Here is a 57,671-nt window from a genome sequence, read left to right as displayed (position 1 = left end):
AGTAGGCGTGGCCGTTCATGACGGCCGCGCGGCCGGGCAGCTGCTCGGGCGGCGGGCGCATGGCGGCCTCGTACACCCGGAGCAGCGCGGGGACGGCGTGCGTGAAGGCGGGCGGCGCCAGTTCGCGCAACTCGGTATCGGCTACCACAGCCCGATTTTAGGGCACGGGCCGCCGACGCGCCCTCGGCGCGGGGGACCTTGACGGGTCGGACGGGCTGGGGTTAACTGGCTTCTATCGAACAGGAGTTCGATTTACTTCCGCCGGGTCCGCCCGGCGGAGTGCGGCGCGGCCGGGTTGGGGAGGGGAAGCCCCACGCCCGGCCGCGCCGTTGCGCCGGCCCCGGACACGACGAGAACCGGCGCCCCGCGGGGTGCCGGTTCTCGTCGAGCGGGTGCGACCTTCGTGTGTTCCCCGGGCCCTAGAAGGCGTCGACCGCGCGGCGCGCCTCGGGGTCGAGGACCCCCCAGTTGATCAGCTCCTCGGTCAGGTCGCCGGGCGACTTGTCGTAGATGACCGCGAGTGAACGCAGGTCCTCCTGGCGGATGGACAGCACGCGCCCGTTGTAGTCGCCGCGCTGGCTCTGGATGGTGGCGACGTAGCGGGAGAGCGGTCCCGCCTTCTCCTGCGGCAGCTGCTGCATGCGCTCCAGGTCGATCACCAGCTTGGGTGTCGGGCCCAGAGGCGTCGGCGCGGCGCCGCCCGGCAGCAGCTCCGACATGGGGACCCCGTAGAAGTCGGCCAGCTCGGCCAGCTTCTGGACGGTGACGGCGCGGTCGCCGCGCTCGTAGGAGCCGACCACGACGGCCTTCCAGCGTCCGTGGGACTTCTCTTCCACCCCGTGCAGGGACAGGCCCTGCTGGGTGCGGATGGCGCGCAGTCGCGCACCGAGGGACTTGGCGTATTCGGATGGCATGTTCTTGTCGCTCCCGGCCGTGACGGTGGCTGGCGTGGTGGGGGGACGTCCGCTCGTACTCGGCGAACCGCCTGTGCGGCTCAGCGGATGGTCACGGGGTGCAACCCCACCCGGTAGTGGTTACAGACAGTGACGGTAGGGGGGTCTGCCCCCCAGGTCAAGCCGTTGGTGTGAAACGCGACTAATCGGTGGCCAAACCGTGCGTAAGTGAGACTCCTCTCATGTCCGGACGGTTCGGGACGAGAGGGGCGTCGCGCTGGTCCACAAAGCCCGTTTCTACAGGGAATTTCACCTTTCAACCATTCTGTGGTCGTATCCACTGCGTGGCGATATGGCTACTCCTGGGCGATGAGAGTCCCCCCAATAGTGTGACCAGAGTCACATTGGCTGTTTTCGACCTCGGACCGCCCCTCGGGTGGCCCGATCGCCGCTGGTAGCGTGGGGCCGATCGACATCCTTTAACGACCTGTTCTGTGAGGCAGGGAAGGGGTCACTGCTTTGCGTGTCCGAAAGCCGACGCAAGGTGATGCCGAAGGCGTCGCCGAACCGTCACCCGAGGTGCCCGACGGCACCCGCGCCGTCCTCGACGGCAACGAGATCAACCGGGCTCTGACCCGCATCGCCCACGAGGTGCTCGAACGCACCAAGGGCGGCGGGGACGTCACCCTCCTGGGCATCCCCTCCCGCGGTGTCCCGCTCGCCCGGCGCCTGGCGCAGCGCATCGGACGCGTCGAGGACCTCGCCGTCCCCGTCGGCTCCCTCGACATCACGATGTACCGCGACGACCTCAGATCGGCCCCCGTGCGCGCCCTCGGCAGGACCGAGATCCCCGGCGGCGGACTCGACGACCGCGTCGTCGTCCTCGTGGACGACGTGCTCTTCTCCGGCCGCACCGTGCGCGCCGCCCTCGACGCCCTCGGCGACCTGGGCCGGCCCCGCGCCGTCCAGCTCGCCGTGCTCGTGGACCGGGGCCACCGCGAACTGCCCATCCGCGCCGACTACGTGGGCAAGAACCTGCCCACCTCCCTGCGCGAGAACGTCACCGTGCGCCTGGAGGAGACCGACGGACACGACGCGGTCCTGCTCGGCCCCTCGCGGCCCCCGTCCGGCGCCTCCCGGGACGGAGGCCTCCGACCCGGGGCCCCCGGCCCCCGTCCCGGCTCCACCGAGGGGAACGCCTGATGCGCCACCTGCTCTCCACCGGAGACCTCAGCAGGGACGAGGCCACCCTCGTCCTGGACACCGCGGCCGAACTCGCCCAGGTCGGCGACCGCTCCGTCAAGAAGCTCCCGACCCTGCGCGGCCGCACCGTCGTCAACCTCTTCTACGAGGACTCCACGCGCACCCGCACCTCCTTCGAGCTCGCCGCCAAGCGCCTGTCCGCCGACGTCATCAACTTCTCGGCCAAGGGCTCCAGCGTCTCCAAGGGCGAGAGCCTCAAGGACACCGCGCTGACCCTCCAGGCCATGGGGGCCGACGCCGTCGTCATCCGGCACAGCGCCTCGGGGGCCGCCCACCGCCTCGCCACCTGGGTGGACGGCTCCGTCCTCAACGCGGGCGACGGCACCCACGAGCACCCCACCCAGGCACTGCTCGACGCGTACACGATGCGCGAGCGGCTGGGGCGCCTGGACGGCCTCAGGGTGGCCGTCGTCGGCGACATCCTGCACAGCCGCGTCGCGCGCTCCAACGTCCTGCTGCTCACCACCCTGGGGGCCCACGTCACCCTGGTCGCGCCGCCCACCCTGCTGCCGGTCTCGGTGGACACCTGGACGTGCGAGGTCTCCTACGACCTCGACGACGTGCTGCCCAAGTCCGACGTCGTGATGATGCTCCGCGTGCAGGCCGAGCGCATGCGCGACTCGTTCTTCCCGTCCGTGCGCGAGTACAGCCGCAACTACGGCCTCGACGGCGCGCGCCTGGCCCGGATGCCCGAGCACGCCATCGTCATGCACCCCGGACCGATGGTCCGCGGCATGGAGATCGCCGCCGAGGTCGCCGACTCGCCCCGGTGCACCGTCACCGCGCAGGTCGCCAACGGCGTCAGCCTGCGCATGGCCGTGCTCTACCTGCTGCTCGGCGGCTCCTAGCCCGCGCCCTCCCCGGGAGACGCCGCCCCGTCCCGCGACCGGCGCCCCGGGGGCCGGCGCCCGCCGGCGCCCGAGCCGGCCCCGCGCGGTGAGCGCCCTCCCGCCGGCGCCCGCGCGAACCACGCCTCCACCCGAGAACACGAGGAAGTCACCACCGCCATGCCCGACACCAACGGACCGCACCTGATCCGCGGCGCCCGCCCGCTCGGCGGGGACCCCGTCGACATCCTCATGGCCGACGGCCTGATCACCGCGATCGGCCCCGACCTGGAGGCCCCCGAGGGGGCCGAGACCGTCGACGCGACCGGACTGGTCGCCCTGCCCGGACTGGTGGACCTGCACACCCACCTGCGCGAGCCCGGGCGCGAGGACGCCGAGACCGTCGCGTCCGGCTCCCGCTCCGCCGCGGCCGGCGGCTACACCGCCGTCCACGCCATGGCCAACACCGACCCCGTCGCCGACACCGCGGGGGTCGTCGAGCAGGTCTGGCGCCTGGGCCGCGAGGCCGGCTACTGCGACGTGCGCCCGGTCGGCGCCGTCACCGTGGGCCTGGCGGGGGAGCGGCTCGCCGAGATCGGCGCGATGGCCGAGTCCGCCGCCCGGGTGCGCGTCTTCTCCGACGACGGCATCTGCGTCTCCGACGCCCTGCTCATGCGCAGGGCCCTGGAGTACGTCAAGGCCTTCGACGGCGTCGTCGCCCAGCACGCCCAGGAGCCCCGCCTCACCCAGGGCGCGCAGATGAACGAGGGCCGCGTCTCCGACCGGCTCGGCCTGCCCGGCTGGCCCGCCGTCGCGGAGGAGGCGATCATCGCCCGCGACTGCCTGCTCGCCCAGCACGTCGGCTCGCGCCTGCACGTGTGCCACGTCTCCACCAAGGGCTCGGTCGACATCATCCGCTGGGCCAAGGCCCGCGGCTGCGACGTGACCGCGGAGGTCACCCCCCACCACCTGCTCCTCACCGACGAGCTGGTGGAGAGCTACGATCCGATCTACAAGGTCAACCCGCCCCTGCGCACGGCCGAGGACGTGGAGGCACTGCGCGAGGGCCTGGCCGACGGGACCATCGACATCGTCGCCACCGACCACGCCCCGCACCCGAGGGAGGCGAAGGAGACCGAGTGGTCCACCGCCGCGATGGGCATGGTCGGTCTGGAGACCGCCCTGGCGGTCGTGCAGAGGACGATGGTCGACACCGGTCTGCTCACCTGGGCCGGGGTCGCCGACCGCATGTCCGCGGCGCCGGCCCGCATCGGCCGCGTCGGGGGGCACGGCCGCGAGCTCGCGGAGGGCGAGCCCGCCAACGTCGTCCTGTACGACCCGGCCGACCCGGTCGCGGTGGACGGTGCGGCCATGGCGACCAAGAGCAGCAACACCCCCTTCCGGGGCATGACCCTGCCGGGCCGGGTCCGCGCCACGTTCCTGCGCGGCACCCCCACCGTCCTGGAAGGCAAGATCAAGTGAACACGGCAGCGACAGCAGCGAACGCCCAGGCCGGTCCTGGTGCGGCAGAGGGGGGAAACGTGTCCGAGGAAACCGGCGGACCGGCGATTCTGGTGCTCGAGGACGGCCGGGTCTTCCGCGGCCGATCCTTCGGCGCCACCGGCGAGACCTTCGGCGAGATCGTCTTCAACACCGGCATGACCGGGTACCAGGAGACGCTCACCGACCCCTCGTACCACCGCCAGATCGTCACGATGACCGCGCCGCACATCGGCAACACCGGCGTCAACGACGACGACCCCGAGTCCGGCCGCATCTGGGTCGCCGGGTACGTCGTCCGCGAGCCCGCGCGCATCACCTCCAACTGGAGGGCCCGCCGGACCCTGGACGAGGAGCTGCGCCGCCAGGGCGTGGTCGGCATCGCCCTCACCGGCACCCGCGCCCTCACCCGCCACCTGCGCGACCGGGGCGCCATGCGCGCGGCCGTCAGCACCGTCGAGACCGACCCGGAGAAGCTCCTCGCCCGCGTCCTGGAGGCGCCCCGCATGGCCGGCGCCGACCTGGCCGCCGAGGTCAGCACGGACGCCGCCTACGAGGTCCTGCCCCCCGAGGGCGTCCCGACCCGGTTCCACGTCGCCGCCGTCGACCTCGGCATCAAGGCCATGACCCCCCAGCGCCTCGCCGAGCGCGGCTGCAGGGTCACCGTCCTGCCCTCCGCGGCCACCGCGGAGGACATCCTCGCCCTGGACCCGGACGGCGTGTTCTTCAGCAACGGCCCCGGCGACCCCGCCACCGCGGACGGCCCCGTCGACGCCATGCGCGGCGTCCTGGACGCGGGCAAGCCGCTCTTCGGCATCTGCTTCGGCAACCAGATCCTGGGGCGCTCCCTGGGCCTGGGCACCTACAAGCTGCCCTTCGGCCACCGCGGCGTCAACCAGCCGGTGATCGACACCCGCACCCGCAAGGTCGCCATCACCAGCCAGAACCACGGCTTCGCCGTGGACGCCCCGCTCGACACCCCCTTCGACACCCCCTACGGCCGGGCCGAGGTCAGCCACATCGGCCTCAACGACCAGGTCGTCGAGGGCCTGCGGCTGCTGGACCGGCCCGTGTTCAGCGTCCAGTTCCACCCGGAGGCCGCCGCGGGCCCCCACGACGCCGCCGAGCTCTTCGACGAGTTCGTCACCCTGATGTCCGACGCCCAGCCCGCTCCGGCTGCCAAGTAGTTAGAGGAACAAGAGCATGCCGCGCCGTAGTGATCTTTCATCCGTCCTCGTGGTCGGCTCCGGCCCGATCGTGATCGGGCAGGCGGCCGAGTTCGACTACTCGGGCACCCAGGCCTGCCGTGTCCTGCGGGCCGAGGGCCTGCGGGTCATCCTGGTCAACTCCAACCCGGCCACGATCATGACCGACCCCGAGATCGCCGACGCCACGTACGTCGAGCCGATCACCACCGAGATGATCGAGAAGATCATCGCCAAGGAGCGCCCCGACGCGCTCCTGCCCACCCTGGGCGGGCAGACCGCGCTCAACGCCGCCGTCTCCCTGCACGAGGCCGGGATCCTGGACAAGTACGGCGTCGAGCTCATCGGCGCCAACATCGACGCCATCCAGTCCGGCGAGGACCGCGAGAGCTTCAAGCGCATCGTCGAGCGGATCGGCGGCGAGTCCGCCCGCTCGCGCATCTGCCACACCCTCCAGGAGTGCCTGGACGCCGCCGAGGCGCTGAACTACCCGGTCGTCGTGCGCCCCTCCTTCACCATGGGCGGCGCGGGCTCCGGCTTCGCGCACAACGAGACCGAGCTGCGCCGCATCGCCGGACAGGGCCTTGCGCTCTCCCCGACCACCGAGGTGCTCCTGGAGGAGTCCATCCTCGGCTGGAAGGAGTACGAGCTGGAGCTCATGCGCGACACCAACGACAACGTCGTGGTGGTCTGCTCCATCGAGAACCTCGACCCCATGGGCGTGCACACCGGCGACTCGATCACCGTCGCCCCCGCCATGACCCTCACCGACCGCGAGTACCAGGAGCTCCGCGACCTCGGCATCGCGGTCATCCGCGAGGTCGGCGTGGACACCGGCGGCTGCAACATCCAGTTCGCCGTCCACCCCACCACCGGCCGGGTCATCGTCATCGAGATGAACCCCCGGGTCTCGCGGTCCTCCGCCCTGGCCTCCAAGGCCACGGGCTTCCCGATCGCCAAGATCGCCGCCAAGCTCGCCGTCGGCTACACCCTCGACGAGATCCCCAACGACATCACCAAGGAGACCCCGGCCAGCTTCGAGCCCACGCTCGACTACGTGGTCGTCAAGGTCCCGCGGTTCGCCTTCGAGAAGTTCCCCGGGGCCGACCCCACCCTCACCACCACGATGAAGTCGGTGGGCGAGGCCATGGCCATCGGCCGGTCCTTCCCCGAAGCCCTCCAGAAGGCCATGCGCTCGCTGGAGAAGGCCGGGGTGGGGCTGACCTGGGCGGGCAGCCCCGGTGACAAGGACGAGCTCCTCCGCAGGGCCGCCGTCCCCACCGAGCACCGGCTGCGCCAGGTCCAGCAGGCCTTCCGCGCCGGGGCCACCGTCGAGGAGCTCCACGAGTCCACGAGGATCGACCCGTGGTTCCTGGACCAGATGCTCCGGCTGGAGGAGGCGGCGCGCGTCCTCGCCGAGGCGCCCAAGCTCGACGCCGACCTGCTCCGCGAGGCCAAGGGCCTCGGCTTCTCCGACCTCCAGATCGGCGAGATCACCGGCCGGAGCGAGGACGTCGTCCGCGAACTCCGCCACGCCCTCGGCATCCACCCCGTCTACCTGACCGTGGACACCTGCGCCGCCGAGTTCGCCGCCCGGACGCCGTACCTGTACTCCAGCTACGACGAGGAGACCGAGGTCCCCGACGGCGACAAGCCCAAGATCATCATCCTGGGCTCGGGGCCCAACCGCATCGGCCAGGGCGTCGAGTTCGACTACTCCTGCGTCCACGCCTCCTTCGCCCTCTCCGAGGCCGGGTACGAGACCGTGATGGTCAACTGCAACCCCGAGACCGTCTCCACCGACTACGACACCAGCGACCGGCTCTACTTCGAGCCGCTCACCCTGGAGGACGTGCTGGAGGTCGTCCGCGCCGAGCAGCTCAGCGGCACGGTCGCCGGGGTCATCGTCCAGCTGGGCGGCCAGACCCCCCTCGGGCTGGCCCGCCGGCTCAAGGAGAACGGGGTGCCCATCATCGGCACCAGCCCCGAGGCCATCGACCTGGCCGAGGACCGCGGCGAGTTCGGCAAGGTCCTCGCCGAGGCGGGGCTGCCCGCACCCAAGTACGGCACCGCCTACTCCTTCGCCGAGGCCAAGGCCGCGGCGGACGAGATCGGCTACCCCGTCATGGTCCGCCCCTCCTACGTGCTGGGCGGCCGGGGCATGGAGATCGTCTACAGCGAGACGATGCTCGCCGACTACATCGAGCGCAACGCCCAGGTCAGCCCCGAGCACCCGGTGCTCATCGACCGCTTCCTGGACGACGCGATCGAGATCGACGTGGACGCGATCTACGACGGCACCGACCTGTACCTGGGCGGGGTCATGGAGCACATCGAGGAGGCCGGCATCCACTCCGGCGACTCGGCCTGCACCCTGCCCTCGATCACCCTGGGGCAGGAGGACATCGAGCGCATCCGCTACTCCACCGAGGCGATCGCCCGCGGCACCGGCGTGCGCGGCCTGATCAACGTCCAGTACGCGCTGGCCTCGGGCGTGCTCAACGTGCTGGAGGCCAACCCGCGCGCCTCCCGCACCGTGCCGTTCGTGTCCAAGGCGACCGCGGTGCCGCTCGCCAAGGCCGCCGCCCGCGTCATGGCGGGCACGTCCATCGCGGACCTGCGCGCCGAGGGCATGCTGCCCGCCACCGGCGACGGGGGCGACCTGCCCGCCGACGCCCCGGTGTCGGTCAAGGAGGCCGTGCTGCCGTTCAACCGGTTCATCGACAAGGAGGGCGAGGGGGTCGACACCATCCTCGGCCCCGAGATGCGCTCCACGGGCGAGGTCATGGGCCTGGACGTCGAGTTCGGCGCCGCCTACGCCAAGTCCCAGCTGGCCGTGAACGGCTCCCTGCCCACCCGGGGCAAGGTGTTCGTCTCCGTGGCCAACCGCGACAAGCGCTCGATGATCTTCCCGGTCAAGCGGCTCGCCGACCTGGGCTTCGACATCCTCGCGACCGAGGGCACCGCCGTGGTGCTGCGCCGCAACGGCGTGCGCGCCACCGTCGTGCGCAAGCACAGCGCGGGCCCCGGCCCCAACGGGGAGCGCACGATCGTGCAGCTCATCCACGAGGGCGGGGTGGACCTCATCGTCAACACCCCGTTCGGCAGCGCCGGCCAGGCCGGGCCGCGTCTGGACGGGTACGAGATCCGCACCGCCGCGGTGGTGCGCGGCGTGCCCAGCGTCACCACCGTGCAGGGGCTGGCCGCGGCCGTCCAGGCCATCGAGGCGCGCGTGCGCGGCGACGTCGGGGTGCGCTCCCTCCAGGAGCACGCCAGGACGCTCAACGCCGGCCGGGAGTAGCCGGGCCTCCCCGTCCGGGGCCCGGGCGGGCCCCGGACGGGACAGGGTGTGAGGAGCGCCACGGGGCGGTCCGGCCACCGGCGGCGCGTGCCCCCGATCCGCCGGGCACGGGCCGGGGGGAGGCGGCCGCGGCGCCGTCCCCCCGGGGCGGCGCCGGTGCGCTGAGCGGGGCACGCCCACCGAACGGCCTAGGCTGTAGGGACAGGGCTGCCCCGCCTCCGGGCGGGGCCCCGGCAGTAGAGTGCGGGCGCCGCGGGGACTCCGCGAGCCCGCGCGCCCGAGGCGAGAGAGGCTTCTCCGAGACCATGAGCGACAACGGACCGGTGCAGGTCAGGTGCCCCGTGCTGAACGTGCGCAGGGTGGACGCCTACTACGCCATCACCGTCGTCGCCCCGGGGATCGCCGAGCGGTTCCGTTCGGGCCAGTTCGTCTCGGTGGCGGTCGGCGGCGACCACTCCAGCACCCTGCTGCGCCGTCCCTTCGCCATCCACGACGTCAAGCCCGACTACGGCGGCACCGTCGAGTTCCTGTTCTCCGTGCGCGGCACCGGCACCGCCTGGCTGTCCGAGCGGAGGTCGCGCGACCTGCTGGACGTGGTCGGCCCCCTGGGCCGGCCGTTCCCGCTGCCGCGCGAACCCGTCAACTGCGTGCTCGTGGGCGGCGGTTCCGGCAGCGCGCCGCTGTTCCCGCTCGCCCAGTCGCTGCGCAGGCGCGGGTGCCGGGTCGACTTCGTGCTCGGCGGGGCCTCCGCCGACCGGGTGTTCAGCGCGATCACCGCCCGCCGCATCGCCGAGACCGCCGCCTTCACCACCGACGACGGCTCGTTCGGCACCAGGGGCCGGGTCACCGACGTCCTGGGCCGCGTGATCGAGGAGTGCCGGTCCGACGCGGTGTACGCCTGCGGCCCGATGCCCATGCTCCGCGCCGTCACCGCGGTGGCGGGCAGCCACGGGGTCCCCGTCCAGGTGGCGGTGGAGGAGACCATGGCCTGCGGCACGGGGATCTGCATGACCTGCGTGATCCCCGTGGTGGGGGAGGACGGCATCACCCGCATGGTGCGCTCCTGCGTGGACGGACCGGTGTTCCGCGGCGAACAGGTGCGCTTCGACGACGTGGGGACCATCCCCTTCGACGCCCTGGGCGCCCCGGGGTGGAAGGGCTCCAGCGCCGCCCGCGCCGCCGAGTCGGCGCGCGACATCGCCTGACCCGGGCGGCGACACACACACGACCGAGTGAAGGCACGTGAACGCAGACCTCAGGACCCGGGTGGGCGGCATGGACCTGCCCAACCCCGTGGTGACCGCCGCCGGATGCGCCGGCTCCGGCCGTGAACTGTCCCAGTTCTTCGACATCGCGTCGATCGGCGCCGTGACGACCAAGTCGGTGATGCTGGAGCCCCACGCGGGGCGTCCGGCGCCGCGCATGGCCGAGACGCCCAGCGGCATGCTGAGCACGACGGGCATGCAGGGCCCCGGGGTGGACGTGTTCCTCCAGCGGGACCTGCCCTGGCTGCTGGCCCGCGGCGGCCGGGCCATCGTCTCCATCGCCGGGGCGGGGGTGGGCGAGTTCGGCGAGCTGGCCAGGCGGATCTCGGCGGCCGACGGCGTCAGCGCCATCGAGGTGAACCTGTCCTGCCCCGACCCGGCCGCCCCGTCGGGGCGCCACTTCGCCGACGACGCCTCCCACGCGGCGGCGGTGGTGCAGACGGTGCGCTCCCACGCCCGCTCGGACCTGCCGGTGCTGGCCAAGCTGGCCGCCGACGTCCCCGACGTGGTGGAGCTGGCCTCGGCGTGCGTGGAGGCGCGCGCGGACGGCCTGTCCATGATCAACACCGTGCGCGGCATGGCGGTGGACACCCGCACCCTGCGGCCCGCGGTGGCCGGGGGGATGGGCGGGCTGTCCGGCCCGGCGATCCGGCCGCTCGCCGTGGGGTGCGTCTACCGCGTGCACGAGGCGCTTCCCGGGGTGCCCATCATCGGGATGGGCGGTGTCCGCACGGGCGCCGACGTCCTGGAGTTCATGGCGGCCGGGGCGAGCGCCGTGGCGGTCGGCACGACCAACTTCTCCGACCCGTCCGCGTGCAGCCGCGTGCTCCGGGAGTTCACCGAGGCCCTGGAGGCGCGGGGCTTCACCAGGGCCTCGGACGTGGTGGGAGCGGCCCACCGGCAGGGGGCCGGGGCGTGACAGGTCGGGCACACGGCGCACAAGGGCCCTGACCGGCCTGAACGGCGTTGAGATGGCTCTGTGCGACCAAACAGGCGCATCCTGGCGCAAGGGGGCGGTCTCGGGGGAGCGTCGGGCTGCGTCCGTCTGGGCGGCCGTTACGGGGAAGTGATACGGAATGGGCGCATGAAGCGACTCATCCGGGGAATCGCACACCTTGATGGTGTGCACAGGACAGTGGACGTGCATCGGCCGATGCTTCGGTAAGCACATCGGTAAGCACGTGCAGATGTTGCACGCACCGGCACGGAGCCGGTGGCACACGATTGGAGAGACCGACATGACCGCGCCTTCCGCGCCCATCGCCGTCGCGATCGACGCCGGGGACATCGAGACGGCGGCCACCTGGGCCTCGGCCGTCGCACCCCACGTGAGTACGGTCAAGGTGGGACTGGAGCTGTACCTGCGCTACGGCCCGGAGGTGGTCAGCGCGGTGCGCGGGGCCGGCCGGCTCGGAGTCTTCCTCGACCTCAAGCTCCACGACATCCCGGCCACGGTCGAGGGCGCCGCGCGCAGTGTCGCGTGGCTGCGCCCCTCCTTCCTCACGGTGCACGCCTCCGGAGGGGCGGACATGGTCCGCGCGGCCGCGGAGGCGGCCCCGGACACCAGGATCGCCGCCGTGACCGTGCTCACCTCCATGGACGAGGCGGACCTGGAGCAGGTGGGGCTGCTCGGCCCGGCCCGGGACGCGGTGCGGCGCCTGTCCGCGCTGGCGGTGGGCGCCGGGGCGCGCGCCCTGGTGTGCTCCCCCCGGGAGGTGGCGCTGGTGCGCTCGGAGGTGGGGCCGGACGTCACCCTCATCACACCGGGAGTACGCCCGGCGGGGGCGGACAGGGGGGACCAGTCGCGCGTCGCCACCCCGGAGGAGGCCATCGGGGCGGGGGCCGACCTGTTGGTCATCGGCCGCCCCATCACGCGGGCGCCGGACCCCGGCGCGGCGGCGGCCTCCCTCGCGGCCGCCGTGCGGCGCGCCGGGGCCAGGGTCTAGGGGAGGCGGACGGACGGGAGAACGGCGCCGGGAGCACCCTTCGACGGTGTCCCGGGGGAAGGGGCGAGGGGATCGAAGGATCCCGGGGACGAACCAACGAAGCGAGCTCATCACGCGCGGTTATGGATCACTGACGGTCACCAATTAGGTGTGTCCGAAACTCGGAACAGGCTGCCCGGAGTGACCCGGGTCACCCCTCTGTGACCTGCGCTGGTGACGCGCTTTATGCTCGGCCCAATCGGGACCAAGGTCCTGTATTTCGTCTCCGACCGCAATTGAATGGTAACTCTACGTAGTTAGTTCGATGAAATAGCCGCTGAAAGGGCACTTTACGTTGCCTAACAGGGGTCAGACCTACTAACTTGCGCAGGCGTCCGCCCTCTACAAACGAGTAGAAATCCGAGGTGACCCGGCGTGGCCCTTCCTCCCCTCACACCTGAACAGCGCACCGCGGCTCTGGAGAAGGCCGCTAAGGCCAGAAAAGAGCGCGCGGAGGTCAAGAACAAGCTGAAGAACGGCGGCATCTCGTTGTCCGAGGTGCTCGCCAACGGCCTCAAGGACGACGTCATCGGCAAGATGAAGGTTTCGGCTCTGCTGGAATCCCTCCCCGGTGTCGGCAAGGTCCGTGCGAAGCAGATCATGGAGCGTCTCAACATCGCCGAGTCGCGCCGTGTCCGCGGTCTGGGGACCAACCAGCGCGCGGCCCTGGAAGCCGAGTTCGGTGACCTCACCAAGTAACACCCGGTAGGAGCAGTACGCAGTACGCCGGCCCGTCCGCGTCCCCCACAGTCGCGGCGGAGAGCGCGCCGCGACAGCGGCGGGCTCACGGTGAAGCCACAGCGCGAGCCGCGGTCGGCGGACGGATGGCCCCAGGTCACAACCGTCCGCCGCACCGCGGCTCGGTGGTATAAATGGAGCTTCCCGCGACCGTTCGCGGACACCCCCGCACAGCAGCCGCCCGCACGGCGACGCGCCCGGTCCCGCCAGGTCCCCGGAGCGCGGCCGATGGCCTCCGGCCCCGCGGCGGACAGGCCCCGAAGGGAAGCCCCGAACACACATGCCTGAGCTCGCATCCGAGTCCCGTCCGGCCGAGAAGCGGTTGATCGTCCTGTCCGGCCCCTCGGGTGTGGGGAAGAGCACCGTGGTCGCCAACCTGCGGCGCGAGCACCCCGACGTGTGGCTCTCGGTCTCGGCCACCACCCGCGCGCCCCGGCCCGGCGAACAGGACGGCGTCCAGTACCACTTCGTCACCGACGAGGAGTTCGACCGCCTCGTCGCCGAGGACGAGCTCCTGGAGTGGGCCAGGTTCGCGGGCAACCGCTACGGCACCCCGCGCGGCCCCGTCCAGGCCCGCCTGACCGCCGGCGCCCCCGTGCTGCTGGAGATCGAGCTCCAGGGCGCGCGCCAGATCCGCGAGACCATGCCCGAGGCCTACCACGTCTTCCTCGCGCCGCCCTCCTGGGAGGAGCTGGTCCGCCGCCTCACCGGGCGCGGCACCGAGTCCGACGAGGTCATCCGCCGCCGGCTGGAGGTCGCCAAGGTCGAGCTCGCCGCCGAGAAGGAGTTCGACACCACGCTCGTCAACACGTCCGTGCAGGAAGTGTGCGCCGAGCTGCTAGCGTTGATCGACGCGCCCAAGGTGTGATAGCGGCGGGGCCCACGGCCACCGCCGCCCGCGTCCGCCCGCGCCGGGTTCGCCCCCGGAGGCGCCGCGTATCCTCGAACACGTCCCGAACGATCACGTCACGGCTTCCGACGAGCCGGAGACCTTCCCTGGGGGTAAACGAAGTGGCTGGTACCGAGCCCGTCGCCGAAGGCATCACCAATCCGCCCATCGACGACCTGCTGCAGCTCGTCGACAGCAAGTACAGCCTGGTCACCATGGCCTCCAAGCGGGCCCGCCAGATCAACGCCTACTACGCCCAGCTCGGCGAGGGCCTCCTGGAGTACGTCGGCCCGCTGGTCGAGACCCAGGTGCAGGAGAAGTCCCTGTCCATCGCCCTGCGCGAGGTCAAGTCCGGCCTGCTCACCGCCGAGCCCTACGAGGGCACCTGATCCGCCCCTCCGCCGCGGCCGTCCCGTGCCACGGGCCGGCAGGCGCGGCGGGGTCCGGCGCTGCCGCGGCGTGCCGCCGGAGCCCGCACACCGCCCTCCACCGCCCCGTCGGGCGCGCGGGGGGCGCGGCCGTCCGCGGGGTCGGCGCGTGCCCGCCCGGCCGGGCCTGGTAGAACTCCTTCCTGTGAGTGAGACACAGAGCGTTCCCCGGGTGGTCCTCGGCGTCGGCGGCGGCATCGCCGCCTACAAGGCGTGCGAGCTGCTCCGCCGTCTGACCGAGTCCGGCCACCGCGTCCGGGTCGTGCCCACCGCCGAGGCCCTCCGCTTCGTCGGCGAGCCCACCTGGGCGGCCCTGTCCGGACAGCCCGTCACCACCGGGGTGTGGGACGGGGTCGACGAGGTCCCGCACGTGCGCATCGGGCAGGAGGCCGACCTCGTGTTCGTGGCCCCGGCCACCGCCAACCTCATGGCGAGGGCCGCCGCCGGCCTGGCGGACGACCTCCTCACCAACACCCTGCTCACCGCGCGGTGCCCCGTGGTGTTCGCACCCGCGATGCACACGGAGATGTGGGAGCACCCCGCCACCCGGGCGAACGTGGCCACCCTGCGCGCGCGGGGCGCCGTCGTCCTCGACCCGGCCGTGGGACGCCTCACCGGCGCCGACAGCGGACGCGGCCGCCTCCCCGAGCCCTCCGAGCTGTTCGAGGCCGCACGGCTGGTCCTGCGCCGCGGAACCGCCGCCCCCGACCTGGCCGGCCGCCGCGTCGTCGTCTCCGCCGGGGGCACCAGGGAGGCCATCGACCCGGTCCGGTTCCTCGGCAACCACTCCTCCGGCAAGCAGGGGTACGCCCTGGCCCGCACCGCCGCGGCGCGCGGGGCCGACGTCACCCTCGTCGCCGCCAACGTCTCCCTGCCGGACCCGGCCGGGGCCCGTGTCGTGCGGGTGGGCTCGGCCGCCGAGCTCGCCGAGGCGATGGAGGCCGAGAGGCGCGGCGCCGACGCGGTCGTGATGAGCGCGGCCGTCGCCGACTTCCGGCCGGTCAGGAGCGTCGCCTCCAAGATCAAGAAGTCCGGTGCGGCCCCCGGGCCCATCGAGCTGGTCGAGAACCCGGACGTCCTGGCGGGCCTGGTGGCCTCCCGGGCGTCGGAGGCGCCCGGGCAGACCATCGTCGGGTTCGCCGCCGAGACCGACGACGTCGTCGCCAACGGCCGCGCGAAGCTGGAGAGGAAGGGCTGCGACCTCCTCGTGGTCAACCAGGTCGGGGGAGGGCGCGCGTTCGGCACGGAGGACAACCAGGCGGTCGTCCTGGGCGCCGACGGTTCCGTCACGGACATCCCGACCGGGCCCAAGGACGACCTCGCCGACCGTGTGTGGGACCTGGTCGTCGAACGCCTCCCCTGACGGCTTCCGCGGCCCCGGGTCCGCCTGTGTGGGCGTTCGCACAGGCAGACGGGGTGCCCGCGGACGAACAGCCTGGACACCAGGACTGGATTCCTACCGCCGAGTACGCCACACTGCGAACGGGTGTCCTTGCCGACATGCGACGCGGTCGGCAGCCGGACGCCCGTCCCCACCAGTCCGGTTACAGTGGACCGATAACCAACCGCGTCGGTCGGCATTGGCCGCCCCCGGCAGGCCGCCGGAGCGCTGTGCCGCACCGACACATGTCAGCCAGCAGCCGCTGCAAGGAGTCACGCAACGTGTCCCGCCGCCTTTTCACCTCCGAGTCGGTCACCGAAGGCCATCCCGACAAGATGGCCGACCAGATCAGTGACGCGATCCTCGACGCGATGCTCACCCACGACCCGCGCAGCCGGGTCGCCGTCGAGACGCTGATCACCACCGGTCAGGTCCACATCGCGGGTGAGGTCACCACCCAGACCTACGTCGACATCCCCGCCATCGTGCGCGAGAAGATCCTCCGGATCGGATACGACTCCTCCGCCAAGGGGTTCGACGGTGACTCCTGCGGGGTCAACGTCTCCATCGACGCCCAGTCCCCGGACATCGCCCAGGGCGTCGACACCGCCTACGAGGCGCGCGTCGAGAACGAGGACGACGCACTCAACCGGCAGGGCGCCGGCGACCAGGGCCTGATGTTCGGCTACGCCAACCGGGAGACCCCCGAGCTGATGCCGCTGCCGATCAAGCTGGCGCACTCGCTCTCCGAGCGGCTGGCGGCGGTCCGCCGCAACGGCACGGTGCCCTACCTGCGCCCGGACGGCAAGACCCAGGTCACGGTCGAGTACGAGGGCCAGGTCCCCGTGCGCCTCGACACCGTCGTCGTCTCCAGCCAGCACTCCGCGGACATCAACCTGGAGGAGATGCTCGCCCCGGACATCCGCGAGCACGTCATCGAGCCGGTCGTGGCCGCCTTCGGCCTGGAGTCCGACAACTACCGGCTGCTCGTCAACCCGACCGGCCGCTTCGAGATCGGCGGCCCGATGGGCGACGCCGGACTGACCGGGCGCAAGATCATCGTGGACACCTACGGGGGCTACGCCCGCCACGGCGGCGGCGCCTTCTCCGGCAAGGACCCGTCGAAGGTGGACCGCTCGGCGGCCTACGCCACCCGCTGGGTCGCCAAGAACATCGTCGCCGCCGAGCTCGCCGAGCGCGCCGAGGTCCAGGTGGCCTACGCCATCGGCAAGGCCCACCCGGTCGGTGTGTTCATCGAGACCTTCGGCACCGAGACGGTCGCCCCGGAGCTGATCGAGAAGGCCGTCAAGGAGGTCTTCGACCTCCGTCCGGCCGCGATCGTGCGCGATCTGGACCTGCTGCGCCCGATCTACTCCGCGACGGCCGCCTACGGCCACTTCGGCCGGGAGCTGCCCGAGTTCACGTGGGAGAGCACCGAGCGGGCCGCCGCGCTGCGGTCGTTCGTGGGCGTCTGAGCCCGACCTCTCCCGCTCCGTCCCCGGACGGAGCCCGCCCCGGGGGCGGGCGGCCCGAGCGGCCGCCCGCCCCCGGTGTGTCCGCGCCCGCCTCCCGCATGGCGCACGGCCAAAACAACTACTCCGTGTTATGACATATGCACGAAAGGTAATTTTCTGTGCTCGCACGCGGAGGAAGCACCATGGCCGTGACCACGGCGATGTCGGCACTGGGCCTGGCGGCCATGATCGCCCTGCCCGGCGCCCACCACGCACCCGGTCCGGGCCCGTCGGCGGACGACGCGGCCGTACCGGGGGCGGACACCCTGCACGTGTCCCTGGGGACGCGCTCCGACGAGGAGCGGCTGAGCCCCGGGGACCACGTCGAGTACACCATCCGGGTGCGCAACTCCGGCGCCGGGGACCTCCCGGACGCCGAGATCGTCCAGTTCCTGCCGTCCACGATGCGCTACGTCTCGGGCTCGGCCGGGACCAGGGCCGGGGTCGAGGAGGGGCAGGTGACGTGGACCCACGACCTGGCGTCGGGCGAACGGGCGGACTTCCGGGTCACCGGGGAGATCACCGGGGTCCGGGAGGGCGGCGAGCACCCCGTCACCACCGTGTGCCTGCGGCCCGAGCCGGGGGCCGCGCTGGCCGCGTGCTCCTTCGCCGTGCACAGGGTCTACGGCTCGGTGCCCCTCGTCTGGGTGGTCGCGGGGCTGCTCCTCCTGGTCGCCTCCGCGGTCTGCGTCGGCGGCTACGCGCGCCACCGGGGCGACCGGCGGTCCGACCCGCTCCCGCACCTGCCCGGCGGCCCCGCACCGGAGCCCGCCGCGAACGTCAGGACGCTCACGGACGGCGCCGACGTCTACGAGCTGGACGCGCACCGCTAGCGGTCCGGACGGGACCGCGCCGTACCGGGCGCACACGCGCAAGGGCCGCGCCCCGCGGGGCGCGGCCCTTGCGCACGCTGTGGCCCGGCCTGCTCAGCTCAGCTCGTCGAGGGCCTTCTCCGCCTCGGCCAGCCACGAGCGGCGCGCCTCCAGGGCGTCCTCGTGCTCCTTGACGCGGCGGTCGTCACCCCGCTCCCTGGCCTTCTCCAGCTTGGCCTCCAGGTCGGTGATCGCCGCCGCCAGCTGGGACACCGTGTCCCTGGCGCGGGCGATCGCCTCCGGGTTGCTCCGCTCCCACTCGGCGTCCTCGGCCCGGCGCACACCGTCCTCGATCCGGCGGAAGGCGCCCTCGAGCTGGTCGCGCACGTCGCGGGGCAGCTCACCGGCCTCCTCCCACGCCTCCTGGAAGTCGCGCAGGCGGGCACGGGCCCGGCGCGGGTCGGAGATCCCCGGGATCTCCGCCTCGGCCTCGGCCAGGATCCGCTCCTTGGCCTCGGCGTTGACCCGCAGCTCCGCGTCGCGCTCGGCGAAGGTCGCGTTGCGCGCGTCGAAGAAGCGGTCCTGGGCCGCCTTGAAGCGCGTCCACAGCTTGTCCTCGCTCGCTCTGTCCGCGCGCCCGGTCCTCTTCCACTGCTGCATGAGGTCGCGGTAGGCGCGGGCCGTGGGCCCCCAGTCGTCGGAGCCCGACAGCGCCTCGGCCTCGGCGACGATGCGCTCCTTCTCCACGCGCACGGAGTCGCGCTCCTGGTCCAGGTTCGCGAAGTACGTCTTGCGGCGCTTGGAGAAGGAGTTGCGCGCGGCGGACATCCGCTTCCACAGCGCCTGCTCGGTGGGACGGTCGGCCCGGGGGGCCTTCTTCCACTCCTCGATGAGCTGCAGCATCCGCTCGCCGCCGGACTTCCAGTGCGTCGTCTCGGCCGCGACCCGCTCGGCCTCGGCGACGATGCGCTCCTTGGTCTCCCGGGCCTGCCCGCGGGCCTGCTCCTGCGCCTGCTTCTGCTCGACCTTGCGCTCCTCGGCGCGGCCGGAGAGGGCGTCCAGCCGCCTGCCCAGCGACTCCAGGTCGCCGACGGCGTTCGCATCGGTGACGGCGGAGCGCAGCTTGTCGATGTTCGACATCGCGGCGGCGGCGGACAGGTCCGTGCTGCGGAGCCGCTTCTCCAACAGCTCCACCTCGGTGACCAGGGCGTCGTACTTGCGTCGGAAGAACGCCAGAGCCTCCTCCGGCGCCCCCGCCTGCCACGATCCGACGACCCGCTCACCTTCGCTCGTGCGGACGTAGACCGTGCCGTCGTCGTCTACGCGGCCCCAAGGGTCCGTGGTCACCGTGTCCTCCTGCTGTCATGAGCCCCGCCGTGGGGCGGGCTCGGGTCGTCGCGCCGCTCGCGCGCCGCGTCGTGATGGGAACCACCGTGCTCAGCACGATATCCATACGATTCGACGGGCGGCGACGCGCCGTGATTCACATCGGCGCAGATCATGCGTGTCCGCGCGTCCCCGTGTGTCCCTCCGGGCCGCGCACCCGCCCGGAAGAGGCGCAGGTCGGGGCCTCGGCGCACACGACGACGGTGACCAATATGGCATTACCACGCGGTTTGGCAAAGAGGCGAGCCGCGCGCGGTGATCGAATGGTGATCAAACGCTTTCGCCGAGGTGCCCGACGGGTCGCCCCTCCTCCCGTGCCTCGGTAGGCTCTGCACCTGAGGGTTCGCGCGTTCCGAACCGCGGGCCCGCCCCTCCGACCGCGCACCCGACCGAGGACAGGACGACATCCGCCGTGCTCATCGCCGCACTTCCCACCGGGCCCCTCGCCGCGAACTGCTACGTGCTGGCACCGGCCCCCGGCGGCGACTGCATCGTCGTCGACCCCGGGCAGGAGGCGGCCGAACAGGTCGAGAAGGTGCTGTCGGAGCACGGTCTGACGCCCGTCGCGGTCCTGCTCACGCACGGGCACTTCGACCACGTGTGGTCGGCCGCCGAACTCGGCGGGCGCCACGGCGTGCCGGTCCACGTGCACGCCCGGGACCGCCACCTGCTCACCGACCCCGCCGCCGGGGTCGACCCCGGCTTCGCCGCCCGGCTGTCCTCCCTGCTGGGGGAGGGCCCCCACGCCGAGCCCTCGGACCTGGTCGAGGTGGCCGGGGGCGACACCCTGTCCCTCGCCGGCCTGGAGGTCGGGGTGGAGCACACCCCCGGGCACACCCCCGGGTCGGTCGTCTACACGGTCACCACGGAGGACGGGGTCCCCGTCATGTTCGCCGGCGACCTCGTCTTCGCCGGGTCCATCGGACGCACCGACTTCCCCGGCGGGGACCACGAGGCCATGCTGCGCAGCCTCGCCGACGCGGTCCTGGCCCGGCCCGACGGCACCCAGGTCCTGCCCGGTCACGGCCCCGCCACCACGGTCGAGCGGGAGCGCGCCACCAATCCGTACCTGCGCGACATCGCCGGCTGAGCCCGCCCGGACGACCCACCCCGCAGGAACGACGTGATGACCACCGAACACCGCAGAGGCGTCGACGCCCCGAGCGCGACCCCCCGGCCCCGCGACGGACGAGATACCCGCACCGGCCCCGCCTGAGGCGGGTTCCGGTGGTTTCCACACCGCCGTCCCCGGCCCCGGGGCCCGGGTGCGCGCGGGCGGTGTGCACAGGATCGGCCCGTACCGAAGCGCAGGTCGGGCACACTGGACACGAACCAAGACGCTGAAGGAGAAGTTCGTTGATACGCACGCATGAGGCAGGTGCGTTGCGCGCCGAGCACGCCGGCGCGACCGTTGTCCTCGCCGGCTGGGTGGCACGCCGCCGCGACCACGGCGGAGTGGTCTTCCTCGACCTGCGCGAAGCCTCCGGAGTGGCGCAGGTCGTCGTCCGCGAGGACGACCTGGCCCACGACCTCCGCGCGGAGTACTGCATCAAGGTCACCGGCACGGTCCGGGTCCGGCCCGAGGGCAACGAGAACCCCGAGATCCCCACCGGCGCGATCGAGGTCGCCGCCGACGAGATCGAGGTGCTCAGCGAGTCCGCCCCGCTGCCCTTCCAGCTGGACAGCGCCGCGGACGTGGCGGAGGAGACCCGCCTGCGCTACCGGTACCTGGACATCCGGCGCCAGGAGATGGCGGAGAACCTGCGCCTGCGCTCCAAGGCCACCTATGTCGCCCACGACGTCATGCGCGACCTCGGCTTCGTGTACGTCGAGACGCCGTACATGACCCGCTCCACCCCCGAGGGCGCCCGCGACTTCCTGGTCCCCGTCCGCCTCCAGCCGGGCCACTGGTACGCCCTGCCGCAGTCCCCGCAGCTGTTCAAGCAGCTGCTCATGGTCGGCGGCATGGAGCGCTACTACCAGCTCACCCGCTGCTTCCGCGACGAGGACCTGCGCGCCGACCGCCAGCCGGAGTTCACCCAGATCGACCTGGAGATGAGCTTCGTCGACGAGGAGGACATCTTCGCCGTCGGCGAGAAGCTGTTCACCCGCCTCCTGCGCGAGGTGCGCGGCGTCGAGCTGCCCGAGCGGTTCCCCCGGATGCGCTTCGCCGAGGCCATGGACCGGTTCGGCTCCGACAAGCCGGACCTGCGGTTCGGCCAGGAGCTGGTCGAGGTCACCGAGTACTTCGCGGACACCCCGTTCCGGGTCTTCAAGGCCCCCTACGTGGGCGCCGTGGTCATGCCGGGCGGCGGGTCCCAGACCCGCAAGGAGCTGGACGCCTGGCAGGAGTGGGCCCGCTCGCGCGGCGCCAAGGGCCTGGCCTACGTGCTCGTCCAGGAGGACGGCACCCTGGGGGGCCCGGTCGCCAAGAACCTGTCCGACACCGAGCGCGAGAGCCTGGCCGCCGAGGTCGGCGCGGCGCCCGGCGACGCCGTCTTCTTCGCGGCGGGCAAGCGCTCCGAGAGCCAGGAGCTGCTCGGCGCCGCGCGCCTGGAGATCGGCAAGCGGTGCGACCTGATCGACACCTCCCTCTGGGAGATCCTGTGGATCACCGACATGCCGCTGTTCGAGGAGGCCGACGAGGAGGGCTCCTGGAAGCCGGTGCACCACCCCTTCACGGCTCCGGCCGTCGAGGACGAGGACGACTTCCAGGAGCACCCGGGCACCACCAACTCCCGGGCCTTCGACCTGGTGCTCAACGGCTACGAGCTCGTCTCGGGGTCCATCCGTATCCACCGTGCCGAGATGCAGCAGCGCGTCTTCGACACGATCGGCCTGAGCAAGGCCGAGGCGGAGTCCAAGTTCGGGTTCCTGCTCGAGGCGTTCAAGTTCGGCCCGCCCCCGCACGGCGGCCTGGCCGTGGGCTGGGACCGGATCATCATGCTCCTGGCCGGACAGCCGACCATCCGCGAGGTCATCGCGTTCCCGAAGACCGCTTCGGGCGGCGACCCGCTGACCGGGGCGCCCACCCCGATCACCGGGGCCCAGCGGGCCGAGGCCGGGGTGGACGCGGACCCGGAGGCCGAGGCGCAGGCCAGGGCCGGCCGGAAGTAGGTCCGGAAGGGCCCTGAGGACCCTGTGGCGGGGGCGGTGCGCGGTGGACGCGCACCGCCCCCGACGCGGTTCCGGGAGTGTGCCGGCCCCGGGGACGGAGCGGCTACGGCTTCCTGCCCCCGCAGCTCCAGCAGGAGTGGTCGCCGTCGGAGTTGCTGCTGCCGCACAGTCGGCAGTCCCAGTCCCAGACGGTGCCGCTGATCCTGAACGTCGCCACGGCACGCTTGAGCACCAGGTACATGGGCATGTCCTCAGGGGGTCGGAGAATTTCACACTTCATGTTCGGTGCCCGGATTAGGCCTACTTTGAACCTTCCTAAACGGTCACACGGAGATATTCGTCGACTATCGGGCGTAGCCGCTCGGTCCGAAGGCGGCCGAACCCGGCCCCTCCGCCCGGGCGCGGATGCGCCGGGGGCCGCCATCCCCTACCGTTGGGGGCGAATCACCCTTCCCGTACCGCGATCCACACGTGTCCTGGAGTGAACACGATGTGTCAGTGGGGATGTCCCCTTTCGCGTACGGAGTGGTGGCGGAGTGCATTCTGCGCCATTGAGTCACACGAGCGTAACGATTCACGCCCCGTGTCCGGACGAATGCGGCCACGGGCGTGGAACCCTGCGCCCTCCCCCCTCCGCTGGTGGACCATGGTGGTCCGTGCCCGACCGGGTCCCGTCGGTGCCCTGCGGTGCGGGCCGTGCCGCCCGCCCAGCTCCACCACCGGAACAGACCCCGGCGCGGCCACTAGAATGAGCCGATCGGAACGTTCCCGGGGTGACCGCGCCTGAACGCGGGTGTGACGTCCGAGACGACATGAGGATGAGTCATACGTGAACGGAAAACGCGCTTCAGGCGACGGCTCCGAGAGCGCGCTCGCGGGGGCGTTCTCCCACGCCCCGGAGCCCATGGTGCTGGCCACGGCCGACGGCGCGATCCTGCACGCCAACCACGCCTTCACCGAGCTCTTCGGACGCGGGGAGTCCGACCTCGCCGGACTGGTGTGGCACGACCTCCTCGACGGTGACGACGTCCGGCGCGGCGCCCGTGCCCACGCCGAGGCGGCCGCCGGGAACCGGGGCCGCCGCTCCCGCCTGCACCTGGGCGTCACGGACAAGGGGTCCCGCCTGGTCGAGGTCGAACTGCGCCCCCTCCCCGGGCCGGACGGGGAGGGTTCCGCGGGGGAGGACCGCCGCGTCGTCGTCCTGATGCACGTGCTCTCCACCGAGGAGGCCGACCTGCGGGTCGTGGGCGAACTCCGCACCGACAACTCCGACTCCGTGCTGTGGAGCCTGGAACTGGGCAGCGGACGCCTGCGCGAGCTCTTCGGCCCCACCCCGCTCGGCGCCCTCCTGGCCGGGAACGACCGGGAGCTCGAGCGCATCCTCGAACGGGTCCACCCCGACGACATCGCCCGCGTCCGCGACGCCATGTCCGCCTCCTTCACCGGACGCGACTACGAGCAGCGCTTCCGCGTCTTCGACCGGCTCGGGGACGAGCGCTCGCTGCACGTGCGCGCCCGCTACGTCCCCGGAGACCCCGACCGGCTCGTCGGCATCGTCGACGACGTCACCGAGCACGTCCAGCTGGTCCGCCGCCTCGCCGACCGCCGCCGCACCGAGGCCGAGCACGGCCGCCTCGTCACCGAGCTGTCCTCCAAGCTCGTCTCGGCCACCACGGTCGACAAGGTCATGGACCTGCTCAGCGAGGAGTTCCTGCCGATCTTCGGCGGGGTCCAGGCCATCGCCCTGTACGTCGAGGGCGGCGTGCTGCGCGGGTCGCCCGGCGCGCGCACCCGGGGCGGCAACATCGACCAGATAGACGGCCGCCGCGCCGACGACACCGACTTCCCCATGGGAGCGGTCATCCAGGACCGCCAGCCCCGCTTCTTCGAGAGCCGCGCGGAGATCATCAGCCGCTTCCCCGCGGCCGTCGAGCTCATGCGCCAGGTGCGCGGCCAGGCCTGGGCGACCGTGCCCATCTTCGGGGACGGCAAGGTCGCCCTCGGCGTCTGGCAGATGGTCTGGGACCGCCCCCACCACGCCAGCCGCGACGAGCGCGCGCTCATGCTCACCTTCGCCGGGCTCGCCGGCCAGGCACTCCAGCGCATCAAGGCCCAGCAGGCCGAACTGGAACTGGCCGACGCCGTCCAGCGCCGCATGCTGCCCCGCCAGGTGGCGAGCTTCCCCGACATGGACATCGCCACCAAGTACCTGCCCTCCCGGGCGGACTGGCGGATCTGCGGCGACTTCTACGACGTCATCGAACTCCCCGACAACAAGGTCGGGCTGCTCGTGGGCGACGTGCAGGGACACGGGGTCGAGGCCGCCGCGGCCATGGGCCAGATCCGCGTGGCCTTCCGCGCCTACGCCACCAACCAGTCCGACCCCGGCGTCGTCCTCGGGGAGACCAACCGGCTCCTCACCGAGACCGGCGAGATCGTCTTCGCCACCTGCGGCTACCTGGTGGTCGACCGCGAGAGCGGCGTCATGCAGGCGGCCTGGGCCGGGCAGCCGCCCGTCGTCCTGGCCTCCGGGAGCGGCTACGAGCTGTGGGAGCCCGAGACCGGCCCGCCCCTGGGGGTGCTCGCCGACACCGAGTACGCCGTCACCACCCGCATGCTCCCGCCCGGCAGCACGCTGCTGCTGTGCTCCGACGGCCTGGTGGAGAGCTCGGAACTCCCCATGGGCGACGGCCTCGCCCAGGTCGGCGAAGCCCTCGCCGCGCACTACGAGGACCCCGGGGAGGCCGCGCACGTCATCGCCGAGATGGCCCCGGCCGGACGCGGCGACGACATCGCCCTGCTCATCACCCGGATGACCCCCGTCCCCGCGGAGCCCGCGCCGGACGCCCCCGCCACGACCACCTCCGCGACACCCGCGCCCTGAGCGCCCGGGCACGGCCGCCGGGCGCACGCCCCGCCCGCCGGACCGAACGGTCCCCGGCCAGCCCTACCCTGGGCAGGTGTCCGAAACACTGTTCGACGATGCCGGGGCGGAAGCCGCCAAGGGGCAGGAACCGCTCGCCGTGCGCATGCGGCCGCGCACCCTCGACGAGGTCGTGGGCCAGCGCCACCTCCTGGGCGGGGGCAGTCCGCTGCGCCGCCTGGTCGAGGACGACGCGCCCATGTCCGTCTTCCTGTGGGGCCCGCCCGGAACCGGCAAGACCACCCTGGCCACGGTCGTCAGCAGGGTCACCAAGCGGCGGTTCGTGGAGCTGTCGGCGGTCAACGCCGGGGTGAAGGACGTCCGCGCGGTCGTGGACGAGGCCAAGCGCCGGATGGGCATGCACGGCACGCGCACCCTCCTGTTCGTCGACGAGGTCCACCGGTTCAACAAGACGCAGCAGGACGCGCTCCTGCCCGCCGTGGAGAACCGGTGGGTGAGCTTCATCGGGGCGACCACCGAGAACCCCTTCTTCTCCGTGGTCAGCCCGCTGCTGTCCCGCTCCCTCCTGCTCTCCCTGGAGTCGCTGGACGACGACGACATCCGCGCCCTGGTGGACCGGGCGCTGACGGACGAGCGCGGTCTGGGCGGCCGGTACGCCATGTCCGACGAGGCCACCGACCACCTCGTCCGCCTGGCCGGCGGGGACGGGCGCCGCTCCCTGACCTACCTGGAGGCGGCCGCCCTGGTGGCCGGGCCCTCCCCCTCCGGCGGGCCCCCGGCCGGGGAGGGGGCGCCCTCCCCGGAGGACGGCTCCGACGCGGCGGGGTCCGGCGCCGGACCGGTGACCATCACCGCCGAGGACGTCGAGCGGGCCGTCGACCGGCACGCCGTGCGCTACGACCGCTCCGGCGACCAGCACTACGACGTCATCAGCGCGTTCATCAAGAGCATGCGCGGCTCGGACCCCGACGCCGCCCTGCACTACCTCGCCCGGATGATCGAGGCGGGGGAGGACCCGCGGTTCCTCGCGCGCAGGATCGTCGTGCACGCGAGCGAGGACGTCGGCATGGCCGATCCCACCGCCCTCCAGACGGCCGTGGCGGCGGCCCAGGCGGTGGAGCTCATCGGGATGCCCGAGGCGCGCATCAACCTCGCCCAGGCCGTCATCCACATCAGCCTGGCGCCCAAGTCCAACGCCGTCGTCAGCGCGATCGACGCGGCCATGGCCGACGTGCGGGCGGGCCGCGCCGGACCGGTGCCCCCGCACCTGCGGGACGGACACTACAAGGGCGCGGCCGAACTCGGCCACGGCAAGGGCTACCGCTACGCCCACGACTTCCCCGGCGGGGTGGCCCCCCAGCAGCACGCCCCCGAGGGGCTCACCGAGCGCGAGTACTACAGGCCCACCCGGCACGGGGCGGAGCGCAGGTTCTCCGAGGTGCTCGAGCGCATCAGGGGAGTGCTCAAGAGCGGGGGGTAGAGGGGGTGGGCCCGCCCCCGCGTCCGGCCCCGTGCGGCAGGGCCGGGGGCAAGGGATCCGCCCCCGCCCGGCCGACGGCGGGGACGAGCGCTTCCACCGCCCCCGCGTCCGGCCGGAGGGCCGGCGCCCGCGACCCGGTGAAACGGGCGGCAGGAGGCGCACACGGGGCGGTCGCACCGCGACGGCCCCACCGGTCCCACGGCGCGCGCCGCGGCCCTCCCGCGTCCCCGACCGCTCAGGCCGGTCCGTCTAGTCGGTGTACAACTCCGTGATCTGCACGATCTCCCGTGGCCCCCCGTCCGGCTCCCCCTCGGCGAAGGTCACCTCCACGATCACGACCGGGCCCCACGACAGGTAGTCGACGAAGTCGCTCCCGGTCAGCTCCCAGGTGCCGCGCCCCTCCTCGTCGAGGAACACGTGGTCGGGGGCGGCGCAGAACTTCGCGCACAGCACCTCGGCCTCGGGCGCGATCGTCGCCTGCCCGGGGTCGCCGGCCTCGGCCCACTGCTCCGCCCACGCCGAGTGGCTGGGTATGCCCTGGCCGCGGACCGGCTCGTCGTCCCGGTCCACCGGGGTGTAGACCCACGGCCCCTCCGCCAGGTCCTCCTGCTCGGCCGGGTCGAACCGCACCACCAGGGTCCGCGGCTCCTCGTCGGCCGCCGGGCTCTCCGCCGCCGGGTCCTCCTCCGACGCGTCCGCGACGAGGGCCTCCCCGTCCGAGGGGCCCAACAGGCGGGACACCCCCCACACGCCGGCGCCGACCAGCGCGAGCGCGATCACCGCGCTCCCGGCGACCAGCAGAGCCTTCGTGGGGCGCCGGTTGGACATCCGCCCCTCCAGGCGGATCACCTCCGGCACCCGCGCGGGCGGTTCCACGGCGTGCCACTCGCGCTCCAGGATGCGCGCCAGGTCGTCACGGCCCGCCGGGGCGCCCCCGGAGGGGGAGGCCTCGCCGCCGTGCTCGGAGTGCCACACCGCGATGACCGCCCCGATGACCTCGCGCAGAACGGGGCGCCCGCCGGGGTCGGGGGCCAGGGCCCTGCCCACCACGGGCTGGAGGCCCCGGGCGAGCCCGCTCAGGTCGAAGTCCCCGTTCGCGGCGCGCTCGGCGATCTCCTCGGGCTCCCCGGGGCCGAAGGGCAGCCGCCCCGTCCCGGCGAACGCCACGACCGCCCCCCAGGCGAACACGTCGGACGCGGGCGTGGCCTCACCGCCCCGGAACCGCTCGGGGCTCAGCCAGGTCGCGCCCAGCCCGCGCATCCGGTCGGGGGAGGCGGCGACGGCGCACTCCATGATGTGCGGACCGTGCGACTCCAGCAGGACCTCGCTGGGGCGCAGCGACCCGTGCGCCACCCCCCGCGCGTGCAGGACGGACAGGCCCTCGGCCAGACCGGTGGCCAGCGCGATGAGCTTGCCCGTGCCGAGCCCGCCGCGCTTCGTGACGTAGTGCGACAGCCGCTCGCCCGCCAGGTAGGGCATGGCCAGCCACGGCGGGTTGGCGTCGGTGTCGAAGGCCGAGGGCACGACGACGCGCTTGGAATTCACGTTGGACAGGGCGCGCAGGCGGCGCTCCAGGGCCGGGTAGGCGTCCGGTGAGTCCAACTCGGGGGACCTGAGCACCTTCACGGCGACCAGCCGGTCGCCGGCGGTGGACGACGCCACGTCGACGGCCGCGTAGACGGTTCCGGTGGCCCCCTGGCCGAGCCGCCCGAGGACGAGGTAGGGGCCGATCCGCGAGGGGTCGTCCGGATAGAGGGGGGCGAGGTCCGGCGGTACCAGTACGGAGATCTCTCGGGGAGAACGAGGGCTCATGGGTGTCCTGTCGACGCTTCAGGGGCAGGCGGGAAGCCGAGTGTCCGGACATCGTAGTGAAGTTCCCGCCCCCCGGTGATTCTCCGGCAGGGCCGCCCCCGCATCGATCCCCGCGTCCTGCACCGGCCACCGCGGGAGGGGTGAGGAGCGATACGTGACCCCTGACACCCCGCACGACACGGGGGCGCGCCCGCGCGCCCGCCTCCGTGACGCGATAGGGTCGGCCGAAACCGGCCCGGCCCGTACGCGGAGGCCCGGTTCACCACTCGGGAGGCCCGACCCGGCGCAGTCACCGGCTCCCCCGCACACCGGCCCCCCAGCCCCGACGCGCGAGCGAGGGGGCCGCCGCACACTTGAAGTACACCTCTATCTGCTCACGGAGCCCGCATGCTTACCGGAGGAGAGGTCGCCGCGCTCGTCGCCGCGGTGGTCTGGGCGGTGCTGGCCACGTTCATGTGCGTGGCGCTCGTCAAACTGATCAAGCTCATCAACGAGGCGACCAAGGTCGTTGCGGACCTGGGGGACCGCACCCCGCCGCTCCTGGACGACGTCGCGTCCACCGTGGAGCGCACCAACACCTCGCTCGAACGGGTCGAGGAGATCACCGCCAACGTGCAGGCGTCCTCGGAGGACGTCTCCACCATGACGGCACTGACCCGCTCGGTGGTCACCGGTCCCCTGGTGCGGGTCGCCTCGCTCTCCTACGGGGTGCGCCGCGTGCTCGGCCGGCGCCGGGCGCTGGCCGTGGTCCGGGGCCGCAGAAGGAAGGCGAACCGGTGATCGGCAAGCTGTTCTACCTCGCCGCGGGCGCCGCCATCGGCGGCTACGCGGTCCACCGCCTCAACCGCGCCAGGCGCTCGCTCACCCCCGGCGGGATCGCCGAGCGGATGGAGGGCCGCGTCACCGAGTACCGGGGCGCCCTCCGCGAGTTCAACGACGACCTCGCGGACGCCGTCCGCGAACAGGAGGAGGAACTCCTCCGCCGGTACGCCCCCGCTCGTGAGCGCGACCTGCCCGCGTCCCGCCGCCGACCGGCGCGGGAGCTCCCCGGGGAGCCCGGGGAATAGGTCCGGTGCCGCGCTCCGCCCCGCGTTCGCACAGCGGCCCGGCCCCGTGACCGCCGTCCGCGGGACCGGACCCGTGTCGCGGCCCTCCTGCCACGCGGTCCGCCCCGGGCGCGGGGAAGCACGGGGCCCGGCGGTGGTCAGCGGCGATAGCCTTGGAACAACCAGGCCGCCGCCGTTGTCGTCACCAGGACGGGTCCCCGGCGGCCACCCGTAAACCACGCGCGCCGGCCGGCGGGTCCCCCTAGCATGGGCCACCACCGACCACGCGTCAGACGGTCCCGCGCAGGGACGACCCGTCGCCCACGGCGGCGGAGCCGAGCACAGGAGGGCATCAATGGAGACGGCAGAGATCGCGCGCCGCTTCCTCAGTTTCTTCGAGAAGAACGGACACACCGTGGTGCCCTCGGCAAGCCTCATCGCCGAAGACCCCACGCTGCTGCTGGTCCCCGCAGGCATGGTCCCGTTCAAGCCCTTCTTCCTGGGTCAGCGCACGCCCCCCTACGCCACGGCCACCAGCGTCCAGAAGTGCATCCGCACCAAGGACATCGAGGAGGTCGGCAAGACCTCCCGGCACGCGACCTTCTTCCAGATGCTCGGGAACTTCTCCTTCGGGGCCTACTTCAAGGAGCAGGCGATCCCGCTGGCGTGGGAGCTCGTCACCACCCCGGTGGAGGACGGCGGCTTCGGCATCGACCCGGAGAAGCTGTGGGTGACCGTCTACCTCGACGACGACGAGGCCGAGCAGATCTGGCGCGAGAAGGTCGGGGTGCGCCCCGAGCGCATCCAGCGCATGGGGATGGAGGAGAACTACTGGTCGATGGGGGTCCCCGGACCCTGCGGCCCGTGCTCCGAGATCTTCTACGACCGGGGGCCCGAGTTCGGCTCCGAGGGCGGTCCCGAGGCGGACGAGAACCGCTACATCGAGATCTGGAACCTCGTCTTCATGCAGTACGAGCGGGGTGAGGGCGGCGACAAGACCGGTTTCCCGATCCTCGGCGACCTGCCCAAGAAGAACATCGACACCGGCCTGGGCCTCGAGCGCCTCGCGGCGGTCCTCCAGGGCGTCGACAACATCTACGAGACCGACATCATGGGCCGCGTCCTGCACCGGGCGGCGGAGCTGACCGGCACGCGCTACGGCGACAATCACGAGCAGGACGTCATGCTCCGCGTGGTCGCCGACCACGTGCGCAGCGCCGTCATGCTCGTCGCCGACGGCGTCAAGCCCGGCAACGAGAAGGCCGGGTACGTCCTGCGCCGCATCCTGCGTCGCTCCATCCGCAACCTGCGCCTGCTGTCGGGCGACGACGCCTTCCTCCTGCACGAGCTGACCGAGGTCAGCATCGACGCGATGAAGGACATCTACCCCGACCTCCTCGACAAGGCCGACGTCGTCCACGGTGTGATCGACACCGAGGAGAGGAACTTCGCCGACACCCTGCGCGCGGGCACCGCGCTGTTCGGCCGGGCGGCCGAGCGCACCCGCCAGGCGGGCGGCACCACCTTCTCCGGGTCGGACGCCTTCCAGCTCCACGACACCTACGGCTTCCCGATCGACCTCACGCTGGAGATGGCCGACGAGCAGGGCCTGACGGTGGACGAGGCCTCCTTCCGCGAGCTGATGCAGAAGCAGAAGGACACCGCCAAGGCGGACGCGAAGGCGAAGAAGCTCGGCAACGCCGACATCTCGCTGTACGCGCAGCTCCTGGAGGGGGCCGGGTCCACGGACTTCCTCGGCTACTCCGACGCCGAGAGCGAGTCGCACGTCAAGGGCATCGTCGTCGGCGGTGTCTCGGCGCCCGCGGCCCGCGCGGGGGAGAAGGTCGAGATCGTCCTGGACCGCACCCCGTTCTACGCCGAGAGCGGCGGCCAGCTCGCCGACACGGGCACGCTGACGGTGGACGGACGCGGCGTCGTGGACGTCGAGGACGTGCAGAAGCCGATCCCGGGCCTGTTCGTGCACCGCGGCACGGTCCGCTCCGGCGAGGTCGTCCTGGACGACGTGGTGCACGCGACCATCGACACGGGCCGCCGCCACGCGATCGAGCGCTCCCACTCGGCGACCCACCTCATCCACTCCGCGCTGCGCAACGCCCTCGGCCCGTCGGCGGGCCAGGCCGGTTCGGAGAACCGGCCCGGCCAGCTGCGGTTCGACTTCACCTCCGACACCGCGCTGGGCGGCGACCGCCTGGCCGAGGTCGAGGAGGAGGTCAACACGGTCCTGGCCGGCGACATCGCGGTGCGGACCGAGGAGAAGAGCCTGGAGGAGGCGCTGAAGATGGGCGCGCTCGCCATGTTCGGCGAGAAGTACGGCGACCGCGTGCGGGTCGTGGAGATGAGCGACTACTCCGTCGAGCTGTGCGGCGGCACCCACGTCCCCTCCACGGCCCGGCTCGGCATCGTGAAGCTCCTCGGCGAGTCCTCGATCGGCTCCGGTGTGCGCCGCGTCGAGGCGGCGGTGGGAGTGGACGCGTTCAAGCGCCTGTCCAAGGAGTCGGCGCTGGTCGGCCAGCTGTCCGAGCAGCTCAAGACGCCGCGCGAGCAGCTGCCCGAGCGCATCGACTCGATGGTCTCCCGCCTGCGCGCCGCGGAGAAGGAGATCGAGAAGCTCCGGGCAGCCCAGGTGCTCCAGGCGGCCGGGTCCATCGCCGAGGGCGCCCGCCGCCACGGGGCGGCGCTGGTCGTCGCGGCCACCGCCCCCGAGGGCGCGAGCGGCGACGACCTGCGCACGCTGGTCCTGGACGTGCGCGGCCGCCTGGGCGAGGAGGAGCCGGTGGTCGTGGCCATGACCGCCGTGCCCAAGGACCGCCCGGTCGTGGTGATCGCGACCAACAAGGCCGCGCAGAAGGCGGGCATCAAGGCGGGCGACCTGGTGGGCGTCGCGGCACGCGCGCTCGGCGGCGGTGGCGGCGGCAAGCCGGACATCGCGCAGGGCGGCGGCAGCGACCCGTCCAAGGTCGACGAGGCGCTGCGCGCCGTGGAGGCGCGCGTCGCCGGCGCCTAGGAGACGCGGGCCGAGCGGCCGGAGGGCATGACCGTGCCGCCCCGCGCGGAGGTCCCCCTGATTCCAGGGGACCACGCGCGGGGCGGCCGGGAAACCCCCCGGCCGCGCCTGTGGACGACCCCCGCCGCGCACCGGCTCCCCGCGCCGGCCGCAGTGCCCGCGCCGCCATCCGCACCGCACGGGCGCCAGTACCGCCCCCGGTCGTCCACGCGTGGCCCCGGGCGGCTCCGCCGTCCTCGCGCCGCCCGCGGTTCCCTCGCCCGCGGCGCCCGCCGCCGGGGCCCGTCCCCGTGCCCCGCGCACCGGCTCGGGCCCGCCGCCGTACCGCGCACCGCGTCCCGGGCCCGCGGCAACCGCCGCCGTACCGCGCACCGTCCCGGCTCCCGGCTCCGTTCCGCCGCCCCGTGACGGGGGCGCAGACGGGACACGACGGCGAAATCACGCATAGTCACACAGGCCTCTGTAATGTAACTCTTTGTGACTATGAGGATGGTCCCGCAAAAACAGGTTCCGATCGGCCCGGCCGTGGCGCTGCTCACGGCCCCGGACCCGGCCGCTCCGGCCGGAGCGGGGGCCCGGCTCCCCGCCACCGCCGCCGAGGGCCGTGCCGCCGGCGCCGCCGACCGGCCCCGGCCCCTCTCCCGAACCCGTTCCGGGACCGGCTCCGGAACCCGGGTCCGCCCCAGCTCACCGGCCGCGTCCGGCACGTCGGAGACCGCTCCGCCGACCGTCGGGGGACCCCTCGTGGCGGTCCCGGACCCGGACCGTCCGGCCCCGCCGGCCTCCGGCGCCGCCACCGCCGGAAGCGGGACGTGCGAGGGGTCCACCCGTGGGTGAGCGCACGGGAGGGGGAGGGCCCCGGCGACCCGCAGCGCCCCGCGGCGGGACGAGTGTGATTTACACTCGAAGCGAACGCGCCCGACCCGAACCCCGTCGTGACCCCCTCGCACGGGACCGCCGGCACGGGCAGCGGCCCCGGACGCCCACGAGCGCCGCCGAGGCTGCGCACTGTCATCGAATCGGGCATACTGTGGCGCGTCACAGCCGATCACACGGCTGTCTGTGCGGAGCTTCCCGCAATCCAGCTGACGAACAGGACCACCGTGTTGAGGATTCCCCAGCAGCGGTGCCGTGCCGCCGACGGCACGGCCCGCCCGCGCATCAACCCCGGTCCGGGGAAGAGGTCCTCTTGAGGCACGGTGTGCGACTGGCCATCGACCCGGGCAACGCCCGCATCGGAGTGGCCGCCAGCGACCCCAGTGGTACTCTCGCGAGCCCGGTGGAGACCATCCCGCGCGGCCGGGGCGACAAGCAGCGCATCGCCCTGCTGGTCCTCGAGCGCGAGGCGCGGGAGGTCGTCGTGGGCTACCCGGCCTCGCTCTCGGGCGAGGAGGGCCCCGCGGCCCGCTCCGCCAGGGAGTTCGCCAACGCACTCGCCGTACACCTGTACCCCGTCCCCGTCCGCCTGGTCGACGAGCGCCTCACCACGGTGACCGCGCAGAGCCAGTTGCTCTCCGGCGCCTCCTTCGCGAAGAAGGGGGCCAGAGGCGGTCGGGCCCGCAGGTCGGTCATCGACCAGGCGGCGGCCACCGTCCTGCTCCAGAGCGCCTTGGACCAGGAACGGTCAACAGGCCAGCCCCCGGGCGAGATCGTCCGCTCCAGCCAGGGAGAATGATGAACGACAGGGATGACTACCCCGATAATCCCTATCGTGGACGTAACGAACGCGAGCGCGGTTACGACTACGACCCGCTCAGCGACCCGCTGCCCGCCCAGCCGCCCTCACGCGGACGGCGGGCGCGTCCTGAGCCCCCGGCCCGGGGCGACGCCCCCACCGCTCCCGACGCCGCCGACCCCGGTGCGGGCACCGGCGGGTTCCGCCGTACCGGGAACTCCACGGGCGAGTTCCGCACGCACGGGTACGCGTCCCGGGCCGACGGGGAGTACGACCCGCTGAGCCCCGACGCCCCGCCCCCCGGGCGCCGGCGCCGGGCCGAGCCGCCGGCCGAGCCCCCGCCGGGACAGCCCCGCCGCACGGGAGCCGCCGACGCCCTGCGCGGAGGGCGGGCCGCGCGCTCCGGAGCCAACCGGTCGCGGGGCGCCGACGAGCCGGGGACCGGGGACCGCGCACAGCCGCAGGACCCCTCCCGCGCGCACCGCGGTCCGGCCGCCGACCCGACCCAGGACGCGCTCGCGGCGCTCGCCAACCTGGGCGCGCCCTCGGCGCCCGCCCGTCCCGCCGACGAGCCCGCGCGGCCCCGGGACCGCGCCGCCGACGAACCCCCGCCCCGGCGCGGGCGCCGGAGCCAGGCCGGGTCCGAACCCGAGCCCCGGCGCCGTCGTGGCGCTCCCGTGGACGAGGGTTCCGCCGACACCGGTGCGATGCCGGTGGAGGAGGAGCCGGCCGGTCGCAGGGGTCGGCGCAAGCGCGGTCGCCGGGACGACGAGCCGACCGGCGGGTTCCTGGACGACGCGCCCGAGGACAGCGGGGCCTTCGCCCCGGAGGGCCGGTCGCGTACCGAGGGCCCCGCGGACACCGGCGCGCTCCCGGCCTCCGAGCCGCCCGCGGGCCGCCGGGGCGGTCGGCGCCGTCGTGGCGCTCCCGTGGACGAGGGTTCCGCCGACACCGGTGCGATGCCGGTGGAGGAGGAGCCGGCCGGTCGCAGGGGCCGGCGCAAGCGCGGTCGTCGCGACGACGAGCCGACCGGCGGGTTCCTGGACGACGCGCCCGAGGACAGCGGGGCCTTCGACTCGGGGAGCTTCCCCGGTCTGACCGGTTCCGCCGACACGGGCGCGTTCGCCGCGGTGCCCGGGCCGACCCGCCGCCGCGGCGCCCGCCGTGCGCGCGCCGAGCGCGACGAGGAGGAGACCCGCGGCGCCGCCCGCGACCCCGAGCCGGAGGAGGCGGCGTCCTCCGGCGCCTTCGACGAGGTGGAGGAGGCCCCCCGGAGCCGCCGCGGCGGGCGCCGCCGCAGGCGGGGCGCCCCGGTGGAGGAGGCGCCCCCCGAGGCGGACGCCGCCCCCGACGGGGAGGAGGCCGCCGACCCGGGGACGGACGCACCCGGGGAGGAGTCCGAGTCCGAACCGGCCGGCCGCCGAAGCCGCCGCAGGCGCGGCGGGGACGACGGGGACGGGGAGCCCACGGGCCGCCGGAGCCGCCGCAGGCGCGGCGGCCGCCGCGCCGAGGAGCCCGAGGAGGAGGTCGAGGAGTACGAGGAGCCCGCGCTCGCCGACATCGCCGAGGCCTACGGCGGCGGCCGCAGCAGCCGCAGGAAGGCCAAGGAGCTCAAGCGGGCCCGCGCCAACGCGAACCGCAGGGGCAGGGGCCGCCGCGGCATGAGCAAGGGCCTGATGATCGTCCTGGTCCTCGTCCTGATCCTGGTGGTCGGGGGCGGTGGCTACGTCGTCATGCGCACCTACGTCTTCCCGGAGGACTTCTCCGGCGAGGGCAGCGGCGAGGTCGTGTTCGTGATCGAGAACGGGGAGAGCGGTTCCGCCATCGCGGGCAACCTCGCCGACCAGGGCGTCGTCGCCAGTTCCCGGGCCTTCGTCAACGCCCTGGACGCCGTCCCCGAGGACGAGATCGGCGACGGCCTGGTCCCCGGCACGTACTCCCTGGCCGAGGGGATGAGCGGCGAGGCGGCCGTGGCCGCGCTGCTCGACCCCGAGAGCCGCCTGGGCGGACAGGTCACCATCCGGGAGGGCCTGCGCAACGAGCAGGTGCTCCAGGAACTCTCCGACCGGACCGGCGTCCCCCTGGAGGAGCTCCAGGCGGCGCACGAGCAGACCGACGAGCTCGGACTCCCCGACTACGCGACGGAGGGGTCCGCCGGCTACCTCTTCCCGGCGACCTACCGGTTCGACCCGGGCACCGAGGCCATGTCCATGCTGAAGACCATGGTCACCCACCACCGCAACGTCACCGAGGAGATGGAGCTGGAGGAGCGGGCCGAGGACGCCGGCTACGACCCCAACGAGATCATGGCGATGGCGTCCATCATCCAGGCCGAGAGCGGCAAGGCCGAGGACATGCCGATGATCTCCCGGGTGATCTACAACCGCCTGGACATCGGCATGAACCTGGGCATGGACAGCACCTGCTTCTACGCCATCGGCGAGTACGGCATCGCGCTGAACAACGACCAGCTCGCCCAGTGCGAGGCGGACACCAGCGGGTTCGACACCTACCACAAGAGCGGTCTGCCCCCCGGCCCGTTCGTCGCCCCGGGGGAGGACGCCATCGAGGCCGCCCTCGAGCCGGCGGAGGGCGACTGGCTGTACTTCGTCGCCACCGACCCGGAGAACGGGGTCACCGAGTTCGCCTCCACGGAGGCGGAGTTCAACGAGCTCAAGGCCAGGTTCGAGGAGACCTGGGGAGGCGGCGAGTAGTGCGCGCCGCAGTCCTCGGATCCCCGGTCGCGCACTCCCTCTCCCCGGTCCTGCACACCGCCGCCTACGCGGAGATGGGGCTGGAGAGGTGGTCCTACGGCCTGTACGAGTGCGGGGAGGAGGGGCTCGCCCCCTTCCTCTCCGGGCTCGGCGGCGAGTGGGCGGGGCTGTCACTGACCATGCCCCTCAAGCGCCGTGCGCTGGACCTGGCCGACACGGTCACCGACCTGGCACGCCAGGTCGGCGGCGCCAACACCCTGGTCCGCCGGGGCGCGGGCTGGGAGGCTCACAACACCGACGTCGCCGGGATCGCCGCCGCCCTCACCGAGGCCGGCGTCGCGCCGCGGAACGCGGTCGTGCTGGGCGCGGGGGCCACGGCGGCGTCCGCCGTCGCCGCGCTCCGCCTGCTGGGGGTGGCCTCGGCGGTCGCCGTCCTGGCCCGCGACACCGCCCGGACGGGCGAGGTGACCGCGGCGGCCCGGCGGCTCGGCCACCCGGTGGAGGTCGCCCCGCTGTCCGCGATCGACGAGTACCTGGACGCGGACCTGGTGGTCTCCTCCCTGCCCTCCGGGGCCGCGGACCGGTACGCCGAGCGCCTCGCCCGGTCGCGGGCCGACCTGTTCGACGTCGTGTACGCTCCCTGGCCCACCGGCGCCGCCGAGGCGGTCGCCTCGCGCGGCGGGCGGACCGTGGGCGGCTTCCCGATGCTGCTGCACCAGGCCGTCGCCCAGGTCCGGCTGATGACCGGGACCGCGGACGTCCCGGTGGAGGCCATGCGCGCAGCGGGCGAGGCCGAACTGGCCCGCAGGAAGGCGTCCTGAGGGCGTCCGGCCGGGAGATCGCGCACAAGGGACGACAGGCTTCCGTCTGCTGCTATATTGGGAACGTAATCGACTTGGTCCGGTGTGTCTCACACCGGAGCCGCAAGCGGAGATGATCCTCCCACCTGCCGGGTACGGCTCGCGCAGGTTCCGGTTCTGGCGATGGAGAGCTCGCGCTCTTTTCGTCGGACGCCCTTGTCCGGGGCGTTCGGCGCGCGCGGTGCCCCTCGCCGGGAATATCCGATCGGATCACCCCGCTTGCACACGCTGGCGGGGTTTTCGCTTTACGGGGACCCCGACGCTATCGGGTGGCCCGACGGACTCGGGCGGCCCGGTCGAACAGATCGTCCGCCGCCTGGCGGACGGTCGGTCCCAGGTAATCCGAGAAAGCTAGGGAGGGGTCTCATCAGCGCCGAGCCCCGTATCAATGACCGCATCCGGGTGCCCGAGGTCCGTCTCGTCGGACCCAACGGTGAGCAGGTCGGAATCGTCTCCGTGCAGGACGCCCTGCGTCTGGCCCAGGAGTCCGACCTCGACCTGGTCGAGGTCGCGCCGACCGCGCGCCCGCCGGTCGCCAAGCTGATGGACTACGGCAAGTTCAAGTACGAGTCCGCGGTCAAGGCCCGCGAATCGCGCAAGAACCAGTCGAACACGATCATCAAGGAGATCAAGCTCCGCCCGAAGATCGATCCGCACGACTACGAGACCAAGAAGGGTCACGTCGTCCGGTTCCTCAAGAGCGGGGACAAGGTCAAGGTGACGATCATGTTCCGCGGCCGCGAGCAGTCCCGCCCCGAGCTGGGCCGCCGACTGCTGGCGAGGCTGGCCGAGGACGTTCAGGACCTCGGCACCGTGGAGTCGCAGCCCAAGCAGGACGGCCGCAACATGGTCATGGTGATCGGTCCGCACAAGCGGCGGTCCGAGCACAAGGCCGAGGCCCGTGCGGCGGCGGGGGACAAGACCCGCCGCGAGCAGGACGAAGCCGTCTAGCGGCGGACGTAGTCCCCCACCGCCCGGACGCCGGGAAGGCACCGGGTGGTGGGGTGGGCTGTGCGGACACGGCCAGGATGCGTCGGAGTACCGGCGCGCAGGGGTCCCCGCTGTAGCAGCGGAAGAACCGTGCCGTCCGCCTCGCGCGGGTGGCACGCCGACGGAGTAGGAGACACGGCGAACATGCCGAAGAACAAGACCCACAGTGGGGCCAAGGACCGCTTCAAGGTCACCGGCTCCGGCAAGATCATGCGCCGCCGTGCCAACAAGAACCACATCCTTGAGCACAAGACCTCCAAGCGCAAGCGCAAGCTGGGCAACGAGGCCGTGCTTTCTCCCGCGGACACCAAGAGCATCAAGAAGCTTCTCGGCAAGTAGGACCGAGGACCTTCCCCTCCCTCCCGGAAGCGCCCACGTGCGGGGTCCAGCCGGCACGGTGACGGCCCCCGGGAGGGGACAACCCGAAGCGAACACGGCCGCCGGGCTTCTCAGAGCCGGGCCGTTCGGCGCGCCGCGCGCGCCGGAAGACACAACGAGGGAGTCACAGTGGCACGCGTGAAGCGGGCTCTCAACGCCAAGAAGAAGCGCAAGGTCGTTCTCGACCGGGCGAGCGGCTACCGCGGGCAGCGTTCGCGCCTGTACCGCAAGGCCAAGGAGCAGATGCTCCACTCGATGACCTACTCCTACCGGGACCGCAAGGACCGGAAGGGGCAGTTCCGTCGCCTGTGGATCCAGCGCATCAACGCTGCCTCCCGCGCCAACGGCCTCACCTACAACCGCTTCATGCAGGGCCTGAAGCTGGCCGGCATCGAGGTCGACCGTCGCATGCTGGCCGAGCTGGCCGTCAACGACGAGGCCGCGTTCGCGACCCTGGTGGAGTCGGCCAAGAAGGCCCTCCCCACCGAGGCCGCCGCGTAACCTGTCCAGGACTGAGCAGCGAGTAGCGATGGCGAGCCACGAGTTCACGAGTATCCGGTCACCCAGGATCAAGGGGGTTCGGCGGCTCGCCAAACGCACCTTCCGCCAACGTGAGCGGCGCTTCCTCGCGGAGGGGCCGCAGGCCGTGCGGGAGGCGCTCGCCGCAGCGGACGGCGGGCGGTCCCCCCGGGGCGGGACCGCCCCCGGTGTGGTGGAGGTCTACGCCACGGCGGAGGCCATGCAGCGCCACATCGATCTGGTGGACGCCGCCCGGGAGGCGGGCGTCCCCACCCACAGGGTCAGCCTGGACGTGATGTCGGAGCTGGCCCAGACGGTGACCCCGCAGGGGATCATCGCGATCTGCGAGTTCGTCGACGTCCCCCTGAGCGAGATCGGCGACGTCCGGCTCGCGGTCGTCCTCTCCCACGTCAGGGACCCCGGGAACGCGGGCACGGTGCTGCGCACCGCCGACGCGGCCGGGGCCGACGTCGTCATCTTCACCGACGCCTCCGTCGACCCCTACAACGGCAAGTGCGTGAGGGCCTCCGCCGGGAGCCTGTTCCACCTGCCCGTGGTCGTGGGCGTGCCGGTGGCGAGCGCCGTGGACTTCCTCCACGGCAGGGGCGCCAGGGTGTGGGCCGCCGACGGCGGCGGAACGAGGGACCTCCACGGTGTCGCCGACGGCGGTGACCTGGACGGTCCGGTCGGATGGGTGTTCGGCAACGAGGCCTGGGGCCTGCCGGAGGACATCGTCGCCCTGACGGACGGAGCGGTGAGCGTTCCGATCTACGGCGGGGCCGAAAGCCTGAATCTGGCCACGGCCGCCGCGGTGTGCCTCTACACCACCGCACGGCAGCAGAGACGTTCCTGACCCCGGCCCGGGGCCATCGGATCATGCCAGCTCATACACCGGTTCATCACTCCGGGTAATCGACCCCGGGGGTGCCGAAGGCGGGTGTTCCACCCCATCCGCTCCCTGTGAGCGAGCGGTCACGGTCTGCCCCTTCCACCCGAAATGCACGTGCACGGGGCCCGAGTGCAGATAGGGTCTGACCAGGATCACGGAGGTTCGTGCGCGTCGTGCGCGGACCCGGGCCGCCCTGTCCGCGCCGCGGGCGGGGCGCCGTGCGGCACGCCGTCACCGGGCAGGGTTGACGACACCGCGTGAGCAGACCTCGCACGGGAGGGCCGACGATGCCTGTTCCCGGGCGGCGGTGCTCGCGGAGGGTGCTTGTACGCTCGTCCCCCGTCGTACGCCCCGACCCGGGCCGCAAGGCGTACCGGGTGGAAGTGCAGGGTAGACAACCTGCGGTGGTGTCCGCGGTGTTTCGCGGACACGGCCGGTCAGCGGTCCTCGGCCCAGGAGCCTGTGGTCGTGGACCTTCAAGGGGAGCGGGGAGAGGCGTGGGCAGCGGCCGGAAGGCGGATCACCCGGCGGAGGACTCGGGCGGCGGAGCCGCCCACCCGTCGGACGACCCCGGGCAGGGAGCCGACCCCGCCTCCGCCGAGGCGGCCGCGGCACGCGGAGCCTCCCCCCGGACCGGCCCCGCACCGTGGAACGAACCCCCCTCCGTCGCCCTCATGGACGTCGCCGGGGCCTCCGCGGGCCTCGCCGGAGCCCCCCTGCACGCCGACGACCTGCCCGACGGGGTCGTCGTCGCCGACGCCGCCGGCCGCGTCGTCCTCTTCAACACCCAGGCCGCGCAGCTCACCGGCGTCCCCACCGACGCGGCGCTGGGCCGCGACTACCGCGCGGTCCTGCCCCTGGTCGGCCACGACGGCCAGGACTGGTGGGAGGCCAGCGACCCCTACGGCGGCGCCCGCGACCGCGTCCGCCAGCCCGAACGGGCCCTCTTCCTGCCGGACGAGCGCGAGATACTGGTCGCCGCGCGCTACGTCCGGGCGCGGCCCGGCGGAGAGCTCGTCCGCCTGGTCCTGACCCTCCGCGACGCCTCCACCCGGGCCGAGCGCAGCCGCGCGGACCTGGTGTCGGAGGTCGCCCACGAACTGCGCTCCCCCCTGACCAGCGTCAAGGGCTTCACCTCCACCCTGCTCACCAAGTGGGAGAGGCTCACCGACAAACAGAAGCTGTTCATGCTGGAGACGGTCAACGCCGACGCCGACCGCGTCACCCGCCTCATCCACGACCTCCTCGACGTGTCCCGCATCGAGTCGGGGCGCCTGGAGATCCGCCGCCAGGTCGTCGACCTCCCCGGCGCCGTGCGCCGGGTCGTCGCCGGATACGTCGCGGCGGGCGAGTCGGAGGAGCGCTTCCGGGTCGAGGCCCGCGGAGAGCTCCCGCAGATGTGGATCGACTCCGACAAACTCCACCAGATACTGTCCAACCTCGTCGAAAACGGGGTGCGGCACGGCGCTGGTACTGTCAGTATCGTGATCGAGCCGTGCGAGGGAGGAACAGCGGTGTCGGTGCGCGACGAAGGCCAGGGCATAGCGCCCGAGACCATTCCGCGCGTCTTCCGCCAGTTCTGGCGCAGCAAGCGCCGGAGCGGGACCGGCCTCGGCCTGTTCATCGTCAAGGGCCTCGTCGAGGCCCACGGCGGCACGATCACCGTCGGACGCGCCCCCAGCGGCGGCGCGGAGTTCCGATTTACCATGCCCGCCGGGACGCCCGAGTTCGTCTGAGCCCTCAGACCTCCAGCGCCCCCGGTGGGCTCCACGGCGTGTCCCGGACCCGGCAACAGGTCCTTACCCGGGCATGCTCGACATCCGCCTGTGCTCTTCTGTCGGCTTCGTCCGCCCCGTCGCGGACCGTGACTGCCGCCCGACCCCTTGGCGGGGAACGGCGGCGAGGCAACCAACCATGTCTGCACCGAACAATTCCTTCGACCCGGTCGAGGTGACCCCCCTGCACCCCGACGAGGTCGCCCGCATGCGCGAGGAGGCGCTGGCCGCCATCGAGGCGGCCGGCGACCTCGCCGAACTCAAGGAGGTCCGGCTCGCACACGCCTCGGACCGCTCCCCGCTGGCCCTGGCCAACAGGGAGATCGGCGCCCTGCCGCCGGCCGCGAAGGCCGACGCGGGCAAGCGCGTGGGCGGTGCCCGCCGCGACGTCGGCCAGGCGCTCAAAGCCCGCCAGGCCGTCCTGGAGACCGAGCGCGACGAGCGGGTCCTCATCGAGGAGCGCGTCGACGTCACCCTGCCGTGGGACCGCGCACCGCGCGGCGCCCGCCACCCGCTGACCACCGTCGCCGAGCGCATGGCCGACATCTTCGTCGGCCTGGGGTTCGAGGTCGCCGAGGGCCCCGAGGTCGAGGCCGAGTGGTTCAACTTCGACGCGCTCAACTTCCAGCCCGACCACCCCGCCCGCACCATGCAGGACACCTTCTTCGTCGAGGGGCCCGACGGCGGCGGGTCCGGCCTGGTCATGCGTACCCACACCTCGCCGGTGCAGGTCCGCGCGCTGCTGTCGCGCGAGCTGCCGGTGTACGTGGTCGCCCCCGGGAAGACCTTCCGCACCGACGAGCTGGACGCCACCCACAGTCCGGTCTTCCACCAGCTGGAGGGCCTGGTCGTCGACCGGGGCATCACGCTCGCGCACCTGCGCGGCGCCATCGACGCCTTCGTCGAGAACATGTTCGGGGCGGGCCTGCGGACCCGCTTCCGCGCCTCCTACTTCCCGTTCACCGAGCCCTCCGCCGAGGTGGACATGGAGTGCTTCGTCTGCCGCGGCGCGTCCGTGGGCGACCCGGACGCACCGTGCCGTACCTGCTCCAGCGAGGGCTGGATCGAGATCGGCGGCTGCGGAGTGGTCAACCCGCGCGTGCTCACCGCCGCCGGAGTGGACCCGGAGGTCTACAGCGGCTGGGCCTTCGGCCTGGGAATCGAACGGACACTGATGTTCGCGCACGGCGTGCGCGACATGCACGACATGGTCGAGGGCGACATCCGCTTCACCTCGGCGTTCGGGAGTGAGAACTGATGCGCGTCCCCCTTTCCTGGCTGCGTGAGTACGTCGACCTCCCGGCCGACGTCACCGCGCGCGCCCTCGCCGACCGGCTGACCCTGGCCGGCCTGGAGGTCGAGACCGTCGACGAGCTCGGCTCCGACGTCAAGGGCCCCGTCGTCTACGGCCGTGTGCTGGAGATCGAGGAGCTCACCGGCTTCAAGAAGCCCATCCGCCACTGCCGCGTGGACGTCGGCGACGCCAACGGCACCGGCGAGCCGCAGGAGATCATCTGCGGCGCCCGCAACTTCGCGGAGGGCGACCTCGTCGTCACGAGCCTGCCCGGGGCGGAGCTGGCCGGCGGGTTCCGGATCGGAGCGCGCAAGACCTACGGCAGGATGTCCGCGGGCATGATCTGCTCGGCCTCCGAGCTGGGCCTGTGGGACGACCACAGCGGCATCATCGTGCTCCCCGAGGGCTTCGGCGCCCCGGGCGAGGACGCCATCGGCCCCCTGGGCCTGCGCGAGGACGTTCTCGACATCGCCGTCACCCCCGACCGGGGCTACGCGCTGTCCCTGCGCGGCGTCGCCCGCGACACCGCCGCCCTCTACGGGGTGGACTTCCGCGACCCCGCCGACGTCGCCGTCGCCGCACCCACCGGCGAGGGCCCGGCGGCCGAGGTCGACCCGGCGCTGTGCGACCGCTACGTCCTGCGCGGCGCCACGGGGTTCGACCCCGGCGCGCCCACCCCGCTGTGGATGAAGCGCCGCCTCCACCAGAGCGGCGTACGGCCGATCTCCCTGGCCGTCGACGTCACCAACTACGTGATGCTCGAGCTCGGGCAGCCCCTGCACGCCTGGGACCGGGCCGCCCTGCGCGGTCCGCTGCGGGTCCGGGCCGCCGGGGCGGGGGAGAAGCTGGAGACCCTGGACCACGTCCAGCGCTCCCTCGACCCCGACGACATCGTCATCGCCGACGACAGCGGGCCGGTCAACATCGCCGGCGTCATGGGCGGCCTGACCACGGAGATCTCCTCCACCAGCACGGAGGTGCTGGTCGAGGCGGGCCACTTCGACGCCATGCACATCGCCCGCGCCTCGCGGCGCCACCAGCTGTCCTCGGAGTCCTCCCGCCGCTTCGAGCGCGGCGTCGACTCCGCCGTACAGCTGGTCGCGGCCACGCGCGCGGCCGAACTCCTCGCCGAGCTGGGCGGCGCCGCGGTCGAGACGGCCTACACCCACATCGACCGGACCGCCGAGCGCGAGCCCGTCACCGTGCGGGCCTCGCACGCGGGCTCCGTCGCCGGCGTGGACTACCCCGAGGGCACCGCCCGGACGTGGCTGCGGCGCATCGGCTGCCGTGTCGAGGAGGAGGGCGACCTCCTCCGGGTCACCCCGCCCTCCTGGCGGCCCGACCTCACCGACCCCAACGACCTCGCCGAGGAGGTCATCCGCTTCGAGGGCTACGAGAACATCCCCTCGATCCCGCCGCGCGCCAGGAGCGGGCGCGGACTCACCGCCGGGCAGCGCCTGCGCCGTGCGGTCGGCCGCACCCTCGCCGACGCCGGGTACCACGAGGTGCTCAACTACCCGTTCGTGGGCGAGCGCGACCTCGACGGCCTCCAGCTCCCCGCCGACGACGGGCGCCGCGCCGCCCTGCGCCTGGCCAACCCCCTCAACGAGGAGGAGCCGCTGCTGCGCACCACGCTGCTGCCGGGCCTGTTCAAGGCGTTGGCCCGCAACGTGGGACGGGGCTTCGCCGACGTGGCGCTGTTCGAGACGGGCCTGGTCTACCGGCCCCGCCAGGGGGCCGGCCGGGCCCCGCTGCTGCCGGTGGACCGCGGTCCGGGGGCCGACGAGCTCGCCGAGATCGACGCGGCCGTGCCCGAGCAGCCGCGCCGTGTGGGGGCGGTGCTGGCCGGCGACTTCGAGCGGGCCGGATGGTGGGGGCCCGGCCGCGCGGCGACGTGGGCCGACGCGGTCCAGGCCGCCCGGGACGTCGCACGGACCGCCGGGGTCGAGCTGGAGGTCGAGGCCGACCAGCACGCCCCCTGGCACCCGGGCCGCTGCGCCGCGCTCTACGTGCGGGTCGGGGGCGAGCGCCTGCTCGTCGGACACGCGGGCGAGCTCCACCCGCGCACGGTGAAGGCGTTCGGGCTGCCCGAGCGGGCCGCTGCGGTCGAGGTCGACCTGGACCGGATCGAGCGCGCCCGCCCGCCGGTCGTCGCCCCCGAGGTGTCCACCTACCCGGTCGCCACCCAGGACGTGGCGCTGGCCGTGGACGCGTCGGTCCCGGTCGGCCTCGTCAGCGCGGCCCTGGCGGAGGGCGCGGGCGAGCTGCTGGAGAGCGTGCGGCTGTTCGACGTCTACACGGGGGAGCAGGTCGGGGAGGGGCGCAAGTCCGTCGCCTTCACCCTGCGGTTCCGTGCGGGGGACCGGACGCTGACGGCGGAGGAGGCGGGCGCGGCCCGCGACGCCGCCGTGGCCCTGGCGGCCGAGCGCACCGGCGCCGTCCTGCGCGGCTGACGACCGCGGCGCCCGGGTCGGCGGACCCGTTCCCGGGCGCCGGGAGGCGGGGCCGGCCACTTCCGTGAAGGGAGTGACCGGCCCCGCTCCTCTGTGTTAAGACAGTGCTGCGGGACGTCGTCACCGCGGCTCGCCTGTTGCGAAACGCCTCGTGGGGGAGCCCGGATTCCAGACTATTTTCAGCCCTGTTTTTCCAGCCCAGTAAGGGTTTTGGTGCCAACCCCCCCGGGTAACCGGAATGAAGTTTGGGTTTCGGGGCATGAATCTTCGTTTTGGCTCTTGCTGTGAGGTGGGTCGCAAGCTTAGCCTGCAAGCACCTGCCGCACCCGGGCGCCCGGTGCAGGTCGGATCAACCTGAGTTTTCCGCTGCGCGCTTGCGCATGACACGGCTCGGAGGTCGCCATATGACCGAAACGGTTGTCTCGTCCGCGCTCACTCCCAAGGAACACGGGGAGCCCAGCCGTCTCTGGCACACGTTCTGCGACATGAACACCGTGGCCAGGGGCCCCGAATTCATGGTGGCCCGCGCCGAGGGCGTGTGGCTGTGGGACGCGTCCGGGGACCGGTACCTCGACGGCACGGCCAGCCTCTGGTACTGCAACGTCGGGCACGGACGCACCGAGATCGCGGACGCCGTCCACCGCCAGATCAGCACCCTGGACGCCTACACCGTCTACGGGGACTTCTCCAACGGCCCCGCCGTGGAGCTCAGCGAGCGACTGGCCGCCCACGCGCCGGTCGCCGACCCCCGGGTGATCCTCACCTCCGGGGGCGGGGAGGCCATCGAGACCGCCGCCAAGCTCGCCCGCCGCTACTGGGCGGTCACGGGACAGCCCGGGCGCACGCATCTCATCAGCCGGACCGGCGGCTACCACGGGCTGCACGGCTTCGGGACGAGCATCTCCGGCATGGACCGCTTCCGCCACGGCTACGGCAGGGTGGTCGAGGACACCTCGGTGGTGCCGCACGACTCGGCGGCGGCGCTGGAGGCCGAGATCCTGCGTGTGGGGCCGGAGCGGGTCGCGGCCTACTTCGCGGAGCCGGTGATCGGCTCGGGCGGCGTCTACCCGCCCCGGGAGGACTACTTCACCGAGGTCGCCCGGATCTGCCGCAAGTACGGTGTGCTGTTCGTCGTCGACAGCGTCATCTGCGGCTTCGCCCGCCTGGGCAACTGGTTCGGTATCGAGCGGTTCGGGGTGAGCCCGGACATGGTGGTGTTCGCCAAGGGCGTCTCCAGCGGCTACCTGCCCCTGGGCGGCATCGTCGTCGGCGGACGCGTGGCCGACCCGTTCTACAACGGCGAGGGCAACGCGTTCATGCACGGGACCACCTACGCCGGGCACCCGACGGCATGTGCCGCGGCCATGGCCAACCTGGACATCCTGGAGCGCGAGGACCTCTTCACGGTGTCGCTGGAGGTGGAGCGGCACCTGGACGTCGCCCTGCAGGGGCTCGCCTCCCACCCGCTGGTGGCCGAGGTGCGCTCCGGGGTCGGCGTGATGGGTGCGGTCGAACTCACGGAGGAGGCGCTGAGCGGCCGGGGGATCACCACGGCCGAGGTGTTCGCCGAGGCACGGGCCCGGGGTGTCATCGTGCGCGCGATCCCCACGTCGCTCCTGGTCTCGCCGCCACTGGTCATCACCTGGGAGCAGATCGACCACCTGGTCTCCACGCTCTCCGCCGCGCTGGACGCGGTGGCCGCCCGCCACTGAGGACCGGGTCCCGCCCCATCCGGGGGGTGCGGCGGGACCCGGTCGAAGACGAGGGGGACGCACCCGAGGGGGTCCGTTCCCGACCACCACGCCTGGTACGTCGCGCCGACGTACCGGGCGTGACGCGTATCCGCGGAAAAAAACCTGTGCCACATCTCAGACTTCGAGTAATGTTTACTGGGAAGATATTTCTTGAGGGTGAGATGCGCATCGGCGTCCGCCCCGGGACGGACAGGGAGTGGGCCATGACGACACAGCCGATCGACGCCGCGGCGGGCGCGGGCGACGACACGCCGGGCGACGACGACCTCATCACCGCCTGGGGCCTGGTCCACGAGGCGATGAACGTCGTCGAGCCCAAGCTCCTGGGCGGTATAACCCCGGACGGCAAGGACATGGCGGGGCCGTGGTTCGAGGTCCTGATCCGGCTCCAGCGCACCCCCGGGCACCGCCTGCCGATGAGCCGCCTGGCCCGCGAGGTCAGCCTGAGCACGGGCGGCTTCACCAAGCTCGCCGACCGGCTGGAGCGCGAGGGCTACCTCATGAGGGAGAACTGCTCCTCCGACCGCCGGGTCGTCTACGCCGCGCTCACCGAGCAGGGGCTGGACTTCATCGGCAGGGCGCGGACCAGGCACGTCGAGAGGCTCCGCAAGCACGTGCTCGCACCTCTGGGAGCCGAGGGGGTCCGGCAGCTCGCCGTCATCGCGCGCACTCTCCGTGACAGCTCGTGTGGAGAATGAGTACCGCGTGTCGGAACGCTGCGTAACCGAAGCTTCGCTCTCGGGGCGGGCGCGTCCGCGGGGCGGAGGGGAAACATCCCATGGATCGACGTTCCCGTGTAGGTTGGCGGGAGTTCGTGGGTCCCGCGCGGGGATGGGCCGTGGGCACGCAAGGTTCCGGGGGGAATGATGAGACCGTTCACCACTGCGGCGCAGATGAGGCCGATTCCCCGGTCCTCACGATTCGCGAACGGGGGCGTTTCCTTCTGGTTCCGGGACATCGGGCTCCCCGAGCGCAGACCGGCCCTCCCCGGGGCCGCCGACTACGACGTCTGCGTGGTCGGAGCCGGTTACACGGGCCTGTGGACCGCCTACTACCTCAAGAAGGCGCAGCCGGATCTGCGGGTGGCCGTCGTCGAACGTGAGTTCGCAGGGTTCGGCGCCTCGGGTCGTAACGGAGGGTGGCTCTCGGCGGAGTTCTCCGGTTCCCGCGAACGCTACGCGCAGTCACACGGCAAGTCCTCGATGATCGCCCTCCAGCGGGTCATGATGGAGACCGTGAACGAGGTGGTCTCCGTCACGGAGGCCGAGGGGGTCGACGCCGACCTCGTGCGCGGCGGCATGCGCCTGGTCGCCACGAACGCGGCGCAGCAGGAGCGCCTGACGGCCGAGATCGAGTACCTGCAGGAGTGGGGCTACTGGCCCGACGACATCCACCTCCTCGCGCACGACCACGAGCCGCGGCTGTCCGTGGCCGGGGCCGTCGCCTCGGCCCACTCCCCGCACGCCGCGCGCGTGCACCCCGCCAAGCTGGTCACGGGTCTGGCCCGGGTGGTGGCCGGCCTGGGCGTCGACATCTTCGAGGACACGGCGGTCGAGGAGATCCGGCCCCGCCGGGGCGCGGCCCGCCCCGCGGTCGTCACCGACCACGGCACGGTCACCGCCGACCACGTCGTCCGCGCGACCGAGGGCTTCACCTCCGCCCTGCGCGGTCAGCGCCGCGAGTGGATCCCCATGCGCTCCTCGATGATCGTCACGGAGCCGGTGCCCGCCGAACTGTGGGAGAAGATCGGCTGGGAGGGGCGCGAGGTCCTGGGCGACGCGGCCCACGCCTACGTCTACGCCCAGCGCACGGCGGACGACCGCATCGCCATCGGCGGACGCGGGGTGCCGCACCGCCCCGGAGCCGGCCAGGACGGCTCCACCCCGCCGCAGGAGATCGCCGACCTGTGGCGCGCACTCACCCGGATGTTCCCCGACGTGGCCGACGTGCCCGTCGAGCACGCCTGGTCCGGGCTGCTCGGGGTCCCGCGCGACTGGTGCCCGAGCGTGCACATGGACACCGGCTCCGGCCTGGGCTGGGCCGGCGGATACGCGGGCAGCGGGGTGGCCGCGGCCAACCTCGCCGGCCGCACGCTGCGCGACCTGGTCCTGGGCCGCCGGACGGAGCTGACCCGCCTGCCGTGGGTCGGCCACCAGGTGCGGGGCTGGGAGCCCGAGCCCCTGCGCTGGGCGGGCACGAGGGTCGTCCACGGCCTCTACCGCACCGCGGACCGCCGCGAGTCCCGGACCGAGGACAAGGGGCACACCTCCCGCCTCGCGGGCATCGCCACCCGCATCGCACGCCGCTGAGACCGCACGGAGCCGCCCGGCGGCCCCGTGCCGCGTCCCGTTCCTTCCCCCCGGTCCCGCTCCTCCTCCCGGGGGGGCGCTCCGAACTGGGTTGCATAAATTTGCAGTGGGATGCATGATAGTCCAGTCAGACGAGACGAGGGGGAGCGGCATGGGATACAGCGCGGCGATCGCCGGGGCCAGCGGCTACGCGGGGGGCGAGCTGCTCCGACTGCTCCTCGGCCACCCCGAGATCGAGATCGGCGCGGTCACCGCCGCCAAGAACGCCGGGACCCCGCTCATCCGACACCAGCCGCACCTGCTGCCCCTGGCCGACCGCGTCCTGGCCCCCACCGACATCGACGCGCTGAGCGGACACGACATCGTGTATCTCGCGCTGCCGCACGGCCAGTCCGCCGACATCGCGCAGCAGCTCGGCGACGACGTCCTCGTCGTCGACTGCGGAGCCGACTTCCGCCTCGAGGACGCCGCCGCGTGGGAACGCTTCTACGGAACCCCCCACGCCGGCACCTGGCCCTACGGCCTCCCGGAGCTCCCCGGGCAGCGCGACCGGCTCGCCGGGGCCCGCCGCGTCGCCGTTCCCGGCTGCCACGTCACCGTCGCCACCCTGGGCCTGTTCCCCGGACTGGCCGAGCAGCTCGTCGAGCCGGACCTGACCGTCGTCGCGGTCACCGGAACCTCCGGCGCCGGCAAGGCGCCCAAGCCCAACCTCGTGGGCAGCGAGGTCATGGGCGCGCTCAGCCCCTACGGGGTCGGCGGCGCCCACCGGCACAACCCCGAGATCGTCCAGAACCTCACCGCCGTCACCGGCGAGCCGGTCCGGCTCTCCTTCACCCCGGTCCTCGCGCCGCTGCCCCGCGGGATCCTCGCCACCTGCACCGCGCCCCTGCGCCCCGGCACCACCGCCGACCAGGTCCGAGCCGCCTACGAGACCGCCTACGCGGACGAGCCCTTCGTCCACCTGCTCCCCGAGGGGACCTGGCCCAGCACCGCCATGACGCTGGCCGCCAACACCACCCTCGTGCAGGTCACCGTCGACCCCGCGGCGGGCCGCATGGTGGCGGTCGCCGCCCTGGACAACCTCACCAAGGGCACCGCGGGCGGCGCCGTCCAGAGCACCAACATCGCCCTCGGACTGCCCGAGACCGCCGGCCTGCCGCTCGCAGCGGTCGCCCCCTAGGACGAGGACCACACCACCGTGAGCGTCACCGCACCCCTCGGGTTCCGCGCCGCCGGAGTCGTCTCCGGAGTGAGGGCGGACGGAGCCCGGGACGTCGCCGTCGTCATCAACGACGGTCCCTCCCGAGCCGCGGGAGCCGTCCTCACCGGCTCGGCCGACCCGGCGGCTCCGGTCCTGTGGACCCGCCAGGTCGTCTCCGGCGGACGCGTGCGCGCCGCCGCCCTCAACTCGGGCGGGGCCAACGCGGGCACGGGCCCCCTCGGATTCCAGGACGCCCACGCCCTGGCCGAGCACACCGCGAACCTGCTCGGCGACTCCGCCGCCGAGATCGTCCTGTGCTCGGCCGGGCCCGTCGGCGCCCGCCTCCCCCTGGACGCCGTGCGGACGGGCCTCACCGCTGCCGTGGCCGAGGCCGGCCGGAGCGGAGGGCTGCACGCCGCCGACGCCGTGCGCACCACGGACACCGTCGTCAAGATCGCCTTCAGGCGTGCCGACGGCCACACCGTCGGCGCCATGGCCAAGGGCCCCGACGCCTCCCTCTCCACCGGGCTGTACGTCCTGACGACCGACGCCGACATCACCGGTGAGCAGTGCGGACGCCTGCTCGCCGACGCCGCGGGCAAGACCCTCGGCCCGCTGACCGCCACCAACGACACGGTGCTGCTCATGGCCAGCGGCGCCAGCGGCACCACTCCCGACGAGGACACCCTCGCCGCACTGCTCACCGAGGTGCTCGCAGAGCTGGCCGCCCAGGTCGGCGCCGACACCCCCGACACCGACGAGAACCCGACATGATCGCGCGCTCAGCACATCCGACAGCGGACCAGGCCCAGGCCATCGACAAGGCGTCCCACCTCATCGAGGCCCTGCCCTGGCTCTCCCGCTTCCACGGCCGCACGGTCGTGGTCAAGTACGGCGGCAACGCCATGATCAGCGAGGAGCTGCGGGTCCGCTTCGCAGAGTCCATCGTCTTCCTGTACTACGCGGGCCTGCGCCCCGTCGTGGTCCACGGCGGCGGCCCCCAGATCAGCGCACAGCTGGCCCTGGCCGGGGTCGAGTCCACCTTCACCGCCGGACTGCGCGTCACCACCGACGAGGCCATGGACATCGTCCGCATGGTCCTCACCGGCCAGGTCAACCGCGAGATCGTGGGACTCGTCAACCAGCACGGACCCTTCGCCGTGGGCATGTCGGGGGAGGACGCCAACCTCCTCGTCGCCGAGCGCAAGAGCGTCGAGGTGGACGGGGAGGCGGTCGACATCGGCCGCGTCGGCGAGATCACCGAGGTCCACCCCGGTGCCGTCGCGGCGCTCATCGCCGACGGCCGCATCCCCGTGGTCTCCAGCGTCGCCCGCGCGGACGACGGCGGCGTCTACAACGTCAACGCCGACACCGCCGCGTCCGCCCTCGCGGTCGCGCTCGGCGCCAGCAAGCTCATCGTGCTCACCGACGTCGAGGGCTTGTTCGCCGACTTCCCGGCCAACACCGAGCTGATCAGCAGACTCGCCGTCGAGGAGCTCAGGGAGCTGCTGCCCTCCCTCTCGTCGGGGATGCTCCCCAAGATGGAGGCCTGCCTGCACGCCGTCGAGGGCGGCGTCCCCCAGGCCCACATCATCGACGGCCGCGTGCCCCACTCCCTTCTCCTGGAGGTCTTCACCGACCAGGGCGTCGGCACCATGGTCGCCGACGAGAGGCTGGAGGCCGGGCTCACCGGGAACGGACACGTCCCGCGTCCGGGGCACACCGCCGACACCGCAACCACCACCGCCGTCACGAACGCAGGAGGCGCACAGTGACCAGCAGTTCCACCCTGCGCGAGCGCTTCGCCGCCTCGCTCATGCCCAACTACGGCGTCCCGCCCGTGGTCCTCACCCTCGGCCGCGGCTGCGAGGTCTACGACGCCGACGGGCGCCAGTACCTCGACCTCATCGCCGGGATCGCCGTGTCCAGCCTCGGACACGGCCACCCCGCCATGGTCAAGGCGGTCGCGCACCAGGCCGCGACCCTCGCCCACACCAGCAACCTGTTCGTCCACGAGCGGGAGGTCGAACTCGCCGAGCGCCTCGTGGGGCTGCTCGGCGGGGACGCCAAGGTCTTCTTCGCCAACTCCGGCACCGAGGCCAACGAGGCCGCCCTCAAGCTGGTCAAGCGCGCGGCCGGCCCCGGACGCCACTACTTCGTCGCCGCGTCCCACGGGTTCCACGGACGCACCTCCGGCTCCCTCGCCCTCACCGGCAAGGACTCCATCCGCGAGCCCTTCGGGCCGTTCGGCATGGACGTGCGCTTCGTCCCCCACGGGGACCTGGACGCGCTCCGCGACGCCGTCGACGAGTCCTGCGTCGCCGTGTTCACCGAGCCCACCCAGGGCGAGGCCGGGGTCGTCCCCGCGCCCGAGGGCTACCTCGCCGGCGTCCGCGAGATCTGCGACGCCACGGGCGCCGCCTTCGTCCTGGACGAGATCCAGAGCGGCATCGGCCGCACCGGCGCGTGGTTCGCCCACCAGGCCGAGGACGTGCGGCCCGACGTGCTCACCCTCGCCAAGGGCCTGGGCGGCGGACTGCCCATCGGCGCGTGCGTCGGCTTCGGCGACCACGCCGACGCGTTCCACAAGGGCGACCACGGCTCCACCTTCGGCGGGAACCCCGTCGCCTGCGCCGCCGCCCTCGCCGTCATCGACACCATCGAGAACGAGGGGCTGCTGGCCCACACCGCCGTCATGGGCGACCTGCTCGCCGAGCAGCTCGACGGCATCGACCACCCCCTGCTCGCCGGACAGCGCGGCAGCGGGCTGTGGCGGGCGCTGGAGCTGTCCGGCCCGCACGCCGCGCACGTGCAGGAGCAGGCCGCCGTCCGCGGGTTCCTCGTGAACGCGGTGGCCCCCGACGCGGTGCGGATCGCCCCGCCCCTGGTCATCACCCCCGAACAGATCGGCGTGTTCATCGAGGCACTGCCGACCATCCTGGACGCGGCGGAGGCCGCGGCGACGAAGGAGCAGCAGTGACCCGCCACTTCCTGCGCGACGACGACCTGACCCCGGACGAGCAGGCCAGGGTCCTCGACCTCGCCGACGACATGAAGAAGGACCGCTTCGGCCACCGGCCGCTCGCCGGCCCGCGCACCGTCGCCCTGATCTTCGACAAGCCGTCCACACGGACCCGCCTGTCCTTCAGCGTCGGCGTCGCCGACCTCGGCGGCAGCCCGCTCGTCCTGGACTCCGGCAGCACCCAGATGGGCCGCGGCGAACCCCTGGAGGACACCGCCCGGGTCCTGGAGCGCCAGGTCGCCGCCGTCGTCTGGCGCACCTTCGCCCAGAAGGACCTGGAGACCCTGGCGGCCCACATCTCCGTCCCGGTGGTCAACTCGCTCACCGACGAGTTCCACCCCTGCCAGATCCTCGCCGACCTCCAGACGATCCGCGAGCACAAGGGGAGCCTGGCCGGGCTCACCCTCGCCTACCTCGGCGACGGCGCCAACAACATGGCCCACTCCTACCTGCTGGGCGGCGCGACCGCCGGACTCCACGTCCGCGTCGGCGCCCCCGACGGCTACCGTCCCGATCCCGGGGTGCTCGCCCGTGCCGCCCGGATCGCGGAGCGGACCGGCGGGTCGGTCGCGGTCATGACCGACCCCCGGGAGGCCGCGGACGGCGCCGACGTCCTGGCCACCGACACCTGGGTCTCCATGGGACAGGAGGACGAGGCGGGCGACCGCGAGGCGCCCTTCCGCCCCTACATCGTCGACACCGCTCTGCTGTCCGCCGCCGCACCCGAGGCGATCGTCCTGCACTGCCTGCCCGCCTACCGGGGCAAGGAGATCTCGGCCGAGGTCATCGACGGCCCCCGCAGCGTCGTGTGGGACGAGGCCGAGAACCGCCGCCACGCCCAGAAGGCGCTCCTCGCCTTCCTGCTCGAATCCAGTGACGCGCCCGGCCCCGAACAGCGATGACGGGGGAGATCGGCGGCAGCGCGCCGATGACCAAGGCGGCCAGGCACGCGCGGATCACCGACGTCCTCACCCGGGAGGACGTCCGGTCCCAGGGCGAGCTGGCCCGGCGCCTCGCCGAGGCCGGGGTCCAGGTCACCCAGGCCACGCTGTCCAGGGACCTGGACGAGCTGGGCGCGGTCAAGCTCCGCACGGCCGCGGGCCACCTCGCGTACGTGCTCCCCGGCGAGGGGGGCGAACGCCTCCAGCGCACCCGCCCCGACAGCCTCGACCTCGAACAGGTCTCCGGCGCGCGGCTCACCCGTCTGGCCGAGGACCTGCTGGTCTCGGCGGAGGCCTCCGCCAACATGGTGATCGTCCGCACCCCGCCCGGTGCGGCGCAGTACCTGGCGTCGGCCATCGACCACACCGACTTCCACGCCATCCTGGGCACCATCGCGGGGGACGACACCATCATGGTGATCTCCCGCGACCCCCAGGGGGGCGAGGAGCTGGCCGCCGCCCTCCTGCGGCTGGCGGACCGCAGACCGTAGCCGCGACCGCGCGGACGGGACCGCGCGTCCCGGCAGGAGACACCCCGGCGGTGCGGGGCCCCGGCCCCGCACCCCGCCCACACACGTCAAGGAGACCACCATGGCCGACCAGCCCGAGGCGCTGCGCCTGTGGGGAGGCCGCTTCGAGGGCGGCCCCGACCAGGCCCTGGCACGGCTGTCGCTGAGCACCCACTTCGACTGGCGGCTCGCACGCCACGACATCGCCGGCTCGCGTGCCCACGCCCGGGCCCTGCACCGCGCGGGCCTGCTCGACGAGGACGAGCTGGACCGCATGATCGCCGGCCTGGACAGGTTGGAGGCCGACGTGGCCTCCGGGGAGTTCACGCCCGTCCTGGAGGACGAGGACGTGCACACCGCCCTGGAGCGCGGCTTCATCGAGCGGGTCGGCGCCGAGCTCGGGGGCCGCCTGCGCGCCGGGCGCTCCCGCAACGACCAGATCGCCACCCTCGTGCGCATGTACCTGCGCGAGGAGGCCCGCGAGATCGCCGACCAGCTGCTGGACCTGGTCCAGGCCCTGGCCGACCAGGCCGGCGCCCACCCCGGCGCGGCCATGCCCGGCCGCACCCACCTCCAGCACGCCCAGCCGGTCCTGCTCGCCCACCACCTGATGGCCCACGCCTGGCCGCTGCTGCGCGACATCGAGCGGCTGCGCGACTGGGACCGCCGCGCCGCGGTGTCCCCCTACGGCTCCGGCGCGCTCGCGGGCTCGTCCCTGGGCCTGGACCCGCGCGCCGTCGCCGAGGAGCTGGGGTTCCCCGACTCGGTGGAGAACTCGATCGACGGCACCGCCGCCCGCGACGTCGTCGCCGAGTTCGCCTTCGTCACCGCGATGATCGGCGTCGACCTGTCCCGCCTCTCGGAGGAGGTCATCCTGTGGGCGACGAAGGAGTTCTCCTTCGTCACGCTGGACGACGCCTTCTCCACCGGCTCGTCGATCATGCCGCAGAAGAAGAACCCCGACGTCGCCGAGCTCGCGCGCGGCAAGGCGGGCCGGCTCGTCGGCGACCTCACCGGCCTGCTGACCACCCTCAAGGGCCTGCCGCTCGCCTACAACCGGGACCTCCAGGAGGACAAGGAGCCGGTGTTCGACGCGGTCGACACCCTCCACCTGCTGCTGCCCGCGATGACGGGCATGGTCGCCACCCTGACCTTCCACACCGACCGGATGGCCGAGCTGGCGCCGCAGGGCTTCTCCCTGGCCACCGACATCGCGGAGTGGCTGGTGCGCGAGCGGGTGCCGTTCCGCGAGGCGCACGAGATCGCGGGCACCTGCGTGCGGGTGTGCGAGGAGCGCGGCATCGACCTGCCCGACCTGGCGGACGAGGACTTCGCCGCGATCTCCGCGCACCTGACGCCGGCGGTGCGCGAGGTCCTCACCGTCAGCGGATCGCTGGCCTCCCGCTCGGGGCGCGGCGGAACCGCCCCGGTCCGGGTCGCCGAGCAGCTGGAGAAGCTGCGCGCCGGCGTCGAGGAGCACCGCAAGGCCTTCCGGCCCTAGGCCGCGGCGCGGTCCGCGGGTCGTTCCGGGCTCGCGGTGGTCGTCGGGGACGTGCGGCGCGGGGCCGTCCACGGGTTCGTCGGTGAGCCCTGCGAACACGCGCCCGTCCGTCTGGGGCAGGGCAAAGACGAAGCGG

At 73.0% G+C, this 57,671-nt stretch carries 46 protein-coding genes (1 of these 46 running past the window's edge); 41 read left to right on the top strand and 5 right to left on the bottom strand.

The genetic code is table 11. The features are described from left to right. Positions 1–148 carry the 5' portion of a GNAT family N-acetyltransferase gene (locus ABZ234_RS20815; protein ID WP_267948907.1) on the bottom strand. The gene continues 467 nt to the left of window position 1, outside the view, so 148 of the gene's 615 nt are visible here — the first part of the coding sequence; the start codon lies at positions 146–148; its stop codon lies beyond the left edge, outside the window. A gap of 271 nt (positions 149–419) precedes the next feature. Further along, the gene (locus tag ABZ234_RS20810) at positions 420–914 is read right to left on the bottom strand and encodes a transcriptional regulator (protein WP_013154123.1); all 495 of its coding nucleotides are present in this window, start codon (positions 912–914) and stop codon (positions 420–422) included. Positions 915–1,472: 558 nt separating this feature from the next. Here ABZ234_RS20810 and pyrR point away from each other — a divergent pair. The 14 genes from pyrR (at position 1,473) to ABZ234_RS20740 (ending at position 18,022) form a co-directional block, all read left to right on the top strand. Next, positions 1,473–2,096, top strand: a complete 624-nt coding sequence (gene pyrR, locus ABZ234_RS20805; RefSeq protein WP_267948908.1) for a bifunctional pyr operon transcriptional regulator/uracil phosphoribosyltransferase PyrR — start codon at positions 1,473–1,475, stop codon at positions 2,094–2,096. After that, complete coding sequence (locus ABZ234_RS20800; RefSeq protein WP_267948909.1) at positions 2,096–3,004, top strand: aspartate carbamoyltransferase catalytic subunit; 909 nt, start codon at positions 2,096–2,098, stop codon at positions 3,002–3,004. The genes pyrR and ABZ234_RS20800 overlap by 1 nt, the downstream gene beginning before the upstream one ends. A 159-nt stretch (positions 3,005–3,163) precedes the next feature. Continuing rightward, positions 3,164–4,465 carry a dihydroorotase gene (locus ABZ234_RS20795; protein WP_267948910.1) on the top strand — a complete coding sequence of 434 codons (1,302 nt, stop codon included), beginning with the start codon at positions 3,164–3,166 and terminating at the stop codon, positions 4,463–4,465. A 59-nt stretch (positions 4,466–4,524) separates the two neighbouring features. Then, a complete protein-coding gene (gene carA, locus ABZ234_RS20790; RefSeq protein WP_267948911.1) occupies positions 4,525–5,670 on the top strand; it encodes a glutamine-hydrolyzing carbamoyl-phosphate synthase small subunit in 1,146 nt (381 codons plus the stop codon). Between the two features lie 16 nt (positions 5,671–5,686). Next, complete coding sequence (gene carB / locus ABZ234_RS20785; protein ID WP_355013154.1) at positions 5,687–8,989, top strand: carbamoyl-phosphate synthase large subunit; 3,303 nt, start codon at positions 5,687–5,689, stop codon at positions 8,987–8,989. A gap of 305 nt (positions 8,990–9,294) precedes the next feature. Then, a complete protein-coding gene (locus ABZ234_RS20780; protein WP_267948913.1) occupies positions 9,295–10,194 on the top strand; it encodes a dihydroorotate dehydrogenase electron transfer subunit in 900 nt (299 codons plus the stop codon). 37 nt (positions 10,195–10,231) lie between these two features. After that, positions 10,232–11,173: a dihydroorotate dehydrogenase gene (locus tag ABZ234_RS20775; protein ID WP_355013153.1), complete on the top strand. Its 942-nt coding sequence runs from the start codon at positions 10,232–10,234 to the stop codon at positions 11,171–11,173. Between the two features lie 319 nt (positions 11,174–11,492). Further along, positions 11,493–12,200 (top strand): orotidine-5'-phosphate decarboxylase, encoded by a 708-nt coding sequence (pyrF, locus tag ABZ234_RS20770; RefSeq protein WP_355013152.1) that lies wholly within the window; start codon positions 11,493–11,495, stop codon positions 12,198–12,200. Between the two features lie 414 nt (positions 12,201–12,614). Beyond that, positions 12,615–12,938 carry an integration host factor, actinobacterial type gene (gene mihF / locus ABZ234_RS20765; protein WP_267948916.1) on the top strand — a complete coding sequence of 108 codons (324 nt, stop codon included), beginning with the start codon at positions 12,615–12,617 and terminating at the stop codon, positions 12,936–12,938. Between the two features lie 319 nt (positions 12,939–13,257). Continuing rightward, positions 13,258–13,845, top strand: a complete 588-nt coding sequence (gmk, locus tag ABZ234_RS20760; protein ID WP_267948917.1) for a guanylate kinase — start codon at positions 13,258–13,260, stop codon at positions 13,843–13,845. Between the two features lie 143 nt (positions 13,846–13,988). Beyond that, positions 13,989–14,255 carry a DNA-directed RNA polymerase subunit omega gene (rpoZ, locus tag ABZ234_RS20755; RefSeq protein ID WP_267948918.1) on the top strand — a complete coding sequence of 89 codons (267 nt, stop codon included), beginning with the start codon at positions 13,989–13,991 and terminating at the stop codon, positions 14,253–14,255. Between the two features lie 211 nt (positions 14,256–14,466). Continuing rightward, on the top strand, positions 14,467–15,657 hold the full coding sequence (coaBC, locus tag ABZ234_RS20750) for a bifunctional phosphopantothenoylcysteine decarboxylase/phosphopantothenate--cysteine ligase CoaBC (RefSeq protein ID WP_267950309.1): 1,191 nt from the start codon (positions 14,467–14,469) through the stop codon (positions 15,655–15,657). Positions 15,658–15,956: 299 nt separating this feature from the next. Then, positions 15,957–17,150, top strand: a complete 1,194-nt coding sequence (metK, locus tag ABZ234_RS20745) for a methionine adenosyltransferase (protein WP_267948919.1) — start codon at positions 15,957–15,959, stop codon at positions 17,148–17,150. A 182-nt stretch (positions 17,151–17,332) separates the two neighbouring features. Further along, the gene (locus ABZ234_RS20740; RefSeq protein WP_355013151.1) at positions 17,333–18,022 is read left to right on the top strand and encodes a hypothetical protein; all 690 of its coding nucleotides are present in this window, start codon (positions 17,333–17,335) and stop codon (positions 18,020–18,022) included. A 93-nt stretch (positions 18,023–18,115) separates the two neighbouring features. Here the strand turns inward: ABZ234_RS20740 and ABZ234_RS20735 are convergent, their stop codons facing one another. Next, positions 18,116–19,348, bottom strand: coding sequence for a DUF349 domain-containing protein (locus ABZ234_RS20735; protein ID WP_355013150.1), 1,233 nt, complete (start codon positions 19,346–19,348; stop codon positions 18,116–18,118). 451 nt (positions 19,349–19,799) lie between these two features. On the opposite strand from ABZ234_RS20735, the gene ABZ234_RS20730 reads away from it, so the two are divergent. Further along, complete coding sequence (locus tag ABZ234_RS20730; protein ID WP_267948922.1) at positions 19,800–20,477, top strand: MBL fold metallo-hydrolase; 678 nt, start codon at positions 19,800–19,802, stop codon at positions 20,475–20,477. Positions 20,478–20,743: 266 nt separating this feature from the next. Continuing rightward, complete coding sequence (aspS, locus tag ABZ234_RS20725; RefSeq protein ID WP_355013149.1) at positions 20,744–22,504, top strand: aspartate--tRNA ligase; 1,761 nt, start codon at positions 20,744–20,746, stop codon at positions 22,502–22,504. A gap of 103 nt (positions 22,505–22,607) precedes the next feature. Here aspS and ABZ234_RS20720 read toward each other — a convergent pair whose 3' ends face one another. Further along, on the bottom strand, positions 22,608–22,751 hold the full coding sequence (locus ABZ234_RS20720) for a hypothetical protein (protein WP_267948924.1): 144 nt from the start codon (positions 22,749–22,751) through the stop codon (positions 22,608–22,610). 582 nt (positions 22,752–23,333) lie between these two features. On the opposite strand from ABZ234_RS20720, the gene ABZ234_RS20715 reads away from it, so the two are divergent. Both ABZ234_RS20715 and ABZ234_RS20710 read left to right on the top strand, forming a co-directional pair. Beyond that, entirely contained in the window at positions 23,334–25,388 is a 2,055-nt protein-coding gene (locus ABZ234_RS20715; RefSeq protein ID WP_355013148.1) for a SpoIIE family protein phosphatase, read from the top strand. A 76-nt stretch (positions 25,389–25,464) separates the two neighbouring features. Then, a complete protein-coding gene (locus ABZ234_RS20710; RefSeq protein WP_267948926.1) occupies positions 25,465–26,868 on the top strand; it encodes a replication-associated recombination protein A in 1,404 nt (467 codons plus the stop codon). A gap of 249 nt (positions 26,869–27,117) precedes the next feature. Here ABZ234_RS20710 and ABZ234_RS20705 read toward each other — a convergent pair whose 3' ends face one another. Further along, positions 27,118–28,680 carry a serine/threonine-protein kinase gene (locus ABZ234_RS20705; protein WP_355013147.1) on the bottom strand — a complete coding sequence of 521 codons (1,563 nt, stop codon included), beginning with the start codon at positions 28,678–28,680 and terminating at the stop codon, positions 27,118–27,120. A 387-nt stretch (positions 28,681–29,067) separates the two neighbouring features. Here ABZ234_RS20705 and ABZ234_RS20700 point away from each other — a divergent pair, with 387 nt between their 5' ends. From ABZ234_RS20700 to argH, 23 genes are all read left to right on the top strand, one after another. Next, positions 29,068–29,460, top strand: a complete 393-nt coding sequence (locus ABZ234_RS20700; RefSeq protein WP_355013146.1) for a DUF948 domain-containing protein — start codon at positions 29,068–29,070, stop codon at positions 29,458–29,460. Then, positions 29,457–29,747, top strand: coding sequence for a hypothetical protein (locus tag ABZ234_RS20695; protein ID WP_344182846.1), 291 nt, complete (start codon positions 29,457–29,459; stop codon positions 29,745–29,747). The genes ABZ234_RS20700 and ABZ234_RS20695 overlap by 4 nt, the downstream gene beginning before the upstream one ends. A 334-nt stretch (positions 29,748–30,081) precedes the next feature. After that, positions 30,082–32,751, top strand: coding sequence for an alanine--tRNA ligase (gene alaS / locus ABZ234_RS20690; protein WP_355013145.1), 2,670 nt, complete (start codon positions 30,082–30,084; stop codon positions 32,749–32,751). A gap of 1,189 nt (positions 32,752–33,940) precedes the next feature. Beyond that, positions 33,941–34,426 (top strand): Holliday junction resolvase RuvX, encoded by a 486-nt coding sequence (ruvX, locus tag ABZ234_RS20685; RefSeq protein ID WP_267948931.1) that lies wholly within the window; start codon positions 33,941–33,943, stop codon positions 34,424–34,426. After that, positions 34,426–37,140, top strand: a complete 2,715-nt coding sequence (gene mltG / locus ABZ234_RS20680) for an endolytic transglycosylase MltG (RefSeq protein WP_355013144.1) — start codon at positions 34,426–34,428, stop codon at positions 37,138–37,140. Before ruvX ends, mltG begins: the two co-directional genes overlap by 1 nt. Beyond that, complete coding sequence (locus tag ABZ234_RS20675) at positions 37,140–37,961, top strand: shikimate dehydrogenase (protein ID WP_267948933.1); 822 nt, start codon at positions 37,140–37,142, stop codon at positions 37,959–37,961. The genes mltG and ABZ234_RS20675 overlap by 1 nt, the downstream gene beginning before the upstream one ends. 405 nt (positions 37,962–38,366) lie before the next feature. Continuing rightward, positions 38,367–38,951, top strand: coding sequence for a translation initiation factor IF-3 (gene infC, locus ABZ234_RS20670; protein WP_276567191.1), 585 nt, complete (start codon positions 38,367–38,369; stop codon positions 38,949–38,951). 183 nt (positions 38,952–39,134) lie between these two features. Beyond that, positions 39,135–39,329, top strand: a complete 195-nt coding sequence (gene rpmI, locus ABZ234_RS20665) for a 50S ribosomal protein L35 (protein ID WP_267948934.1) — start codon at positions 39,135–39,137, stop codon at positions 39,327–39,329. A gap of 168 nt (positions 39,330–39,497) precedes the next feature. Beyond that, the gene (gene rplT / locus ABZ234_RS20660) at positions 39,498–39,869 is read left to right on the top strand and encodes a 50S ribosomal protein L20 (RefSeq protein ID WP_267948935.1); all 372 of its coding nucleotides are present in this window, start codon (positions 39,498–39,500) and stop codon (positions 39,867–39,869) included. Positions 39,870–39,897: 28 nt separating this feature from the next. Then, positions 39,898–40,740, top strand: coding sequence for an RNA methyltransferase (locus ABZ234_RS20655; RefSeq protein ID WP_267948936.1), 843 nt, complete (start codon positions 39,898–39,900; stop codon positions 40,738–40,740). 710 nt (positions 40,741–41,450) lie between these two features. Next, a complete protein-coding gene (locus ABZ234_RS20650) occupies positions 41,451–42,512 on the top strand; it encodes a HAMP domain-containing sensor histidine kinase (RefSeq protein ID WP_267950311.1) in 1,062 nt (353 codons plus the stop codon). Positions 42,513–42,690: 178 nt separating this feature from the next. After that, entirely contained in the window at positions 42,691–43,809 is a 1,119-nt protein-coding gene (gene pheS / locus ABZ234_RS20645; RefSeq protein ID WP_355013143.1) for a phenylalanine--tRNA ligase subunit alpha, read from the top strand. Next, positions 43,809–46,298, top strand: coding sequence for a phenylalanine--tRNA ligase subunit beta (pheT, locus tag ABZ234_RS20640; RefSeq protein ID WP_344183848.1), 2,490 nt, complete (start codon positions 43,809–43,811; stop codon positions 46,296–46,298). Before pheS ends, pheT begins: the two co-directional genes overlap by 1 nt. A 485-nt stretch (positions 46,299–46,783) precedes the next feature. After that, positions 46,784–48,010: an aspartate aminotransferase family protein gene (locus ABZ234_RS20635; RefSeq protein WP_267950312.1), complete on the top strand. Its 1,227-nt coding sequence runs from the start codon at positions 46,784–46,786 to the stop codon at positions 48,008–48,010. Between the two features lie 245 nt (positions 48,011–48,255). Next, positions 48,256–48,750: a MarR family transcriptional regulator gene (locus tag ABZ234_RS20630; RefSeq protein WP_267948939.1), complete on the top strand. Its 495-nt coding sequence runs from the start codon at positions 48,256–48,258 to the stop codon at positions 48,748–48,750. Between the two features lie 195 nt (positions 48,751–48,945). Beyond that, positions 48,946–50,361, top strand: a complete 1,416-nt coding sequence (locus tag ABZ234_RS20625; RefSeq protein WP_355013142.1) for an FAD-binding oxidoreductase — start codon at positions 48,946–48,948, stop codon at positions 50,359–50,361. 151 nt (positions 50,362–50,512) lie between these two features. Beyond that, positions 50,513–51,541, top strand: a complete 1,029-nt coding sequence (gene argC, locus ABZ234_RS20620; protein ID WP_267950313.1) for an N-acetyl-gamma-glutamyl-phosphate reductase — start codon at positions 50,513–50,515, stop codon at positions 51,539–51,541. Positions 51,542–51,559: 18 nt separating this feature from the next. Next, entirely contained in the window at positions 51,560–52,336 is a 777-nt protein-coding gene (locus ABZ234_RS20615; RefSeq protein WP_355013141.1) for a bifunctional ornithine acetyltransferase/N-acetylglutamate synthase, read from the top strand. Beyond that, positions 52,333–53,337, top strand: coding sequence for an acetylglutamate kinase (argB, locus tag ABZ234_RS20610; RefSeq protein WP_267948942.1), 1,005 nt, complete (start codon positions 52,333–52,335; stop codon positions 53,335–53,337). The genes ABZ234_RS20615 and argB overlap by 4 nt, the downstream gene beginning before the upstream one ends. Further along, on the top strand, positions 53,334–54,542 hold the full coding sequence (locus ABZ234_RS20605) for an acetylornithine transaminase (RefSeq protein WP_355013140.1): 1,209 nt from the start codon (positions 53,334–53,336) through the stop codon (positions 54,540–54,542). Before argB ends, ABZ234_RS20605 begins: the two co-directional genes overlap by 4 nt. After that, positions 54,539–55,486: an ornithine carbamoyltransferase gene (gene argF, locus ABZ234_RS20600; protein ID WP_355013139.1), complete on the top strand. Its 948-nt coding sequence runs from the start codon at positions 54,539–54,541 to the stop codon at positions 55,484–55,486. Before ABZ234_RS20605 ends, argF begins: the two co-directional genes overlap by 4 nt. Next, entirely contained in the window at positions 55,483–56,016 is a 534-nt protein-coding gene (locus ABZ234_RS20595; protein ID WP_267948945.1) for an arginine repressor, read from the top strand. The genes argF and ABZ234_RS20595 overlap by 4 nt, the downstream gene beginning before the upstream one ends. Before the next feature lie 100 nt (positions 56,017–56,116). After that, positions 56,117–57,535 (top strand): argininosuccinate lyase, encoded by a 1,419-nt coding sequence (argH, locus tag ABZ234_RS20590; RefSeq protein WP_355013138.1) that lies wholly within the window; start codon positions 56,117–56,119, stop codon positions 57,533–57,535. Positions 57,536–57,671 lie beyond the last annotated feature (136 nt).

The organism is Nocardiopsis sp. NPDC006198 (assembly GCF_040613895.1).
In the GTDB taxonomy this organism is placed as follows: Bacteria; Actinomycetota; Actinomycetes; order Streptosporangiales; family Streptosporangiaceae; genus Nocardiopsis; species Nocardiopsis tropica.
Note: the sequence above shows the minus strand (reverse complement) of the source record. Positions and strands in the feature narration are given on the sequence as shown.

Excerpts from the sequence above, each read along its gene's own strand:
- pyrF (WP_355013152.1), top strand. The coding sequence starts at position 11,493 with ATGACCGCGCCTTCCGCGCCCATCGCCGTCGCGATCGACGCCGGGGAC.
- ABZ234_RS20800 (WP_267948909.1), top strand. The coding sequence starts at position 2,096 with ATGCGCCACCTGCTCTCCACCGGAGACCTCAGCAGGGACGAGGCCACC.
- ABZ234_RS20635 (WP_267950312.1), top strand. The coding sequence starts at position 46,784 with ATGAACACCGTGGCCAGGGGCCCCGAATTCATGGTGGCCCGCGCCGAG.
- ABZ234_RS20780 (WP_267948913.1), top strand. The coding sequence starts at position 9,295 with ATGAGCGACAACGGACCGGTGCAGGTCAGGTGCCCCGTGCTGAACGTG.
- ABZ234_RS20595 (WP_267948945.1), top strand. The coding sequence starts at position 55,483 with ATGACGGGGGAGATCGGCGGCAGCGCGCCGATGACCAAGGCGGCCAGG.
- ABZ234_RS20795 (WP_267948910.1), top strand. The coding sequence starts at position 3,164 with ATGCCCGACACCAACGGACCGCACCTGATCCGCGGCGCCCGCCCGCTC.
- ABZ234_RS20650 (WP_267950311.1), top strand. The coding sequence starts at position 41,451 with ATGGACGTCGCCGGGGCCTCCGCGGGCCTCGCCGGAGCCCCCCTGCAC.
- argH (WP_355013138.1), top strand. The coding sequence starts at position 56,117 with ATGGCCGACCAGCCCGAGGCGCTGCGCCTGTGGGGAGGCCGCTTCGAG.
- ABZ234_RS20720 (WP_267948924.1), bottom strand. The coding sequence starts at position 22,751 with ATGCCCATGTACCTGGTGCTCAAGCGTGCCGTGGCGACGTTCAGGATC.
- mltG (WP_355013144.1), top strand. The coding sequence starts at position 34,426 with ATGAACGACAGGGATGACTACCCCGATAATCCCTATCGTGGACGTAAC.
- gmk (WP_267948917.1), top strand. The coding sequence starts at position 13,258 with ATGCCTGAGCTCGCATCCGAGTCCCGTCCGGCCGAGAAGCGGTTGATC.
- ABZ234_RS20630 (WP_267948939.1), top strand. The coding sequence starts at position 48,256 with ATGACGACACAGCCGATCGACGCCGCGGCGGGCGCGGGCGACGACACG.
- ABZ234_RS20740 (WP_355013151.1), top strand. The coding sequence starts at position 17,333 with ATGGCCGTGACCACGGCGATGTCGGCACTGGGCCTGGCGGCCATGATC.
- ABZ234_RS20625 (WP_355013142.1), top strand. The coding sequence starts at position 48,946 with ATGAGGCCGATTCCCCGGTCCTCACGATTCGCGAACGGGGGCGTTTCC.
- ABZ234_RS20655 (WP_267948936.1), top strand. The coding sequence starts at position 39,898 with ATGGCGAGCCACGAGTTCACGAGTATCCGGTCACCCAGGATCAAGGGG.
- pheT (WP_344183848.1), top strand. The coding sequence starts at position 43,809 with ATGCGCGTCCCCCTTTCCTGGCTGCGTGAGTACGTCGACCTCCCGGCC.
- ABZ234_RS20705 (WP_355013147.1), bottom strand. The coding sequence starts at position 28,680 with ATGAGCCCTCGTTCTCCCCGAGAGATCTCCGTACTGGTACCGCCGGAC.
- rpmI (WP_267948934.1), top strand. The coding sequence starts at position 39,135 with ATGCCGAAGAACAAGACCCACAGTGGGGCCAAGGACCGCTTCAAGGTC.
- argB (WP_267948942.1), top strand. The coding sequence starts at position 52,333 with ATGATCGCGCGCTCAGCACATCCGACAGCGGACCAGGCCCAGGCCATC.
- argC (WP_267950313.1), top strand. The coding sequence starts at position 50,513 with ATGGGATACAGCGCGGCGATCGCCGGGGCCAGCGGCTACGCGGGGGGC.
- carB (WP_355013154.1), top strand. The coding sequence starts at position 5,687 with ATGCCGCGCCGTAGTGATCTTTCATCCGTCCTCGTGGTCGGCTCCGGC.
- pheS (WP_355013143.1), top strand. The coding sequence starts at position 42,691 with ATGTCTGCACCGAACAATTCCTTCGACCCGGTCGAGGTGACCCCCCTG.
- ABZ234_RS20810 (WP_013154123.1), bottom strand. The coding sequence starts at position 914 with ATGCCATCCGAATACGCCAAGTCCCTCGGTGCGCGACTGCGCGCCATC.
- ABZ234_RS20700 (WP_355013146.1), top strand. The coding sequence starts at position 29,068 with ATGCTTACCGGAGGAGAGGTCGCCGCGCTCGTCGCCGCGGTGGTCTGG.
- alaS (WP_355013145.1), top strand. The coding sequence starts at position 30,082 with ATGGAGACGGCAGAGATCGCGCGCCGCTTCCTCAGTTTCTTCGAGAAG.